Source organism: Micromonospora sp. URMC 103, from assembly GCF_051386435.1.
In the GTDB taxonomy this organism is placed as follows: domain Bacteria; phylum Actinomycetota; class Actinomycetes; order Mycobacteriales; family Micromonosporaceae; genus Micromonospora.
On sequence record NZ_JBPQTR010000004.1, the window covers coordinates 112,660 to 169,393 of the forward strand.

Consider the following 56,734-nt stretch of genomic DNA (forward strand, 5'->3'; position numbering starts at 1 on the left):
GCCATGAACTCGCTCGTGAGGATCTGCGTGACCGGGCGGGAGTCGGCGGTGAGCAGGAGCAGCAGCGGCAGTGACGCGCCGGCGTACGCGAGCACGATGGTGTTCACGGTCGACGCGATGTGCGCGCGCCCGACCCGGGTCGCGGCCCGGTACAGCTGGAGCCGGGAGAGGGTCGGGTTCGCGTGGGCCAGTTCGGTGACCGTCGCGGCCTGGGTGACCGTCACGTCGTCGAGCACGCCGAGCGAGCCGATGATGATGCCGGCCAGCAGCAGGCCGTGCAGGTCCACGTCGGACCGGAACATCGACAGCGTGGTCGCGTCCTCGCTGCCGAAGCCGGTCAGGTGGGTGGCGGCGGTGGCCACGGTGCCGAGGAGCCCGGTGAGCACCAGGCTGCCCAGGGTGCCGAGCACGGCCACCGAGGTCTGCGCGGTGACACCGTGCGTCAGATAGAGCACCACGAACATGATCAGGGCCGCGCCCACCACCGCGACGAGCAGCGGGTTGCGACCCGCGCTGATGCCGGGAAGCACGAAGACGAGCAGGATGGCGAAACTCGCGGCGAGGCCGGCGAGCGCGGCCAGCCCCCGCCACCGGCCGAACGCGACGATCGCGGCGGCGAAGACCACCGCCAGCCAGATCAGTGACGCGCCGCGCTGGTGTTCGGCGATGTTCCACAGGGCCGACGAGGGGTCGGCCGGATCGGTCAACTCCACGAGGATCACCTCGTCGCCGACCTCGACCGTCGGCGCTCCCGGCCCGGCCGGGACGGGCGTCTCGACCTGCCGGCCGGCGGCCGGGCCGCTCTCCACGCGTACGCCCACGGTGCCGCAGCGCTGCGGGCCCGTCCCGGGTGTCCCCTCCGGCTGCTCGGGCGCGGGCGGGCACGCCTCGGTCGTCACGCGGGTGACGGTGCCGTGGTGGCGCGGCGTTTCGGCCCCGCCGATCGGCTCCGGCGTGTCCCGAGGCCACAGCAGCAGGGCTGCGACCACCGTGGCCAGGACGAGGGGGACCACCGCCGCGACGAGGATCCGTCGTACCCCGGGCGGGGCGGACGGCGCGGGACGGGTGTGGTCGGCGCCCAATGCGAGTCTCCCAACGATTCCGGGGCGGGGTACGTGCCGGCGGGGCGATCGGTTTAGCCGGGTGGGGCGACCCGCACCGGAGGCGCCTCGCGCGACCCCGGGATGGCCGGCCGGCCGGGGGTCGCCGACGGGCCGGCGGGGCCACCCGGGTCGCCGCAGGCGGACACCGCGGGTGCCCGGCGGCGTGGGCGGGCCGGGCGGCGCGGGATCCGGGGAGCCATCGTGGGAATGCTAACCAGGCGCACCTCCCGTCGCAGGTCGCACGGGCAGGTGTCGCCGGCCGGGCACGTCGGGCACGTCGGTCGAGTCGGGCCACGCGCACGCCGCGGTGCCCGGGTGTCGGTGACACGCCGGTCGAGCTGTCCCGGCGTGCGGCGCCCGGGGTCAGCCGCGCTTCATGAGGCGGCCGACGGCGGCCATCATCTCGGTCGCCATCTCGTCGGCGCGGCCCTCGGCGGCCCCCTCGTGCATGCAGTGGCGGGCGTGCCCGTCGAGCAGCCCGAGCGCGACCTTGTCGAGCGCGGCCTGGATGGCGGAGATCTGCGTGAGCACGTCGATGCAGTAGCGATCCTCGTCGACCATCTTCTCGACGCCGCGCACCTGCCCCTCGACGCGCCGTAGCCGCGCGAGCAGTTGATCCTTGCTGGCGGTGTAACCGCGGATCGGAGTCGGTGTGGTCATGCCGTAAGGATAGCGTACCCCCAGGGGGTATGGTACGTTCCTCGTGGTGCCGATACCCCCACCCGGTATGGGCACCACCAACGGCAGGAGTCCGCCCTCCTATTACCCCTGGGGGGTATAGGATGGGTGGTGGAGGGAGAGATCCATGGTCACCACGACGTACCAGGTGCAGGGCATGACCTGCGGCCACTGCGTGAGCGCGGTGAGCGCCGAGGTGGGCGCCATTCCGGGCGTCGACGACGTCCAGGTCGACCTGGCCAGCGGCCGGGTCACCGTCACCAGTGACAACCCGCTGGACACCGCGTCCGTGCGCGCCGCCGTCGACGAGGCCGGCTACGACCTCGTCGAGGAGTGACCGGCGCCTGAGCCCGTGGGAGGTCCCACCATGAACACCACGATGAAGCTGAGCGCCTTCGCCCTCGGCCTCGCGGCGGTGTTCGGCGCGGCGTACGGGGTCGGCCGGGTGGCCGGCCCCGTGGCCCCCGCCGAGTCCCGCCACGACGACACCGCCGGCCCCGGCCACGGCGCCACCACCGAATCCGGCCACGGCGGCACCGAGGGTGCCGCCGGGCACCTGCCGGGCGGCCTGCTCGTCTCCGACCGCGGCTACACCCTGACGCCGGTCCGCGCCCCGGCCGGCGAGTTCGCCTTCCGGATCACCGGCCCCGACGGCACGCCGGTCACGGCGTACGACGTGGCGCACGACAGGCGCATGCACCTGATCGTGGCGCGGCGCGACCTCTCCGGCTTCCGGCACGTGCACCCCGAGCTGGGGCCGGACGGCACCTGGCGCGTGGCCTCCCCGCTCGGGGAGCCCGGCGTGTGGCGGGTGTTCGCCGACTTCACCCCCACGGGCGCCGGCCCGTTGACGCTCGGCGTCGACGTGACGGTGCCGGGGGCGTTGACCGACTGGCCACTGCCCGCGCCCGCGACCACCACGACGGTCGACGGTTACACGGTGACGCTGGCCGGCGACCCGCAGCCCGGGCGCACGGCCGAGCTGACGGTGACGGTCAGCCGCGACGGGACACCCGTCACCGACCTGGAGCCCTACCTCGGGGCGTACGGCCACCTGGTGGCGCTGCGCCAGGGCGACCTCGCGTACCTGCACGTGCACCCCGACGGCGCGCCCGGCGACGGGCGGACCCCGCCCGGCCCGGCGGTGACCTTCCTCGCCGAGGTGCCCTCGACCGGCACCTACCGGCTCTACCTGGACTTCAAGCACGGCGGCGCCGTGCACACCGCGGAGTTCACCGTCGTGGCCGGCGCCGCGGCGCCCTCCGGCCCGACGCCCGCCACCCCGAGCGCACCCGCCCCGACCGGCGACGCCGGCCACGGCACGCCCGGCCACGGGCACAACTGACGGGAGCCGTGATGACCACGACCAGCAGCACGCCGCTGCCGACGGCACCGAACCTGATCGAGCTCTCCATCGGCGGCATGACCTGCGCCTCCTGCGCGGCGCGCATCGAGAAGAAGCTGAACCGGATGGAGGGCGTGTCGGCCAGCGTCAACTACGCCACCGAGAAGGCCACCGTCCGGTACGCCGACGACGTCACCCCGGACGAGCTGATCGCCACCGTGGAGAAGACCGGCTACACGGCCGTGGTGCCGCCCCCGCCCGCGCCGGCCGGTGCGGCGGCGGCCGAGACGCCCGTCGACGAACTGCGTACGCTGCGGACCCGGCTCCGGGTCTCCGTGGCGCTCACCGTGCCGGTGATCGTGCTGGCCATGGTCCCGGCCTGGCAGTTCGACTACTGGCAGTGGCTGTCGCTGACCCTGGCCGCCCCGGTCGTGGTCTGGGGTGGCCTGCCGTTCCACCGGGCCGCGCTGGTCAACCTGCGGCACGGCGCCGCCACCATGGACACCCTCGTTTCGGTGGGCACCCTCGCGGCGTTCGGCTGGTCGCTCTGGGCGCTCTTCCTCGGTGACGCCGGGATGCCCGGCATGACCCACGCGTTCCGATTCGACATCACCCGCTCCGACGGGGCCGGGAACATCTACCTCGAGGCGGCGGCCGGGGTGACCGTGTTCATCCTCGCCGGCCGCTACTTCGAGGCCCGCTCCAAGCGGACCGCCGGCGCCGCGCTGCGTGCCCTCCTCGAACTGGGCGCGCGGGACGTCGCCGTGCTGCGCGGCGGCGTGGAGACCCGCATCCCGGTCGACCAGCTCGCCGTGGGCGACCGGTTCGTCGTACGACCCGGCGAGAAGATCGCCACCGACGGGGTGGTCGAGGAGGGCACGAGCGCGGTCGACGCCAGCATGCTGACCGGCGAGTCCGTGCCGGTCGAGGTGGCCCCGGGCGACACCGTGGTGGGCGCGACCGTGAACGCGGGTGGCCGTCTGGTGGTCACCGCGACCCGCGTGGGCGGGGACACCCAGCTCGCGCAGATGGCCCGCCTCGTCGAGCAGGCCCAGAGCGGCAAGGCGGCCGTGCAGCGGCTGGCCGACCGGATCTCCGGTGTCTTCGTACCGATCGTCATCACGCTGGCGGTGGCCACCCTCGGCTGGTGGCTCGGCACGGGAGCGGGCCCGACGGCCGCGTTCACGGCGGCGGTCGCGGTGCTGATCATCGCCTGCCCGTGCGCGCTCGGGCTGGCCACGCCGACCGCGCTGCTGGTCGGCACCGGCCGCGGCGCGCAGCTCGGCGTCCTCATCAAGGGGCCGGAGGTCCTGGAGAACACCCGGAAGGTCGACACCGTGGTGCTCGACAAGACGGGCACCGTGACCACCGGCCGGATGACCCTCGTGGACGTGCTGCCCGCCGACGGCACGGGGGCCGACGACCTGCTCCGCCTGGCCGGTGCGCTGGAGGCCGCCTCCGAGCACCCGATCGCCCGGGCGGTGGCCACCGGCGCCGCCGCCACCGGCGCACTGCCCCCGGTCTCCGACTTCGCCAACGTGGAGGGGCTCGGCGTGCGCGGCACCGTCGAGGGGCGCGCCGTACTCGTCGGCCGGCTCCGGCTGCTGCGCGATCGCGGGTACGACGTACCCCCGGAGGTCGAGCGGGCGGCGACCGGCGCGGAGGCCGCGGGTCGGACGGCCGTGCTGGCCGGCTGGGACGGGCGGGCCCGGGGCGTGCTCGCGGTCGCCGACGTGGTCAAGCCGACCAGCCGGGCCGCCGTGGCGCGGCTGCGTGACCTCGGCCTGCGCCCCGTGCTGCTCACCGGCGACAACGAGACGGTCGCCCGCGCGGTGGCCGCCGAGGTCGGCATCGACGAGGTGATCGCCGAGGTGCTGCCGGCCGACAAGGTGGACGTGGTCGCCCGCCTGCAGCGGGAGGGGCGGGTCGTGGCCATGGTCGGCGACGGCGTGAACGACGCCGCCGCGCTGGCCCGGGCCGACCTCGGCCTGGCCATGGGCACCGGGACGGACGTGGCCATCGAGGCCTCCGACCTGACCCTGGTGCGGGGCGACCTGACGGCCGCGGTGGACGCCATCCGGCTCGCCCGGCGCACGCTGAACACGATCCGGGGCAACCTGGTCTGGGCGTTCGGCTACAACGTGGCGGCGCTGCCCCTGGCCGCGGCCGGGCTGCTCAACCCGATGATCGCCGGCGCCACCATGGCGCTGTCCTCGGTCTTCGTGGTCGCCAACAGCCTCCGCCTCCGCCGCTTCCGCGCGACGGATCCGGCCTGAGACCCGGCCCCGCTTCGATGATCGTGGAGTTTGGGGCAGAACGATCTCGAGACATTCCTTCCCCGGAGGAGCCGACGCCAACCACCGGGAGCGACCGCCGTCACACGAGGAGACGACGTTTGTCGACGCCCGATTGACCGGCGCGCGGGCGGGGTATCCCTCGGGACGTAGCGGCGTTTCCAAGGAGGTTCGTCATGGGTATCGATGACAAGATCAGCAACGCTGCCGAGGACGCGGCGGGCAAGGTCAAGGAGCACACCGGCCGGGCCACCGACGACGAGCGGCTGGAGGCCGAGGGGCGCAACGACCAGGCCGCCGCGAACCTCAAGCAGGCCGGCGAGAAGGTGAAGGACGCCTTCAAGAGCTGACCGCACACCGTACGCACGCCGGGCCGGTCTCCACCGGCCCGGCGTGCTGTCGCCCGGGTCGCCGATCCGACGTGTCCCGCCCCGAAGCCGGATCGTTGGCAGGGCGAGGTACGCACGGACGGGCCGCGCGGGGGACGCCCACCACGAACGGGAGAGGACCATGCCCCAGCCCACGTCGACCGGCCGGCGCGCCGCCAGCGGCGTCCTGCTGGTGGCGCTGCTCGCCGGATGCCAGGCGTCCGGTGACGGCACGCCGACCGCCGCGGAGTCCGGGGCGCCGGCGCCCATCGGCGCGGAGTCCGGGACGCCCGCGCCCACCGGATCCGCCTCGACGGCCACGCCCACCACGAGCCCGTCCCCGGTGACGGCCGCCAACACCGTCGAGGTCTGCGAGGCCGTCGACCGGCTCCTTCTCGACGCCAGCCGGAAGATCGCCGCGGACTCGACCGCGGCCACCGAGCGGAAGCTGACCGGCGAGCAGATCACCGCCCAGCTCCGGGAGACCCTTGCCGATCTCGCCGACCAGGTGGACGCGCAGGCGCGGCGGGCGCAGGACCGCGAGATCCGGACGCTGGTCGCCGGCACGGCCGACCGGATCGACGCCGGCGCCCGGGCCGAGCGCCCCACCGCCTGGCTCGCCGAGACGTACACCGACATCCCGGCCACCCTCATGCGGGACTGCCGCCCCTGAGAGCGCGGCGCCGCCACCCCTGGGTGCCAACCCTGACCGGACCCTTGATCACGGCCGTGGCTCTGTTCACGGTGGCCGCAGACCCGCTAACTTTCGTTTGCATGTGCAAGGGCTCGTCATGAGTGATGACCCGCTGTCGGGAGACGACCTGGTCCGGGTGCTGGCCACCCTGGCCAATCCCCACCGGATGCGGGTGATCGCCGCGCTGGCCCGGGAGCGGGCGTACGTGAGCCGGCTCGCCCGGGATCTCGGGATCAGCCGTGCGCTCCTGCAGGTCCACCTGCGGAAGCTGACGGCGGCCGGCCTCGTGTCCGCCCACCTGGAGCTGTCGGAGGACGGGAAGGCAATGAAGTACTACGAGGTGGAACCGTTCGCGCTCCGGCTCACCCCGGACGCCATCGCGGACGCGGCGCGGACGCTGACCCCGCCGGACAGCGCCGACCCGCACGGAGACGAGCGGTGAGCGGCATGAGCGACCACGACTGGGCCGAGGTGGTCGGGGCGTTCGGCATCTTCGCGCTGCTCATCAGCGTGTTCACCGTGTCCGTGGTGCAGTTCGCCAAGACCCGGCGGGCCCGGTTCGCCGGAATCCGCGAGGAGGAGTACCGCCACCTCGCCGAGACAACGGTCCGGCTCCAGGAGAGCAACGAGCGCCTGCTGGCGGCCCTGGACGGCCGGCTGGGGGCGATGGAGGACCGGATGACCGCGCTGGAACGCGTCCTGCGCGACGTCGACTAGACGCCCCGGGCCGTCGAGGGGCAACTCGACGGCCCGGGTGGAAGCAGCATCACCTCGCCCACGGGCGAGTTCTTCCCGCAATGCCCCTTCGAGGAGAGGACAGCATCTCGTGCTGCTCGTACGCAAATCCGTCGGCTGGACGCTGGCGGCCGCGACGGTCGTCGCGCTGGTCGGCGCCGGTGGACCACCCGCCGCCGCGGCCCGCCCGTCGCCCGATCGGACCATCACCTGGCACCCCTGCGAACAGGACGCCACCGCGGACTGCGGGACGTTGTCCGTCCCCGTCGACTGGGACCACCCGGACGGGGAGCGGTTCGACCTGGCGCTCGCCCGACGGGCCGCCCCCGACAAGGAGGCCCGGGCCGGCTCGCTGGTGTTCGGGCCCGGCGGTCCCGGTGACAGCGGTGTGGACCGGGTGCTGACCGGCATGCAGCGGTTCGGGGAGGACCTGCCCCGCCGGTTCGACATCGTCAGTTTCGACCCGCGCGGCACCGGCCGCAGCCATCCGGTCGTGTGCGCCACGAGCCTGCTCGCCGCGCAGCCGCAGGTGATCGCCGACCAGGCGGAGTTCGCCGCCACGCTGGCCGGCAACGCGCGGCTGCGCGCCGACTGCCGGGCGCGCACCGGGCCGCTCGTCGACCACGTGGACACGGCCAGCGCGGCACGGGACCTGGACGCGATCCGCGCCGCCCTGGGCGAGCCGAAGTTGACCTTCCACGGCAGCTCGTACGGCACCCTGCTCGGCCTCCAGTACGCGGAGCTGTTCCCGCACCGCGTACGAGCCATGGTGCTGGAGAGCGTGGTCGACCACAGCCGGGAGACCCGCTCCTTCCTGGACACGCAGGCCGTGACCGCGCAGGACTCGTTCGACGAGTTCGTAACCTGGTGCGCCTCGGCGCCGCAGTGCGCCCTGCACGGGCGGGACGTGCGCGCCGCGTGGGCCGGCCTGCGGGCCCGTGCCGAACGGGGTGAGCTCCCCGACCTCGACCACCCCGGCGCGCTGCTGACGCCGTTCCTGCTCAGCCGGCTCGCGCAGCGCGCGTTCTACGAGCCGGAGTGGGCGCGGCTCGCGGAGGACATCCGGGCCATGGAGTCGGCGCGGGTGACGCCCACACGCGCCGCCGCCGCGCCCCCGGAGGCCAGCCCCTATCCCTTCGCGGTCTTCTGCCAGGACTGGTCGCTCCCGGTGCGCGACTACCGGGAGTACGCGGAGCACCTTCGCCGCATGGCGCGGCTCGCGCCCGATCTGCGGTACCCCCAGGCCGTCTTCGCGTTGTCGACCTGCCTGGGCACCCCGACGCCCGTCGCGAACCCGCAGCACCGGCTCCGGGTGCGCACCGACGTGCCGCTGCTGCTCGCCAGCACCCGGCACGACCCGGCGAGCGGCTACAACTGGGCGACCACCGTGGCCCGCCAGCTCGGCCGACACGGCGTGCTGTTGACGTACGAGGGCTGGGGGCACGGCAGCTACACGACCAGCACCTGCATGTCCCGGGCGATCGACCGGTACCTGGTCGACGCGGTGACGCCGGCCCGGGGCACGTGGTGCCCGGCGGTGGCTCCCGCCGCCTGACAGGCCCGCTGAGCGGCCCGGCCGCCGGCTCGTCCGGCGGCCGGGCGCCTCACCGCAGCACCCGGTAGGTGACGTGGGTGACGGTCGGCCCGGCGACCACCGCGGCCTGTTCGAGCCGGACGTCGCCGACGTCGTCGAGGAGACGCTCGCCGGCCCCGAGCACGATCGGGACGATGTGCAGCTGGAGGGTGTCGAGCAGACCGGCCGTCAGGTACTGCCGGACGGTGCTCGCCCCGCCGGCGATCGCGACCTTCCCGTCGCCCGCCGCCTTCCGGGCCGCGTCGAGCGCCGCGTGGACGCCGCCCGTCACGAAGTGGAACTCGGTGCCGCCGGCCATCGCCAGCGGCTCGCGCGGGTGGTGGGTGAGCACGAAGACGGGGACGTGGAAGGGTGGCTCGTCGCCCCACCAGCCGCGCCACGTCTCGTCCCACGGCCCGTCGCCGCCGCCGAACATCCGTCGCCCCATGACGTACGCGCCGACGCCCCGGGTCGCCTCCTCGACGACGTCGGCGTCCACGCCGGGCTCGCCGCCGGACAGCCCGTGCTGCGCCCGCCAGCTCTCCAGGCCGACGACCCACTCGTGCAGCTGCTCGCCGCCCCGGCCGAGCGGGTCCTGGAGGCTCTGCTCCGGCCCCGCCACGTAGCCGTCGAGCGAGATCGACAGTTGGCTTGTCACCATGCTCATGCGTCCGTCCTCATGATGAGTCGGTGGCCGCGAGCCGGGCGGCCCGCAGCTTCAGGTAGCGCTGTTCGGGGAGGCTCGTGGTGCCCCTCGCCGCGGCCAGGTAGGCCTCCCGGGCCGCCCCGATGTCGCCGGCCAGTTCGAGCAGGTGCGCGCGTACGGCGGCGAGCCGATGGTGCCCCGCCGTGCGGTCGTCCTCCGCGAGCGGCGCGAGGAGGGCGAGGCCGGCCCGCGGGCCGTCCACCATGGCCACGGCGACCGCCTGGTTCAGCGTGACCATCGGGTTCGGCGCGACCCGGGCCAGCAGCCGGTAGAGCGCGAGGATCTGCGGCCAGTCCGTCTCGGCGGCCGACGGCGCCTCGCCGTGTACGGCCGCGATCGCGGCCTGGAGCTGGTACGGGCCGGGCGCGGACCAGGTCAACGCCTCGGTGACCAGGGCGACCCCCTCCTCGATGGCCGCCCGGTCCCAGCGGGTGCGGTCCTGCTCGGCCAGCGGCACCAGCTCCCCGCCGGGGCCGAGCCGCGCCGCCCGGTGCGCGTCGGTGAGCAGCATCAGCGCGAGCAACCCGGTCACCTCGCCGTCGTGGGGGAGCAGCTCGTGCAGCATCCGGGTCAGCCGGATGGCCTCGCCGGTCAGCTCGGCCCGGTGCAGGTCGGGTCCGCTGGAGGCGGTGTACCCCTCGTTGAAGACCAGGTAGAGCACCTGGAGCACGGCGCCCAGGCGTTCGTCCCGCTCGGCTGGCGACGGCATGGTGAAACGGGCACCGGTCGCCTCGATCCGCTGCTTCGCCCGACGGATCCGCTGGCTCATCGTCGCCTCCGGCACCAGGTAGGCCCGGGCGATCTGCGCGGTGGTCAGACCGCCGACCGCCCGCAGCGTCAGCGCCACCTGCGCCGACCGGGCCAGCGCCGGGTGGCAGCAGAGAAAGAGCAGCCGCAGGGTGTCGTCGCCGGCCGGCGGCTCCGCGTCCGCCGGTGGCGCCACCAGGGCGTACGCCGGCTCCCGAACCGCCACCGCGACCTCGCGGTCCCGGCGGGCGCGCTCGCTGCGCCACTCGTCGGTGAGCCGGCGGGTGGCGACCGTGAGCAGCCAGGCGCGGGCGTTCTCCGGCACACCCTGCCCGGGCCACTGGAGGGCGGCGGCGAGCAGCGCCTCCTGGACCGCGTCCTCGCACCGGTCGAACTGGCCGTGCCGGCGGACGAGCAGGCCGAGGACCTGCGGTGCCAGGGTGCGCAGCAGCTCCTCGACCTCGCGCGCCCCGCCGGTCACATCTCCGTCCCGGCCTCGTCCATGATCGGGCGGACCTCCATGACGCCGCCGTACCGGACGTCGGGCCAACGCGCCGCGATCTCGGCCGCCCGCTCCGGGGTGTCGCAGTCGACCGCGAGGTATCCGGCGAACTGCTCCTTGCTCTCCAGGAACGGCCCGTCGACGACCTCCGGGTGCCCGCCCGCCAGCCGGACCGTACGGGTCTGGGACGGGTCGGCGAGCGCCTGCCCGCCCACCAGCTCGCCGGACTCGGACAGCTCCTTCATGATCTCGTCGACCTCGCCGAAGAGGGCCACCCGATCCTGCTCGGTCAGCTCCTCGACGAAACCGGGCCGGTTCCAGATCAACAGCATGTACTTCACGACGTGCTCCTCGCGTCCAGGTCGCGCCGGTCAGCGGCGCGGCTCACCGAGGGGTCGGAGCCGACGCCCCGCGCCCTACACCCGACCGAAGAAAAATCCCAGAAATCTTGCCGGCACGGGGCCGGCCACGCCGTGACGGTCAGCGGCGTCCGCGCCGGCCGCGGACCTCCCGACCCGGGCCGGCGCCACCCACGTCCAGCGACGCCCGGTCGGCGGCCGACGTGCCGGAGGCCCAGCCCTCCGCGTCCCGGACCGTCAGCCGCGTCCGGGTGACCCCGGGAAACAACGTCTCCATGCGTTCCCGCACGGCCTCGCCCCGCGCGGCGAGCACCGGCAGCAGACGCTCCGCGCCGGCCGCCTCCGCGGCCCGCCGGTTCGCCGTCTCGCTGACGGCGCGCAGGCGCTCCCCGATCCGCAGGGCGAACGCGTTGAGGAACGACTCGTCGTAGCCCCGGGTGCGCCGTCCACCGGCCGCCCGCCGCTCGCCCCGGCCGCGCAGCATCGCGGCCATGGCCTGCACGAGCAGGGAGGTGTAGAGCAGCTCGACGGCGGCCAGGTCGTCCGGCCAGCCCAGTACCGTGGCGAACCCGAGGTCGTCGGACCAGACCGACTCGCATCCGTTCGCCGCCGCGACCTCCTGCACGAGCAGCGCCTTGGCCCCGGCGTACGGGGCGTCGGTGTCGAGCCGCACCCCGCCGGGCCGGTCGCGCGGCTGCTCGGTGGCCGCGAGCAGCGCCTCGTCGAGGCGGTGTCGGGTGATGAGCTCCTGCGCCTTGCCGGTCAGCGCCTCGGCCTCGGCCGGGAAGGTCGTCGACTCCGCCTTGGCGAGCAGCGCCCGGACGCGGTCGAGGATCCGGGAGCCACCGCCACCGCCCGCCCGGCCGGGCAGGGTGCTCCCCGGCGATCCGGGTGGCGGCCGGAGCACGGCGATCGGCGGCAGCCCCGCCAGCAGCGCGAGCGCCTCGACGGCGTCGCGCAGCGCGGTTACCCGGTCCACCGCCTCCCGGGACGCCCACGCGGCGAGGTACCGCAGGTCGTCGTCCCACCACACGCGGGCGTCCAGGTCGCGCAGCTGGTCGTCCCACCATGCCGGGACCGGGCCCGGCAGGTCACGCCGCTGGGCGGCCACGGCGTCGCGCAGCAGCCGCGCCGGCCGGGCGCCGAGCCGGCGGTTCGCGACGCGGGCCAGGTCGGCGGGCTGCCAGCCGCGCGGCCAGAGCCGTGCCACGTCCCGGACCAGGCGCCGCAGCAGCGCCGCGTCCACGGCCGCGGCGCCGTCCGCCGCGTCCGCGCCGACCACGAGCCGGTCGAGCTGCCGCTCCGCGAGGCGTACGTCGGTGCCGCGTACCGCCGCCACCGCGTCGGCGATCAGCTCGTCGGCGTCCGGCACGGCGTCGCCCCCCTTCGCTGGCGGGCCCGGTGCCGCCACCAGGGATTCTGCCCGCCACCGATTCGCGTCCGCGCACGGGTGGAGCGGAGGGCCACGGAAGCATGGCGCGTCGGGTTCGGGGTAGTTCCGTGCCGGAGACGAGCTGGAGCGGGGTACGCGATGGACGATCGGCGGTCGACGGGCGCCGGCGCGGTGATCGGCGTCGCCGTGATGGCCGCCGTCGACGAGATCGTCTTCCACCAGCTGCTGGGGTGGCACCACTTCTACGACCGGTCCACCACCTCCGTGGCGTTGTTCTCCGACGGGCTGCTGCACGCCGCCTCGCTGCTGGCCCTCGTGGGCGGCTTCTTCTGGTACGCGGACCTGCGCCGGCGTGGCGTGCTGGCGACCCGGGCGGCGTGGGGTGGCTTCCTTCTGGGCGCCGGGGCGTTCCAGATCTTCGACGGCATCGTCGACCACAAGGTGCTGCGGCTGCACCAGATCCGCTACGGGGTGCACCTGCTGCCGTACGACGTGGTCTGGAACGTGGGCGGCGCGCTGCTGCTCGTGATCGGTGCGGTGCTCACCTGGCGGGCCTGGTCGCGGCCGGCGCGCGCCCGCGCGCGGTGACGGCGCTCGTGGGCACCGGGTCGCACACGGCGCCGCTCGTAGCGGTCGCCCTGCTCGCCGGCGGCTACCTGTTCGCGGTGACCCGCGACGGGCGGGGCTGGCGGCGCCGCCGGACGCTCGCCTGGCTGACCGGCTGCGCCCTGCTGGCGGTCGCCCTCGGCCCACCGGGCCTGCTCCCCGCCGGACCGCCCGGTCACATGGCCCAGCACCTGCTGCTCGGCATGTTCGCGCCGCTCGCGCTGGCGCTCGGTGCGCCCGTCACCCTGTTGCTGCGGGTCGCCCCGCCGGGGCTGCGCCGGGCGGTCGGGCGCGTGCTGCGTGCCCGTCCCGTGCACCTGCTGGCCCACCCGGCCACGGCGGCGCTGCTCAGCACGGGCGGGCTCTGGCTGGTGCTGCTCACGCCGCTGTACGCCGCCGCGGAGGGCAACCCGTGGCTGCACCACGGCCTGCACCTGCACTACCTGCTCGCCGGGTACCTGTTCGCGTGGTCGGTGGTCGGCCCCGACCCGGCGCCCCGCCGGCCCGGCCTGCCGGTACGCGCGGGCGCGCTGCTCGTGGCGGCGGCCGGGCACTCCGTGCTCGCCAAGTTCCTCTACGCCCACGCCGAGACGCTCCCGCCGGCGCTCGGCGAACGGGACGTCGACGCGCTGCACGCGGCCGCCCGACTCATGTACTACGGAGGCGACCTCGCCGAACTGCTGCTCGCCGTCGCGCTGTTCGCGTGGTGGTACCGCCGCGGGGCGGCGCGCGTACCGGCACCACCCGCCGGTCAGGTCGGCCGGTACTCCATTTCGGGCCGGCCGGGCGTGCCGTAGCGCGGGGTGCGGGTGACCCGGCCGGTGTCGGCCAGGTGCTCCAGGTAGCGGCGAGCGGTGACCCGCGACATGCCGGTGCGTTCGGCCACCTCGGACGCGGAGAGCCCGGGCCGGCGACGCAGCACCTCCAGCACGGTGTCGAGGGTCTGCGCGCCGAGCCCCTTGGGCAGGGTGCCCGGCGCGGTCCCGCGCAGGGTGGCGAACATGCGGTCCACCTCGTGCTGGGCGGCCACCGCCCCGCCCGCCGACGTCTGACGCCGGTACTCGGCGTACCGCTCCAGCTTGTCGCGGAAGGCCGCGAAGGTGAACGGCTTCAGCAGGTAGTGGGTCACCCCGAGCGCCACGGCGGCGCGCACCATCGCGAGGTCCCGGGCCGAGGTGACCGCGAGGACGTCGGCGTCGCTGCCGGCGGCCCGCATGGCCCGACACACCTCCAGGCCGGGCACGTCGGGCAGGTGCAGGTCGAGCAGCACCAGGTCGACCGCGTCCGCCCCGGTGCGGCGCAGCACGCGCAGCGCGTCCTGGGCGGTGTGCGCCACCCCGACCACCCGGAAGCCGGGCACGCGCTCGGTGTACGCGCGGTGCGCCTCGGCGATCAACTCCTCGTCCTCGACGACGAGCACCCGGATCTCGCTCACGACGGCTGCTCCGCGGGCACCGGCAGCCGCACCCGGAACACGGTCCCGCCGTCGGCCGCGGCGGCCACCTCGTGCCGGCCGCCGTGCCGGGCCAGCACCTGGCCGACCAGGGCGAGCCCGAGACCGCGGCCGCTCGCCTTGGTCGACCAGCCCCGGCGGAACGCGTCGGCCACCCGCTGCGGCGGCAGCCCGGCGCCGCTGTCGGTCACCTCGACGAGCACCTCGCCCGCCGTCTCGGCGACGTGGACGCGTACCCGGCGGGGCGGCTCTCCCGCGGCGACCGCCTCCAGCGCGTTGTCGACCAGGTTGCCCACCACCGTGAGCAGGTCCCCGACGGGCAGGGTGCCCACGTCGAGGTGGGAGGCCGGGTCGACGGTCAACTCGACGCCGCGCTCGGCGGCCTGGGCCGACTTGCCGAGCAGCAGGGCGGCCAGCGCCGGCTCGGTGATCGCCCCGACGACCTCGTCGGTGAGCTGCTGGGCCAGCGCCAGCTCCTCGGTGGCCAGCCGCACGGCCTCCTCGGTGCGGCCCAACTCGACCAGGGTGAGCACGGTGTGCAGGCGGTTCGCGGCCTCGTGCGCCTGCGAGCGGAGCGCCTCGGTGAGCCCCCGCACCGAGTCCAGCTCGCTGGTGAGGGCGCGCAGGTCGGTGTGGTCCCGCAGGGTCAGCACGGTGCCCATGGCCCGCCCGTCGGTGCCGGTCCGGCGGAGGTTGGCCACCAGCGCGCGGTCGGCGGTCAGGATCAGCTCGTCCCGGGCTGCCTGCTCCGTGGTGATCAGCTCGGTGAGGGCGGCGGGCAGGTCCACCTCGGCCACCGGCCGGTCGACCAGCGGTGCGTCGGCGGGCAGGCCGAGCAGACGCCGCCCCTCGTCGTTGATGAGGGCGATCCGCCGGTCCGGGCCGATCACCACGAGGCCCTCGCCCACCGAGTGCAGCACCGCGTCGTAGTACTCGTACATGCGGGTGATCTGGGCCGGGCCGAGGCCGTGGGTCTGCCGGCGCAGCCGACGGCTGAGCAGCCAGGAGCCGGCGGCGGCGAGGGCCAGCGCGGCGGCGGTGGCGAGGAGCAGGACGGGGGACTTCTCCAGCAGCTCCCGGTTGATCGCCTCGGTGGTGATGCCGACCGACACGAGTCCGACCACCGTGCCGTCGGTGTCGCGTACCGGCACCACCGACCGGACCGACTCGCCGAGGGTGCCGGTGTTGACCACGGTGATCGGCCGCCCGGCCAGCGCCGGCTCGATCTCGCCGATGAACGGCCGGCCGATCTGGGCCGGGTCCCGGTGCGAGTAGCGGGTGCGGTCGGGGGCCATCACCACCACGAAGTCGGTACGCGTCGCGCGCCGGATCGACTCGGCGTACGGCTGGAGCGTGGCGGACGGGTCGGGGGAGCGCAGCGCGGCGGCGACCGTCGGCGACCGGGCGATGGTCTCGGCGACGGCGAGCACCTCCTTGCGGGCCGCGTCGCTGGCGTCCGCCCGGGCGACCAGCGCGACGCCCGCCGTGGCCGCCGCGACCAGGAGCGTGACCACCACGACCTGGAGGGCGAACAGCTGCCCGGCGATGCTCCACTTCCGTCCGGTCATGTCTCCTCGTCGTGTGGTGGCCTCGCGGTCTCCGCTCCGTCGGCGGTCCAGGGTCGGTGAACAGAATGAACGCAAGGCTGATTCCGGCTGAGACCTGCGCCACAGTGTCTGCCATGCAGACCCCCACCACCAGCGCACCGGCTGCACGGTCCGGACGGGACCGCACCCACCTTCTCTACCTCGCGGTGATCGTCGCCGTTCTCGCGGGCATCGCCGTGGGCTTCGTGGCCCCCGACGCGGCGCAGGAACTCAAGCCACTGGGCACCGGCTTCGTCGCGCTGATCAAGATGATGATCAGCCCGGTCATCTTCTGCACCATCGTGCTCGGCGTCGGCTCCGTACGACAGGCGGCCAAGGTCGGCAAGGTCGGTGGCCTGGCGCTCGGCTACTTCCTCGTCATGTCGACCGTCGCGCTGGCCATCGGCCTGGTGGTCGGCAACATCGTGCATCCCGGGGCCGGGCTCCAGCTGAGCAACGAGCTGGCCGAGGCGGGCCAGAAGGCGGCCGGCACCGAGAGCGAGGGCACTGTCGACTTCCTGCTCGGGATCATTCCGACCTCGCTGCTCTCGGCGCTGACCGGCGGCGAGGTGCTGCAGACCCTGCTGGTCGCCCTCCTCGTCGGCTTCGGCGTGCAGAGCATGGGCCGGCGGGGCGAGCCCGTGCTGCGGGCCATCGGCACCATCCAGCGGCTCGTCTTCAAGATCCTCACCATGATCATGTGGCTGGCGCCGATCGGCGCGTTCGGAGCCATGGCCGCGGTGGTGGGCGCCACCGGCATGGACGCCCTGAAGAGCCTCGCGCAGATCATGCTCGGCTTCTACGTCACCTGCCTGATCTTCGTGCTGGTGGTGCTGGGCGCGCTGCTGTGGGCCGTGGCGCGGATCTCGATCTTCTCGCTGCTGCGGTACCTGGGCCGGGAGTTCCTGCTCATCGTCTCCACCTCGTCGTCCGAGTCGGCGCTTCCCCGGCTGATCGCGAAGATGGAGCACTTTGGTGTGAGCAAGCCGGTCGTCGGCATCACGGTCCCGACCGGGTACTCGTTCAACCTCGACGGCACGGCCATCTACCTCACGATGGCCTCGCTCTTCATCGCCTCCGCCCTGGGTGACCCGCTCTCCGTGGGCGAGCAGATCTCGCTGCTCGCCTTCATGATCATCGCGTCGAAGGGCGCCGCCGGCATCACCGGCGCGGGCCTCGCCACCCTCGCCGGCGGCCTCCAGTCCCACCGGCCGGAACTGGTGGACGGCGTCGGCCTGATCGTCGGAATCGACCGGTTCATGTCCGAGGCGCGGGCGGTCACCAACTTCGCGGGCAACGCCGTGGCCACCGTCCTCATCGGCCGCTGGACCGGTGAGTTCGACCGGGAGCAGGCCACCGCCGTGCTCTCCGGCGAGCGGCCGTTCGACGAGACCACGATGCTGGACGAGCACGACGACGACGAGCCGGCAGAGCGGCGACCCGAGGAGGCCGAGGCGCCCGCCGCGCGCTGACCCGGTCGCGCAGCAGGATCGTGGTGGGCGGTGGGCCTAGCGGGCCCGCTTCCCACCACGATCCGGTTCGCGGGGTGGCCAGGTGGCGAGGACGGCCGGCACCGGAAGGGGCTCGCCGGCCGGATCGGGCGCGGGAGCGGGAGTCCGGTCGAACCGGGGCGCCGGTGCCGGCTGGAGCGCCCCGCCGACCTCGACGAACGTGCCCCGGGCGGCGTTGTGCGGGTGCCGGTGCGCCTCGGTGGGAGCGAGCACCGGCGCCACGCAGGCGTCCAGATCGGCGAAGACGTCCGTCCACTCCTCCCGGGTCCGGCTCGCGAACCGCTCGGCGAACCGGCGGCGCAGCTCGTCCCAGCCCGCCGGGTCGTACTGGGGCGGCAGGTCCGGCTCGTCGGCCAGGCCCAGGCCGGTGAGGAGGGCCGCGTAGAACGCGGGCTCCAGCGCGCCGACCGCCATGAATTGCCCGTCAGCCGTGCGGTACCTGTCGTAGAACGGCGCCCCGCCGTCGAGCAGGTTCCGCCCGCGTGGGGCGGACCAGAGGCCCGCGCCGACCATGCCGTGCAGGAACGCGGTGAGCAGCGCCGAACCGTCCACCATGGCGGCGTCCACCACCTGCCCGAGGCCCGAGCGTTCGCGTTCGAGCAGCGCGGCGAGCACACCCACGGCGAGCAGCATCCCGCCGCCGGCGAAGTCACCGACGAGGTTCGTGGGCGCGTACGGCCGCTCACCGGCGCGACCGAGCGGCTCGAGCGCACCGGCCACCGCGATGTAGTCGATGTCGTGCCCCACCCGGGGCGCGAGCGGGCCGTCCTGCCCCCAGCCCGTCATCCGGGCGTACACCAGCCGGGGATTGCGGGCCCGGCAGACGTCCGGCCCGAAACCGAGCCGCTCGGCGACCCCCGGCCGGTACGCCTCGACCAGCACGTCCGCCCGCTCCACGAGGCGCAGCAGGTCGGTCACGCCGTCCGGTGACTTGAGGTCCAGCGCGGTGACCCGCCGGCTGCGCTGCAACGGCCCGCCCGGCGGAGCGGCGAGCCGTCCGGCGGCGGGACCGCCGGGCCGGTCGACGCGCACCACGTCGGCGCCGAGGTCGGCGAGCACCATGCAGCCGAACGGGGCGGGCGCGAGGCTCGCCAGTTCGACGACGCGCACCCCGGCGAGCGGCCCACCTCGGCCCGGCGCTCCCGGCGCCGGACCCGGCCCGCCCTCAGAGGGCACGCGCGATCAGCTCCTTCATGATCTCGTTGGTGCCGCCGTAGATCTTCTGCGCGCGGGCGTCGGCGTACATCCGGGCGATCGGGTACTCGGTCGTGTAGCCGTAGCCGCCGAACAGTTGCAGGCACCGGTCGATCACCTCGCACTGCCCCTCGGTGAGCCAGTACTTGGCCATGGCGGCGGTGGCCACGTCCAGCTCGCCGCGAGCGTGCCGGGCGATGCAGTCGTCCAGGAAGACGCGGCTGGCCCGCGTGCGGGTCGCGCACTCGGCGAGCACCATGCGGGTGTTCTGGTGCCCGAGCAGCGGCTTGCCGAACGCGGTCCGCTCCTTCGCGTACGCCACGGTCAGCTCGACGGCCCGTTCCATGGCGGCGACCGCGCCCACCGCGATCACCAGCCGTTCCTGGGGGAGCTGCTGCATGAGCTGTACGAAACCGAGCCCCTCGGCGCCACCCAGCAGGTTCGCGGCCGGCACGCGGAGCCCGTCGAAGAACAGCTCCGCCGTGTCGTTCGCGTGCAGCCCGATCTTGGACAGCAGCCGGCCACGCCGGAAGCCCTCCGGGTCGCCGCCCACCTCGCAGACGAGCAGCGAGATACCGGCGGCGCGCTGCTCCGGATCGGTCTTGGCGGCCAGGATGACCAGGTCGGCGAGCCCACCGTTGCTGATGAACGTCTTCGCCCCGGTCACCACGTAGTCGTCGCCGTCGCGCACCGCGCGGGTGCGCATCGCCTGGAGGTCCGAGCCGCCGTCCGGCTCGGTCATGGCGATGGCGCCGACCAGCTCACCGCTGCACAGGCCCGGCAGCCACCGCCGCTTCTGCTCCTCGCTGCCGTACGCCACGAGGTAGCCGGTCACGATGCCGTTGTGCACGGCGAGACCCAGGCTCGTCTCTCCGGCGTACGCCTGCTCGTGGAGCACGACGGCCTCGTGGGTGAAGTCGCCGCCCCCGCCGCCGTACTCGCCGGGGACGGAGAGACCGAGCAGACCCAGCTCGCCCGCGCGGCGGTAGTGGTCGCGGTCGGGGTGCCCCTGCGCGGACAGCCGGTCGGCGTGCGGCAGCACCTCCTTCACGAAGAAGCGGCGGGCAAGGTCGGCCAGGTCGTCGTGCTCGGGCGTGCGCCAGGGGGAGGAGTGGGGCATGGCCATCACGATCGCCTTCGCTCACCGGTGTGTCAACAAGCCCGGAACGGGGCGCCGGAGCCGTGAAACCGTGGTGAAGCCGCGTTGATCCGGCCGCCCCGCACGCTCCTTCCATGACAACCCCACGACCCCCGGCGATCGCCGCGACCGGCCTGCGCAAGTCGTACGGCGACCACGTCGTCCTCGACGGCATCGACCTGCACGTCCCCGAGGGGACCGTCTTCGCGCTGCTCGGCCCGAACGGCGCCGGCAAGACCACCACCGTCCAGATCCTGTCCACGCTGATCCGGGCCGACGGCGGCGACGTACGGGTCGTCGGCCACGACCTCGGGCGCGAGCCGGACCGGGTGCGCGCCGGCATCGGCGTGACCGGCCAGTTCTCCGCGGTGGACAACCTGCTCACCGGCGCGGAGAACCTGAGACTCATGGCGGACCTGCGTCATCTCGGGCGGGCCACGGGGCGCCGGCGGACCGCCGAGCTGCTCGAGCAGTTCGACCTGGTCGACGCGGCGGGCAAGCCCGCGGCCACCTACTCCGGGGGCATGCGGCGGCGGCTCGACCTCGCGATGACCCTGGTCGGCGACCCGCGGCTGATCTTCCTGGACGAGCCGACGGCCGGCCTCGACCCGCGCAGCCGCCGGGCCATGTGGGACATCATCCGCGAGTTGGTGGCCGGCGGGGTGACCATCTTCCTCACCACCCAGTACCTGGAGGAGGCCGACCATCTCGCCGACCGGATCGCCGTTCTCGACCGTGGCCGGCTCGTCGCCGAGGGGAGCGCCGCCGAACTGAAGCGGCTGGTTCCGGGAGGGCACCTCGAGCTGCGCTTCGCCGACGCCACGGGGCTGGCGGCGGCCGCCCGCGCCCTCGGCGAGGCACGCCGTGACGACGACGCGCTCACTCTGCGGGTGCCGAGCGACGGCGGCGTCCGGTCGCTGCGCGCCGTGCTCGACCGGCTCGACGACATCCACGTCGAGGTCGAGTCGCTGAGCGTGCACACGCCCGACCTCGACGACGTCTTCCTCACCCTGACCGGCCACGACACCGAAGAGAAGGTATTGGCATGAGCACGATGGCGCACACGCTGAGCGACTCGGTGACCATGCTGCGGCGCCAACTGCGCCACATGCAGCGCTATCCCTCCCTCACTTTCATGATCATCGCTGTCCCCGTGATCTTCCTGCTGCTCTTCGTCTACGTCTTCGGGGGCGCCCTCGGGGCGGGGCTCGGCGGACCCGCCGGGAGCCGCAGCGACTACGCCACCTACGTCACCCCGGGCATCCTGCTGATCACCGTGGCCGGGGTGGCGCAGGGAACGGCGATCTCGGTGGCCATGGACATGACCGAGGGCATCGTGGCGCGGTTCCGCACCATGTCCATCGCCCGGGTTTCCGTGCTGACCGGTCACGTCGTGGGGAGCCTCCTGCTCACCATGATCGGCCTCGCGGTGCTCACCGGCATCGCTCTGCTGGTCGGCTTCCGTCCCACCGCCGACGCGGTCGAGTGGCTGGCCGCGGCCGGGGTGCTCGCCGCGGTCACGTTCGCGATCACCTGGCTGTCGGTGGCGCTCGGCATGGTGACCAGGAGCGTCGAGACGGCGAGCAACCTGCCCATGCCGCTCATGCTGCTGCCGTTCCTGGGCAGCGGGTTCGTCCCCACCGACTCGATGCCGGCCGGGCTGCGCTGGTTCGCCGAGTACCAGCCGTTCACGCCCGTCATGGAGACCGTGCGCGGTCTGCTCGTGGGCGGGCCGATCGGTTCCAGTGCCGTGCAGGCGCTCGCCTGGTCCGCCGGGATCGCGCTGGTCGGCTACCTGTGGGCGCGCCGGCTCTACAACCGCGACCCCGTGCGGTGACCGTCCGCGCGGGCGGCCAGCGCCGACAGCGCGGTCGCCCGCAGCCCGGCCGCATCCAGGCGGGCGTACGACGACACCGCGTCGTCGTACGCCGCCCGGTCGGCCTGCTCGGCGTCCTGTCGGGCGCGGGCGGAGGACATGGTGGGTTGGAACTCGCGCAGGAAGCGGAACCGCTCCGCCAGGGCGACGAGCCGGGCGCCCGTGGCGGCGGCCCCGGGGTCGCCGGTGCGTCGGGCCCGCTCGACGTCCACCATGGCGAGCGCCAGCAGCAGCGTGCCGCAGACCGGCTGCTCCATGACGAACGCGGGCGGGTTGACGCACGGATCGGTCAGCATCCGGTGCAGGTGGTCGGTGAGTTGGCCGGGCAGCGCGGGCAGGAGATCGAGCCGGCCGCAGCGGGCGTGCGCGACGAGGGCGACGGCCTGGATCTGGAGCGCCCACGGGGTGGGGGCGGTCCCCTCGGCCTCGAACAGCGGGTCCGTCGACGCCGTGACCTGCGTGACGGCCTGCCGCCACAGCTCCAGCCCGCCGTCGACGTCCCCCCGGAAGAGGCGGACCTCGGCGCGGACGGCGGACTCGAACGACGCCAACCCGTAGGCGTCCTCGATGCCGTGCCGGGCCGCGAGGTCGAGCCAGCGCTCCGCCTCCTCGACGTCCCCGGCCCCCAGGTTGGCGAGCGCCAGCGCCCACCGGATCTGGATCACGTCCGCCCACGGCCCGGTTTCCTCCAACAGGCGCAGCGCCGCCGCGAGGTGCTGCCGCGCGACTTCCCACTCCTCCACCTGGGCGAGCAGTTCGCTGAGTCGGGAGTGGGCGAGGACCCGCAACCACGGACTGACGGTCGGCCCGAAAGTGTCGAGCATCCGTCGCGCCGCGTCGAGTGCGCCCTCCGGGTCGTCCTCCCGCTCGTGAACGTAGGTGGCGATGCAGTGGGCGAGGCCGGCCACCAGTGGCTCGGGGCGGGCCCGGAGCGCATGCAGCGCGGCGGGGTCGGCGGCGATCGGAGGAGAGGGCGTTCAGCACGATCGACAGCGCACCGGCCAGGGTTGCCGCCGACGGGGGCGGCAGGCGGCGCAGGGTGACCAGCGGGCGGGTCGGCCGAGGACCCTGGAGCATCATCGCGTTCACGGCGTTGAGGGCCGCCGCGGTCCGGGTGACCTCGACGAACGTCGGCTCGGGCCGGTAGTGCGAGAGCAGCGCCGCGGTCTCCTCGGCGAGCGGGATCGTCCGCGTGTAGGCGGCGTCCAGCGTCCAGATGCCGGCGAGCAGGGCCGTCGTGGCGGCCACGGTGGGCGCGTCGTCCCGGGCCAGCGCGATCCGGTGCGCCGCCACGATGTTGTCCTGCTCCGCGCGGATCCGCTGGGCGGCGACGAACCCGTCGGGGCCGAGCAGCGCGTCGTGGTGCGCGAGGCCGAGGTCCCGGGCCCAGGCGAGGAGATGGTCGGTCGCGGCGGCGGTCTCCCCGGCCTCGTCGCGGCGGGCGGCGCTGAACTCGCGGACCGTCTCGAGCATCCGCAGCCGTACGCCCGTCGAGGTTTCCTCGACCTTGAGCAGCGACTGGTCCACCAGGTGCTCGAGCACCGGCAACGGGTCGCCGTCGACCAGGTAGCGGGCCGCGTCGGCGGTGAACCCGCCGGGGAAGACGGACAGGGCGCGCATGGCGGCCCGGCTCTCCTCGTCGAGCAGGTTCCAGCTCCAGTCGACCACCGCGTGCAGCGTGTGGTGCCGCCGCGGCGCGTCCCGTGGCCCGCCGCGGAGCAGGGCGAACCGGTCGTCCAGCCGGCGGGCGATCTCCGTCACGGACATGGCCCGGACGCGGGCCGCCGCCAGTTCGACGGCGAGGGGCAGCCCGTCGAGGTGCCGGCAGAGTCCGGCCACCACCTCGGCGGGCAACTCGACGCCCGGGCGCGCGGCGCGGGCGCGCTGCCCGAACAGCTCCACGCTGGTGGCGAGCGTCAGCTCCGGCAGCAGGTGAACCGATTCGGAGGACAGGCCGAGCGGGGTGCGGCCGGTGGTCAGCACCCGCACGTCGCGGGTCGCCGCGACGAGCGCGCCGACCAGCTCGGCCGCGCCCCGGACCACGTGTTCGCAGTTGTCGAGCACCAGCAGCGCGGGCCCGGAACCGAGGGCGGCGGCGATGACGGCCGACGGCTCCCGTCCCGCGGCCATGGCCGCCACGGGAGCGCCGAGCGTCTCGCCGACACCGAGGGCGGTGGCCACCTCTCGGGCGACGTCGTCGTCGGTGCGTACGCCCGCGAGCGCCACGAGGTGGACGGTGCGCTGCTCGGCCTGCCGGGCGACCGCGTACGACAGCCGGGTCTTGCCCAGCCCGCCCGGTCCCACGATGGACACCACCCGCGAGGTGCGGAGCAGGGCGGTCACGGCGGCCACGTCGTCGTCGCGACCGAGCAGCGGGTTGGGCTCGTGGGGTACGCCGTGCCGCACCGCCGGCGGCTCGCCCCGCAGCAGGTCCCGCTGCACGGCCCGGAGCGCGGCGCCCGGATCCGTGCCCAGCTCGTCGCGGAGCGTCCGGCGGTACGCCTCGTACCGGCCCAGGGCCGTCGACGGGCCGGCCGTCGCGGCCTCGGCGCGCAGCAGCTCGGCCAGCAGCTCCTCGTCCCGTGGCAGGACGCCGGCCAGGTCGCCGAGCGGCCCGACGGCCTCCGCGTGCCGGCCGAGGCGGGCCAGCGCCAGCGCGCGGGCGCGCACCAGTGAGTGGTACGCCGGTGCGCGCTCGGCCCGCAGCGCGGCGAGCGGGTCGCCGCCGCCGGTCTCCTCGGGCGGCCCGGCCCAGTACGCGAGGCCGGCCTCGGCGTGGGCGAGCGCCGCCGCGTGGTCGCCGGCCCGCGCGCGCTCCGCGCTCGCGGCGGCGTGGGCCAGCACGGCCGCGGCGTCGACCTGCGCCTCGGTGAGGGTGAGCCGGTAACCGGTGGGCGTGCGCGCGATGACGTCCGCGCCGAGCTGCGCCCGGGCACGGGACATCAGGATCTGCACCGCCTTGGTGGGGTTCTCCGGCAGCTCGTCGGGCCAGAGCCCGGCGACCAGCCGGGCGGTCCCGCAGCCGGACCGTAGCTCACCGGCGAGCAGCGCGAGCAGGCCGCGCAGCCGCCGGCCGGTGATCTCCCGGCCCCGGAACGAGGCGTCCGCAAGCAGGATCAGCTCGGCGGTCACCGGACCAGGTTAGGCCCCGTCCCTCCCATCCCGTCGATCTTGCGGTTTCGGACCGCGATTCGCGGCTGGTGTCGCGGATGCCGGGCAGGAACTGCAAGATCGCGGGGCGTTGCGCGGGCGTGAAAATCTGCCCGGGCTCCGTGAGGGAGGTGTGAAAACCGTCGACCTCTCCGGGCGGCGCGGCATCAGATGGCGAGCCGGGGGCCCGATGGGCGGGCCCGCTCGTACCGGCGGAGGCAGGGCCGTGAAGGTCGATCAGGACGGGGACGGCGGGACGCGAGATGGGGGGACGCCGACCGGGATCGGGGTCGCGACAGGCGCCGTACTGGTCGTCGGCGCGACGCTGCTCGCCGCGGCGCTCTTCCCACCGGGCGACCTGCCCGCCCGAGTGACAGTCGTGGCGATCGGGGTCGGCGGGTACGCCGCCCTCGTACCGGGCCTGCGGGCGCTGGCCGGAGTGACCCTGCTGGCGGTGGGCTGCTTCGTCGGATTCCTGGTCAACCGGTTCGGCGAGCTGACCGGCGCCTCGGGCGAGGCCTGGGCGTACACCCCGGCGCTCGTGTTCGCCGGTGCCCTGGGCGCGGCCTACCGGCGCCTGCGGCTCTCGACGCGGAGGCCGGCCTGTGGCCCGGCTCACCGGTAGGAGGGCGGCCCGTGAAGAGGGCGTCAAAAAGCCGTAGGCCGCCGTCACGGTCCCGTTATAGCCCCTGTCGTGCGGGTTTTCCGGGGGCTTTGATTGCCCGGCGCGATCGGCAGTCGGTCGCGACGAACCTTATCCGTACGAGGAGTCAGCGTGTCTGACGTGGTGTTCGTGGTCCTGACGGTGGCGCTCTTCGCGGCGCTCGCCCTGGTGGTCCGGGCGGTGGAGAAGCTGTGAGCGCGGTCAACGCCGTCGGCCTGGTGCTCGCGATCGGCCTCGGGATCTTCCTGGTGGTCGCCCTGCTGTTCCCGGAGCGCTTCTGATGACCATGACAACAGCCGGCGTCATCTTCATTCTGTCGCTGGTGGTGGCGCTGGTCGCCATCTACAAGCCGTTCGGCGACTACATGTATCGGGTCGTCTCCGGCACCCGGCAGTCCCGCGTCGAGCGCGGGATCTTCCGGCTCGTCGGGGTCAACCCGGCCGCCGAGCAGAGCTGGGGCGTGTACGCGCGCAGCGTGCTGGCGTTCTCGGCCGTGTCGCTGCTGTTCCTCTACCTGCTCCAGCGTGTGCAGGACAAGCTCTGGCTGTCGCTGGGCTTCGACCCGGTGGCGCCGCACGGCGCGTGGAACACCGCCGTGTCGTTCGTGACCAACACCAACTGGCAGTCGTACTCCGGTGAGTCGACCATGGGCCACCTCGTGCAGATGGCCGGCCTCGCGGTGCAGAACTTCGTCTCCGCGGCCGTCGGCATCGCCGTCGCGATCGCCCTGGTCCGCGGCTTCGCCCGGCACCGCAGCGAACACCTGGGCAACTTCTGGGTCGACCTGACCCGGATCACCGTCCGCATCCTGCTGCCGGTCGCCGTGCTCGGCGCGTTCGCGCTGATGCTCGGTGGTGTGGTCCAGAACCTTTCGGGCGGCACGGACGTCACCACGGTGGCCGGTGCCGGCCAGACGATCACCGGCGGGCCGGTGGCCAGCCAGGAAGTGATCAAGCTGCTGGGCACCAACGGCGGTGGCTTCTACAACGCCAACAGCGCCCACCCGTTCGAGAACCCGACGTCGTGGACCAACTGGATCGAGATCTTCCTGATCCTGATGATCCCGTTCAGCCTGCCCCGGGTCTTCGGCCGGATGGTCGGCCAGAACCGCCAGGGGTACGCCATCGCGGCCGTGATGGCCATCCTCGCGCTGGCCAGCGTCACGCTGACCAACGTCTTCGAGCTGAGCGGGCACGGCACCGTGCCGCAGGCGATCGGCGCGGCGCTGGAGGGCAAGGAGGTCCGGTTCGACGTGTCGAACTCGGCCACCTTCGCCGCGGCGACCACGTTGACCTCCACGGGCGCGGTCGACTCGTTCCACGACTCGTTCACCCCGCTCGGCGGCATGGTGCCGCTGCTCAACATGATGCTCGGCGAGGTCGCGCCCGGTGGTGTGGGCTCCGGTCTCTACGGCCTGCTCATCCTCGCGGTGATCACGGTCTTCGTGGCCGGCCTCATGGTCGGTCGGACGCCGGAGTACCTCGGCAAGAAGATCGGCGCCCGGGAGATCAAGTTCGCCTCGCTGTACTTCCTCGTCATGCCGGCGCTCGTGCTCATCGGCACGGCCGCGGCGTTCGCCACCGGCAACAACGAGACGGCGCTCAACGTCGGCCCGCACGGCCTGTCGGAGGTGCTCTACGCCTTCACCTCGGCCAGCAACAACAACGGGTCCGCGTTCGCCGGCATCACCGTGAACACCACCTGGTGGGACACCGCGCTCGGGCTCTGCATGCTGCTCGGCCGGTTCCTGCCGATCATCTTCGTGCTCGCCCTGGCCGGCTCGCTGGCCCGCCAGCAGCCGACGCCCGCCTCCGAGGGCACCCTGCCCACCCACCGGCCCCTCTTCGTCGGGATGGTCACGGGCGTCACGGTGATCCTCGTCGCGCTGACCTTCCTGCCCGCCCTCGCGCTCGGCCCGCTGGCCGAAGGGCTCTGATCTCCCATGGAGAACGAGAACATGTCCGTCACGTCGGTGACATCCGGGGCCGGCGAGGAACCGACCCCCGGCACGCCCGCCACCCAGGGCAACCGGGTCGGCGGCGGCCTGCTCGACCCGAAGCAGCTGGTCCGGTCCCTGCCGGACGCGCTGCGCAAGCTCGATCCGCGCACGCTGTGGCGCACCCCGGTCATGCTGATCGTCGAGATCGGCGCCGTCTTCACCACCGTGCTGGCGATCACGGACCCGTCCGTGTTCGCCTGGGCCATCACCGTCTGGCTCTGGCTCACCGTGGTCTGCGCGAACCTCGCGGAGGCCGTGGCGGAGGGCCGGGGCAAGGCGCAGGCCGCCACCCTCCGGCAGGCCAAGCGTGACACCATCGCCACCCGCCTCATCGGGTGGCGGCCGGGTGTCTCGGCGAACGCATACCGGGACGAGGCGGTGCCCGCGCCGGAGCTGAAGCAGGGCGACATCGTCCTGGTCGAGGCGGGCGGCACGATTCCCGGCGACGGTGACGTCGTCGAAGGCATCGCGAGTGTCGACGAGTCGGCGATCACGGGCGAGTCGGCCCCCGTCATCCGGGAGTCCGGCGGCGACCGCAGCGCGGTCACCGGCGGCACCCGGGTCCTGTCCGACCGGATCGTCGTGAAGATCACCCAGAAGCCGGGCGAGAGCTTCATCGACCGGATGATCGCCCTCGTCGAGGGCGCCAACCGGCAGAAGACGCCGAACGAGATCGCGTTGAACATCCTGCTCGCCGCGCTCACGATCATCTTCCTGATGGCGGTGGTGACCCTCCAGCCGCTCGCGATCTTCTCGAAGGGCTTCCAGGCCGCCGCGACGGACACCGGCGCGATCACCGACAGCGGCGTCACCGGCGTAGTGCTCGTCTCGCTGCTCGTCTGCCTGATCCCCACCACCATCGGCGCGCTGCTCTCGGCCATCGGCATCGCCGGCATGGACCGCCTCGTGCAGCGCAACGTGCTCGCGGTGAGCGGACGCGCGGTCGAGGCGGCGGGCGACGTGAACACCCTGCTGCTCGACAAGACCGGCACGATCACCCTCGGCAACCGGCAGGCGTCCGAGTTCCTGCCCGTCGAGGGGGTCGCCGCCGCGGACGTCGCCGACGCGGCGCAGCTCTCCAGCCTTGCCGACGAGACCCCGGAGGGGCGTTCGGTGGTGGTGCTCGCGAAGAACGAGTACGGGCTGCGCGAGCGCGAGCCCGGTGTCATGCCGCACGCCACGTTCGTGCCGTTCAGCGCGCAGACCCGGATGAGCGGCGTCGACCTCGGCGCGGAGAGCGTCGACGGTGGCGTGCGCCGCATCCGCAAGGGCGCCGCCTCCGCGGTCATGAAGTGGGTACGCGACAACGGCGGCCACCCGACCGGCCAGGTCGGCGAGCTGGTCGACGCGATCAGCGGCACCGGCGGCACACCGCTGGTGGTCGCCGAGCACCTCGACGGCCAGCCGGCCCGCGCGCTCGGTGTCATCCACCTGAAGGACGTGGTCAAGTCCGGGATGCGCGAGCGGTTCGACGAGATGCGCCGGATGGGCATCCGGACCGTCATGATCACCGGCGACAACCCGCGTACCGCGAAGGCGATCGCGGACGAGGCCGGGGTGGACGACTTCCTGGCCGAGGCCACGCCCGAGGACAAGCTCGCCCTCATCCGGAAGGAGCAGGAGGGCGGCCGGCTGGTCGCCATGACCGGCGACGGCACCAACGACGCGCCCGCGCTCGCCCAGGCGGACGTCGGCGTGGCCATGAACACCGGCACGTCGGCCGCCAAGGAGGCCGGCAACATGGTGGACCTCGACTCGGACCCGACGAAGCTCATCGAGATCGTCGAGATCGGCAAGCAGTTGCTGATCACCCGGGGCGCGCTGACCACGTTCTCCATCGCCAACGACGTGGCGAAGTACTTCGCGATCATCCCGGCCATGTTCGCCGGCCTCTACCCGAGCCTGGACGCGCTCAACATCATGCGGCTGGCCAGCCCGGAGTCGGCGATCCTCGCCGCGGTGATCTTCAACGCGATCATCATCGTCGTGCTGATCCCACTCGCCCTGCGCGGCGTGCGGTACCGGCCGGCCAGCGCGTCGAAGCTGCTCAGCCGGAACCTTTGGCTCTACGGCCTGGGCGGCCTCGTCGTGCCGTTCCTCGGCATCAAGCTCATCGACCTGCTCATCCAGTTCATCCCAGGGATCTCGTGATGCGCCTACCAAGCTGGATCGCCCAGCACCTCGCCGCCCTGCGGGCCGTGCTCGTCTTCACGGTGCTGCTCGGCCTGGCCTACCCACTCGCGATGGTCGCCGTGGGCCGGATTCCCGGCCTCGACGGCAAGGCCGCCGGCTCCCTCGTCAGCGTCGAGGGACGCACCGTGGGCAGCAGCCTCATCGGGCAGTCGTTCACCGACGCGGACGGGAACCCGATCGCCCGCTACTTCCAGAGCCGCCCGTCGGCCGCCGGCGACGGCTACGACCCGACCGCCACCTCGGCCAGCAACCTCGGCCCGGAGAGCGTGGTGGACACCATCGCCACCGACCCGGAGGAGTCCTCGCAGAGCCTGCTCACCCAGGTCTGCGAGCGCAGCAAGGCCGTCGGTGACCTCGACGGCGTGGACGGCAGCCGGCCGTTCTGCACCCCGGACGGGGTCGGCGCGGTGCTCGCCGTGTTCCGCGCCGGCGGGCTGACCGGCCCCGTCACCCGGGTGGTCAGCGTGAACCAGGTCGCCCCGGCCACCCCGTTCCTCGGCAGCTACCAGGGGGTGCCGGTGGAGCTGGCCCAGGCCGGCCACGACTACGTGGCCGAGGGCGGGATCGTCACTCCGATCCGCGGCGACGCGCCCGCCTCCCCGGCGGTGCCCGCCGACGCCGTGACGGCGAGCGGCAGCGGCCTCGACCCGCACATCAGCCCGGCGTACGCCGCACTCCAGGTGAACCGGGTCGCGCGCGAGCGCGGCGTGGACCCGGCTGCGGTCCGGCGCATGGTCGAGGAGCACACCACCGGCCGGGCGCTCGGCTTCCTGGGCGAGCCCGGCGTCAACGTGCTGGAACTCAACCTGGCGCTGGACCGGGAGTTCCCGGCCCGCTGAGTCCTCCGAACAGGCGGGGCGGGGCCACCTCGGTGGCCTCGCCCCGTACCGTCACAGCAGGGAAAGGATGGGTCCGTGCCACGAGGAGAGCTGCGCATCTACCTGGGCGCCGCCCCGGGCGTCGGCAAGACGTACGCCATGCTGGAGGAGGCGCACCGGCGGGCCGAGCGGGGCACCGACGTGGTGATCGGGCTGGTCGAGACCCACGGCCGCAAGCACACGGCGGCCATGATCGGCGACCTGGAGCAGGTGCCCCGCCGCACCATCGAATACCGCGGCACCGAGTTCGGCGAGATGGACGTCGACGCGGTGCTCGCCCGCCGGCCCCAGGTGGCCGTGGTGGACGAGCTGGCGCACACGAACGTGCCCGGCTCGCGCAACGGCAAGCGCTGGCAGGACGTTCAGGAGCTGCTCGACGCCGGCATCGACGTGCTCTCCACGGTCAACATCCAGCACCTCGAGTCGGTCAACGACGTGGTCGCGCAGATCACCGGGACCGTCCAGCGGGAGACCGTGCCCGACGAGATCGTGCGCGCTGCCGAGCAGGTCGAGCTGGTCGACATGACGCCGGAGGCGCTGCGCCGGCGGATGGCGCACGGCAACATCTACCGGCCCGACAAGATTGACGCGGCGCTGGGCAACTACTTCCGGGTCGGCAACCTCACGGCCCTGCGCGAACTCGCGCTGCTCTGGCTGGCCGACAAGGTCGACGAGCAGCTCGGCCGCTACCGGGACCAGCAGGGCATCGCCGAGACCTGGGAGGCCCGGGAGCGGGTGGTCGTGGCGCTCACCGGCGGGCCCGAGGGGGAGACGTTGGTCCGCCGGGCGGCGCGGATCGCGGCCCGCAGCAAGGGCGCCGACCTGCTCGCCGTGCACGTGGCCCGCAGCGACGGGCTGGTCGGGGCCGACCCGGCGCAGCTCGCCCGGCAGCGGGTGCTCGTGGAGAGTCTCGGCGGCACCTACCACCAGGTGCTCGGCGCCGACGTGCCGGCCGCCCTGCTCGACTTCGCCCGGGGCGTCAACGCCACCCAGCTCGTGCTCGGCGCCAGCCGCCGCGGTCGGTTCGCCCAACTGTTCTCCCGCGGCGTCGGCGTGACCACCATCGCGCACTCCGGCGCCATCGACGTGCACCTCGTCACGCACACCGAGGCCGGCCGCGGGCGCCGGGCCGCCGGGGTGCCGGCGGCGCTCTCCCGGCCCCGGCGCCTGCTCGGCTTCGCCCTCGCGGCGCTCGGCGTGCCGCTGCTCACGCTGCTGCTGAAGGTCATGCCCGACCTCACGCTCGCCAGCGACATCCTGCTCTTCCTCGCCGGGGTCGTGGCCGTGGCGCTGGTCGGCGGGCTCTGGCCCGCGCTGGTCGCCGCGCTCGGCGGGTCGCTGATCCTCAACTGGTTCTTCACCCCGCCCTTCTACACGCTGACCATCGCCGAGCCGGACAATCTGCTCGCCCTGGCCGTCTTCGTGGGGGTCGCGGTCTCGGTCAGCTGGATCGTGGACGTCGCGGCCCGGCGTACCCGGGAGGCCGCGCGCGCCGCCGCCGACGCGCAGACCCTCGCCGCGGTGGCCGGGGGCGTCCTGCGCGGCGGGCGGCCGCTGATCGCGCTGCTCGACCAGCTCCGGGAGACGTTCGGGCTGCGGGCCGTGAGCGTGCTGGAACTCGCCGAGGAGGCCACCGGCCGGCCGGCCCGGGCCCGGGAGGAGCGGGCGTGGTGCGTCGTGGCGAGCGTCGGCGACCAGCCGGCCACCACGCCGGACGTCGGCGAGACGACCGTGCCGGTCGACGAGCGGATCACCGTCGTGCTCTGCGGCCGGCGGCTCGAGGCCGCCGACCGCCGGCTGGTCGAGGCGTTCGCCGCGCAGGCCGCGGTGGCGCTGCGGCAGGAGCGGCTGGCCGAGGAGGCGGCCACCGCCCGCCCGCTGGCCGAGGCCGACCGGATGCGGACCGCGCTGCTCGCCGCGGTGAGCCACGACCTGCGTACGCCGCTCGCCTCGGCGAAGGCCGCGGTGACCAGCCTGCGCAGCCCCGACGTCGAGTTCGACGAGGAGGACCGGGCCGAGCTGCTGGCCACCGCCGAGGAGTCGCTGGACCGGCTGGCCCGGCTCGTGGCCAACCTGCTGGACATGAGCCGGCTCCAGGCGGGCGTGCTCGGCCTCATCCCGGCCGTCATCGGCCTCGAGGACGCGGTGCCCCGCGCCCTCGACGAGCTGGGGCCGCCGGCCGCGGGCGTCACCACCGACATCCCCGCCGACCTGCCGGCCGTCACGGCCGACCCGGGCCTGCTGGAACGGGTGCTCGTCAACATCGTCGCGAACGCCCTCCGGTACAGCCCGCCCGACCAGCCGCCCACGGTCACCGCGAGCGCCCACGCCGGTCAGGTCGAGCTGCGGGTCATCGACACCGGCCCGGGCATTCCGGAGGACCAGTGGGAGCACGTGTTCCTGCCCTTCCAGCGCCTCGGCGACCGGGACAACCAGACCGGGGTGGGGCTCGGGCTGGCGCTCTCCCGGGGGCTCGCCGAGGCGATGGGGGGCAGTCTCACCCCGGAGACCACGCCGGGTGGTGGACTGACGATGGTGCTGCGGCTGCCGGCCGCCACCGCGGGCATGGTGGAGGGACCACAGGAATGACACGCGTCCTGGTCGTCGACGACGAGCCGCAGATCCTGCGGGCGCTGCGGATCAACCTGCGCGCCCGCCGGTACGACGTCGACGTCGCCGACAGCGGCGCCGGCGCGCTCAAGGCCGCCGCCGGCCACCCACCCGATCTCGTCGTCCTCGACCTCGGCCTGCCCGACATGGACGGGGTCGAGGTCATCCGTGGCCTGCGCGGGTGGACCAGCGTGCCGATCATCGTGCTCTCCGGGCGGGCCGGCAGCGAGGACAAGGTGGAGGCGCTGGACGCGGGCGCCGACGACTACGTGACGAAGCCCTTCGGCGTCGAGGAGTTGCTCGCCCGCATCCGGGCGGTCACCCGGCGGCTCAGCCCCGCCAGCGAGACGGGCGCCACCCTGCGCGTGGGACGCCACGCCGTCGACCTCGCCGACCGTACGGTCACCCGGGACGACGGCACCGAGGTCAAGTTGACGCCCATCCAGTGGGCCGTGCTCGAGAAGCTGCTGCGCCACCCCGGCAAGCTGGTGAGCCAGCGGCAGCTCCTGCACGAGGTGTGGGGGCCGGAGTACGAGAACGAGAGCAACTACCTGCGGCAGTACCTGGCCCAGCTGCGCCGCAAGCTGGAGGACGACCCGGCGCGCCCCCGGCACCTCATCACCGAGCCCGGGATGGGCTACCGCTACCGCCCCTGACGGTCGCTGCTAGACCTCCGGGATGCCGGCGAGCGCGGTGACGGGCTGCCGGGGGACCGGCGCCTGCCGCGGCTCGGGCCGCACGGGCGGCGCCACGAGCAGCGGGTCCACCTGGATCCGCTCGATGCCCAGCGGGCGCAGCATGCTCCGCAGCGCCGACTCGCAGAGCCGGATCCACGGCTGGTCGTCGCCCATCGCGGCGGCGAGCCGTTCCGGTGCCGTGAAGGCGAGACCGACCCGCTCCCCCTGCGGGAGCCGGCCGGTCCGTACGGTCAGGGAGTCTCGCCCCGGCGCGGTGCGTACCGGGACGAGGTAGGTATCCGGGACGTCGTCGTCCATCGTGGTGCCTTCCAGGAGAGGTGGTGGGCCGGCCGGCGGCCGGTCACGGGGTGAAACGCTCGAGGTCGCGGCCGAAGCGGCGGATCGCGTCGGCGCGCGCCCAGGCCGGGGCGGGCACCGCCACCACGGGCACGACCGCCCGGGTCACGCAGTACCGGGTGACGTGCCCGCCGCCGCCGAACCGGCCGCGGCGCGGGCTGCCCACCACGAGGAGGTCGTTGGCGCGGCACGCGTGGTCGACGAGCACCTGACCGGCGTAGCCCTGCTCCGCGACGAGCCGCACGGGCACGTCGTGGGGCACGCCGCCCAGCGCCGCGTCGAAGGCCTCCCGCACGTACGCGCGGGCTGCCCGGGCCAGGTCCTCCTGCCAGAGCCACGGCATGGTGCCGGGCCGCCAGACCGGTACGAACGTCCACGCCCGTACGGCGTGGAGGTAGGCGCCGTCGCGGCGAGCGAGTCGGACGGCGGTGCGCAGCGCCGCCAGCCCGGCGAAGGACCGGTCGACGCCCACGATGACCCGGGGGGCGGGCGAGAGGCGGTTCATGCCGGGAACGGCAGGCATGCCGGTGCGGTGCGGGTCGCCGGTCCGGCGACGGCGGCGGCCGTGACGGCCGCCGGTCCGGCCGGGTCGGCCACGGTGACGGCCGCCGGTCCGGTGACGTCGGCCGCCGGTCCGGCGACGGAGAGGTCCAGGGCACGCAGGATCGTGTGCGTCACGACCACCTCGGCGCCGGCGCGGCGGCGCAGGTCGGCGATGGCGCGGTGCAGCGTGGTGAGGCTCGCGGCGGACAGCCGGACCACCGCGTCGACGTCCGCCGCGATCCACCAGGCGGCGACCGCGCACGGTTCGCCGCGCAGGTGTTCCAGCAGGCGGCTGCCGGGTGTGGCCGTGGTCAGCCGGACCGCGACGAGCACCTCGTGCCGCCGTTCCGGCTCCTTCGTCGTGGGACGGCCGGCCCCGCTCGACGTCCGCCGGGACTGCCGCCCGACGTCCGCCGGCCCGGGGTCGCACCGACCCGACCATCTCGCCGTCATGTCGCCATCGTGGCGCGGTCGCGGACCGCGGCGCCGGTGCCGATACGGGGATTTGACGGCGCCCGCCGGATTCTTGACGCCCTGTTGACGAGCGTTCCGACAGCGGGAGGGTCAGCCGCCGCGGGCATGGATCGGCGCCTGCCGGGTACGGCGGCTCCGGAGCGTAGCCGTCGACGATCGGAGGCAGTCACCCATGGCCAGCGTCACCAAGTCGATGCTCGACGCGTACCCGAAGTCGATCAACCTGGACCGGGCGAAGCTCGCCACGGTGATCGACACGCTCAACGCCTGCGCCCAGGCCTGCACCGCCTGCGCGGACGCCTGCCTCAGCGAGGACGACATCGCGGAGCTGGCCAAGTGCATCCGGACGGACCTGGACTGCGCGGACGTCTGCACGACGACCGCGCGGGTCCTGTCCCGGCACACCGGCTACGACGCCAACGTCACCCGCAGCCTCCTGGAGGCGTGTGCCACCACCTGCCGGGCCTGCGGCGACGAGTGCGCCCGGCACGCCGAGCGGCACGAGCATTGCCGGATCTGCGCCGAGGCCTGCCGCGACTGCGAGCGGGCCTGCCGGGACCTGCTGGCCACCATCAGTTGACGAAACGCCGCCGACCGCCCGGGGACGAGCCCGGGGCGGTCGGCGGGACGCGCGGTGTCAGCGCTTGGCCTGCTGCTTCGCGGCCTGCGGGCTCATGCCCTTCTCCGCCCTCTTCAGGGCGTCCTTCAGCTGGCTCTCCGTCATCTTGGAGTTGCCCTCGATGCCCGCGTTGTGGGCGCGCTGACGCAGATCGTGCAGTTGCTCCCGGCCGGTCATCTCAGCCTCCATCCGTGGAACGGGCGCGAGGCACGGCCTCGCGCCGGGCAACCGCACGCTTTCCCGCCGCCCCCGAGGGCAAACCGGCGCCGCGGTCAGTGCACGCCCCGCCGCCGGCCCTGTTGCCGGGGTTCATCAGTGGTACGGGTGGTGACGCTGAGCTGCCCGTCGGATTCCATGCGGGCCTCGCGTACCTTCCCGATGTCGTCGATGCCCTGCTCCCGCAGCTGCTGGCGCAGCTCCTCGTCCGTGATGAGTTCGCGGCGCATGTTGCGGTGCAGCATCCGCCCGTCCCGGACCAGGACCAGCGAGCCGGGTCGGATGAGACGGGCCGCGGCCGGCCACCGGTACGCGACGGCGTCCAGCAGGTACGACCAGCCGATGATCACCGACACGAGCAGCACCCCGTCGGTGATGGACGTGTAGTTGCCCGACATGCCGTTCTGGGCGGCGTCGGCGAGCAGCACGATGACCAGCAGGTCCGTGACACCCGTGGTGCCGCTCTCACGCTTGAGGATGACCCGGAGCAACCCGAACAGCGTCAGGTACATGACGCTGCCCCGAACGATGGTTTCCAGCAGCGGCGTGCTCGGTACGAAGAGCTGCCCCCAGTCGGCCACGGCAGCGGCTACCCGGGCCCCGCGCCGCCATTCCTCACCCGGTGGGCCGCCGGTCGCCGATGCGGTCCGTTTCCGCTGCGCCGAGCGGCCCAGGTGTGAGGATCGGTGGCGTGGAGACAAGTAGGGGCGGGGAGGAAGGCGTCGCGAGGGCCGGAGCGCCGGAGCGGGCGTACAACAGGGCGACGGGCCGGGTCGTGCCGGTCCCGGCGGCCTGACGACGAAGGGAGTGGATCATGGTTGACCGGATCGCCGACCCCTGGGGTCCCCGCACCCCGTACGGGCCCGGGCAGGAGTGGCCGGTGCGGGTGGACACCTTCCTCGACCGCGACCTGCGTGAGTCGGATGTGGACTCCTGGGTGCAGTCGGCGTCCGTGCTGCACTCCAACGGCGACGCGCTCGACATCGCGGTGCGCGACGGCCGGATCGTGGGCGTGCGGGGCCGTGCCGTCGACCGGGTCAACCGGGGCCGCGTCGACCCGAAGGACCTGTACGGCTGGCAGGCCAACCACAGCCCGGACCGGCTGACCCGCCCGCTCGTGCGCGAGGGCGGCCGGCTCGTCGAGACCGACTGGGACACCGCCATGGGGCGGATCGTGGCCCGGTCGAACGAGCTCCTCGGCGGGCCGGGTGGCTGGGGCCACTTCGGCTTCTACACCACCGGCCAGCTCTTCCTCGAGGAGTACTACACGCTCGGCGTGATCGGCAAGGCCGGCATCGGCACCCCGCACATGGACGGCAACACCCGGCTCTGCACGGCGACCGCCGCCGCGGCGCTCAAGGCGACGTTCGGCGCGGACGGCCAGCCCGGGTCGTACACCGACATCGACCACTGTGACGCCATCGCGCTGTGGGGGCACAACGTCGCGGAGACGCAGACCGTGCTGTGGATGCGGATGCTGGACCGCCGGCGCGGGCCCAACCCGCCCGCGATGCTGGCCGTCGACCCGCGGTCCACGGCGGTGACCCGCGAGGCCGACCTGCACCTCGCGGTCCGCAACGGCACGAACATGGCACTCATGAACGGCCTGTTGCGGGAGATCATCCGCAACGGCTGGTACGACGAGGATTACGTGGCCGCGCACACCCTCGGCTTCGACGAGCTGGCCCGTACGGTCGACGGCTACCCGCCGGAGCGGGTGGCGGACATCTGCGACGTCCCCGCCGCCGACGTGCGGCGCGCCGCGGAGCTGCTCGGCACCTCCCGGCGGCTGCTCTCCACCGTGCTCCAGGGCTTCTACCAGTCCAACCAGGCCACGGCGGCGTCCTGCCAGGTCAACAACCTGCACCTGCTGCGGGGGATGATCGGCCGCCCGGGCGCGGGGATCTACCAGATGAACGGCCAGCCGACCGCCCAGAACACCCGGGAGACCGGCGCGGACGGGGACCTGGCCGGGCTGCGGAACTGGGACAACCCCGAGCACATCGCCGAGCTGGCTCGGTTGTGGAACGTCGAACCCGAGGTGATCCCGCACTGGTCGCCGCCGACGCACGCCATGCAGATCTTCCGGTACGCCGAGCAGGGCTCGATCAAGCTGCTCTGGATCAGCGCCACCAACCCGGCGGTCTCCCTGCCCGACCTGTCCCGCATCCGGAACATCCTGCGCAAGCCCGAGCTGTTCGTGGTGGTGCAGGACCTCTTCCTGACCGAGACGGCCGCGCTCGCCGACGTGGTGCTGCCGGGCGCGACCTGGGGCGAGAAGACCGGCACGTTCACCAACGTGGACCGGACGGTGCACCTCAGCGAGAAGGCCGTCGACCCGCCCGGTGAGGCCCGCGCCGACCTGGACATCTTCCTCGACTACGCCCGGCGGATGGACTTCCGCGACCGGGACGGCCGACCGCTCATCCGGTGGACGACGCCGGAGGAGGCGTTCGAGGCGTGGAAGGAGTGCTCCCGGGGGCGGCCCTGCGACTACACCGGCCTCACCTACGACAAGCTCCGCGGCGGCAGCGGCGTCCAGTGGCCGTGCACCGACGCCGCGCCCGACGGCACCGAACGCCTCTACACCGACGGGGTCTTCCCGACGGACCCGGAGGTGTGCGAGACCTACGGCCAGGACCTGGCCACCGGCGCCGAGTTCACGGCCGAGGAGTACAAGGCGAAGCAGCCGGGCGGACGCGCGTTCCTGCACGCCGTCGAATACCGGCCCTCGCCCGAGGTGCCCGACGACGAGCACCCGCTGCTCCTCACCACCGGCCGCACCGTCTACCAGTTCCACACCCGTACGAAGACCGGCCGCGCGCCGCAGCTCAACGACGCCGCGCCGGACGTCTGGGTGGAACTCAACCCGACCGACGCCGAGCGCCTCGGCATAGCCGAGGGCGACCTCGTGGGGATCGCCTCGACGCGCGGCGCCGTGCAGGCCCGCGCCCGAATCAGCGGCATCCGGCCCGGGGTGGTCTTCCTGCCCTTCCACTACGGCTGGTTCGACCAGGAGCCGGCCGAGCGTACGCCCCGAGCCGCCAACGAACTCACCATCACCGCCTGGGACCCGGTGTCGAAGCAGCCGCTCTTCAAGGTCGCCGCGGTGGCCGTGGCCCGGCTCGGCGACGGTGGCGGCGTACCCGCACCGGCACCGACCGTCGGCGGCAGCGCGCCCATGGTGGCGATCGTCCCGGCCACGGTCGGCGGCCCGGCCGCCGAGGCGACCTCCGTCGAAGGGAAGTGACGATGCATCTCGCGCACTATCTCGGCCTGCTGCACCGGGCCCAGGTCAACCTCGCCGACGCGTTCCGGGAGGTCGGCGCCGCGCACCGGGACGAGGCCGACGTCTACCACCTCTGCGACCAGCAGGCGCAGCGCTGCGACGAGCACGCCGAACAGCTGCGCCCGTTCGCCGCCCGGTACGCCGAGGAGGCGCCCGCCGAGCCGGACCGGCTGCACTCGCAGCTGTTCACGGGCACCCGCACCGGCGGCATCGGGCTCCTGCGGGACCTCCAGGACCTCTACCTGATGGCCGCCGAGTGCGACATCGCCTGGACGGTCGTCGGGCAGGCCGCGTACGGCGCCCGGGACCGGGAGCTGCTGGCGGTCGTGAAGCGCTGCGAGGGGGAGACCTCGATGCAGCTCAAGTGGCTGCGTACGCGAATGAAGCAGGCCGCCCCGCAGGCGCTCGTGGTGGCCGAGTGAGCGGCGGCTTCACCCCGGCAGGCGCCCGGGCCGGTCGGGTCAGTGCGGGTTGCCGGCCGTGAGCCGTAGCGTGAAGCCGGCGGCGCCCCGACGCAGGCTCACGTGGTTGCACGACTGGTAGGTGATCCACAGGCCGAGGCCGCCGGTCGCGCCGGTGCCGGCCGGCAGCAGCCCCGCGAACGGGTCCTTCGGGCCGTCCCCCTCGTCGGTGACGGTCGCCACGATCCGGTCGGCGCCGGCCCAGAGCCGCAGCCGGACCGGCGGACGCCCGTGCCGGAGGGCGTTGGTGACGGTCTCGCTGATCGCCACCACGAAGTCGTCGACGTCGTCCGGCGACAGCGCGCCGTGGTCGATCGCGTACACGGCCGCGCGGGCCTGCGCGGCCGTCGGATCGGTCAGCTCGACGAGTGGCGGCGCGGCCTGCAACGGGTCCGGTGGCGCGACCCGGTCCTCACACAGGTAGACGGTCGGCTCGGTGTACGTGGGGCTGGGCACGTGCCGCCCGTCGGGGGTGGCGAACCGGGGGTGGGTGCGGGCCACCTCGTCGAGCACGTGCGGGGGCGTGATCCGGGTGTCGTACGCGCACATGCTCCACAGCGGGAAGTCGTCGTACGCGTGGTTGATGGCCGACTCGTAGCGGGCCCACCAGTCCCACGTCGCGCCGAACGCGACCGGGGGCAGCTCGCCGACGATCCGGATCTGGCCGGCGCCCGCGGTGACCCGCGCCTTCAGCAGCTCGCGGTACGAGCGGATCGCCGCCGTGGGCCGGGCGTAGACGCTGCCGCCGGCAAGGAACTCGACGCCGCTGTCGGCGGGCAGGGCGGACCGCACGAGACCGCCGGTGCGCTCGCCGAGGGCCACGAACGTCGGCTCGCCCGCCTCGACGCCGCCGAGCAGGAACGGCACCACGACGGCGAGCAGGTCCTCGTCGCGGCCGTAGCGGATCGCCTCGTGGTAGTAGCCGTGGTGTCCGGCGGCGGCGCCCGTCCTCACCCGGTCACCTCGACGGTCAGCCCGGGCACGTCGAGCAGCCCCACGAGACGGGACACGGCGGCGTGCGGCGAGCGCACCACCACGGCGGCGCCCCGGCGGCGGCCGTACTCACGCAGGCGCAGCAGCGCCCGATGGTCGACGAAGCGCAGCCGGGAGGCGTCCACCACGAGCCGCCCGTCGGCCGGCCGCAGGTCGACCCGCTCCAGCGTGATGGCGAACAGTTCGTCGCCGGCCAGGTCCAGTTCGCCGGCCAGCCCGAAGCGGTCGTCGGCCGGGCCGCAGGCGTAGAGCTGGAAGGGGGTCTCGGTGGCGTTGGTCTCCGGGTGCAGGCAGGCCAGCTCGGCGGTTGCCCGGCCACCCAGCTCCCGCCGGTCGTACGCGCACATGGCCGTGAAGGGCCGCGCGCGCATGTACCGGTCCACGAGGTGCTCGTAGCGGGTGAACGCGTCGAGCTGGGCCGGGGTGCGGACCAGCGGGGTCGCCTCGGCGACGACCCGCAGGCCGTGGAAGCCGGCGGCGAGGGCGGCCTCGGTGGCCCCCGCGTACGCCCGCACCTGCGCCGGGCCGTCCACCACGGCGCCCGTCCGATAGGTGTCGCTCAACGACACCACGCCGAGGACCCCGCGGGTCAGCGCGTCGCGCAGCGCCGGGGTGTCGGAGAGCCTCGCGACGACCGGCTCGGCAGGCCCGGCGGCCACGTACCAGAGCCGCTCCCCGGCCGTGAGCCCCGCGATGAGGAAGGCACGCGCCTGTCGCTCGAACGCCGTCGGGTCGTCGTAGACCCAGCAGACGTGGTTCGAGGGGGCCGGAGATTCCGCTCCGCTGGTCACGCCGGTCGCCCCATGCCGGGAGTCTAGGCTCCGCCGGTCGGTCACGGCATCTCCACGGGGCAGCGTCGGCGCAGCCGCTCGAGCACCGCCGTGCTGGCCTGCTCGAGAGCGTCGAGCTGGGCCGGGGTGAGCACGTCGGAGAAGAGGTCGCGCACCTGGGCCGCGTGCGCCTGGGCGGCGCGGCGGACGCCGGCCAGGCCGGCGTCGGTGAGCCGGACGATGGCCGAGCGGCCGTCCTCCGGGCACTCGTCCCGGACGACCAGCCCGCGCTGCTCCATCCGGCGGATCTGGTGGGCGAGCCGGCTCTTCTCCCACTGGAGTTCGTCGCGCAGGTCCCGGGAGCGCAGGGCGTGCCGGTCGGCCTCGGCGAGCGCGGCGAGGACCTGGAAGTCGGGTTCGGAGATGCCCGCGTCCTGCTGGAGGTGCTGGTTCAGCGCGAGGGCCAGCAGGTCGTGCATCCGGTGGAAGGCGCGCCAGACCTGGTACTCGCGCTGCTCGAGCCGGTTGCCGGGATCGCCCATCCGACCAGCGTAATTCGGGCTGCGGCAGGTGGCCCGGCCGCGCGATTCCGGGCCCGTCGGGGATGACCGGGATCACACGCGTGTCGACGTCGTGCGTCGTACCCTGGTTGACGCATCAACCTTCGGGAGACAGTCGTGTCAGGTAACTACGGCCACCGTCGCGGGGCCGGCATCGCGTACGACGAGGTGCCCGCCTCGCTGGCCGACACCGCCGTGGAGCCCGGCGACGTCGACTACACCCGGGTGCGGTCGACCTACCTGCGTGGGGGCGCCCCCGGACTCGTCCTCCGACCGGGCACCCCGGCCGAGGTGGCCGACGCGCTCGCCTTCGCCCGCGCGCACCGGCACCTGCCGCTCGGCATCCGCAGCGGCGGGCACGGCATCAGCGGCCGGTCGACCAACGATGGTGGCATCGTGATCGACGTCGGCCGGCTGGACGGCATCGAGGTGCTCGACGAGGCGGCCCGACTCGTCCGGATCGGCCCGGGCGCCCGCTGGATGGACGTCGCCGCGGCGCTGGCACCGTACGGCTGGGCCCTCACGTCCGGCGACTACGGCGGGGTCGGCGTCGGCGGGCTGGCCACCGCCGGCGGTGTCGGTTGGATGGCACGCAAGCACGGGCTCACCATCGACCACCTGCGCGCCGTCGAGATGGTCCTCGCCGACGGCAGCCACGTGCGGGCCAGCGACACCGAGAACCCGGACCTCTTCTGGGCCGTACGCGGCGCCGGCGCCAACTTCGGGGTGGTCACCGCGTTCGAGTTCGAGGTGGACGAGGTCGGCCCGGTCGGCTGGGCCCAGTTCGTCCTGGACGGGAGCGACCCGGCCGGCCTGCTCACCCGCTGGGGCGCCGCCGTCGAGGCCGCGCCACGCGATCTGACCAGCGCCATCATCATGGGTCCGCCCCGGCTGGGCCAACCGGCCGTGGCGCAGGTGATGGCGCTCGTCGACTCCGGCGACCCGGCCACGATCGTCGCGCAGCTCCAGCCGGTCGCCGACGTCGCGCCCGGCTACGACCAGCAGGTGGTCGTCACCTCGTACGCCTCCGTGATGGCCAACGCCGGCCGTGGTGACCACCACGGCCAGGGCGAGCCGATCGCCCGCACCGGTCTCGTCGCGCACCTCACGCCCGCCTTCACGGAGGCCGTGGCCCGCCTGCTGCGCAGCGGCGTCGTTTACTTCTTCCACGTGCGCTCGATCGGCGGCGCGGTCACCGACGTCGACCCGGACGCGATGGCGTGGAGCCACCGCGGGGTGAACTTCCACGTGACCGCGTTCGGGCGGCACCGCACCCGCCTGGACGCGCTCTGGGACGAGCTGTTGTCCGAGCACCTGCGCGGCACCTACCTCAGCTTCGAGACCGATTCGCGGCCGGAGCGCCTCGCCGAGGCGTTCCCGCCCCGCACCCTGGCCCGGTTGCGCACGCTGAAGAAGCGCTACGACCCGGACTGCCTGTTCCGCGACAACTTCCCCATCGCACCCGACACCGCTTCGAGGAAGACACCATGACCGACTACGGGCACGACCTGCTGTTCGGCACCTTCACCACGCCCACCGCGCAACCGGCGCGGCACGCCGTCGACCTGGCCGTGGTGGCCGACCGCGCCGGGCTGGACCTCGTCACCTTCCAGGACCACCCGTACCAGCCCCGGTTCCACGACACCTGGACGCTGCTGAGCTACGTGGCAGCGCGCACCGAGCGGGTCCACCTGAGCGCCAACGTGCTCAACCTGCCGCTGCGGCAGCCGGCGGTGACCGCCCGCAGCGCGGCGAGCCTCGACCTGCTCAGCGGCGGCCGGTTCGAGCTGGGCATCGGCGCGGGCGCGTTCTGGGACGCCATCGAGGCGATGGGCGGGCGCCGGCTGAGCCCGGGCCAGGCGATCACCGCGCTCGACGAGGCGGTCCGGATCATCCGCGAGGTCTGGGCGACCGACAGGCCCGGCGGCGTACGCGTGGACGGGGAGTACTACCGGGTCAACGGCGCGAAGCGGGGGCCCGCCCCGGCCCACGACGTGAACGTGTGGATCGGCGCGTACAAGCCGCGCATGCTGCGCCTGACCGGGCGGGTGGGCGACGGCTGGCTGCCCACGCTCCAGTACCTGCCCGGCGGGCCGGCCGACCTGGTCGCCATGAACGAGCAGATCGACGAGGCCGCCGTGGCGGCGGGTCGGGAGCCGGCGCGGGTCCGGCGGTTGCTCAACATCTCCGGCCGGTTCGCGTCCACCGGCCGGTCGCTGCTCGACGGCCCGCCCGACCAGTGGGCGGAGGACCTCGCCGGCCTGACTCTGGAGCACGGGGTGAGCGCGTTCATCCTGGCCACCGACGATCAAGCCATGATCGAACTCTTCGCCGCCGAGGTCGCCCCGGCCACCCGAGAGCTGGTCGCCGAGGAGCGCGCCCGCACGGCGCGCCTAGCAGGCCGCCCGCGCGGATGCCGGGGCGGATCGGCATGCCCGGGATGGCGGTCGCGATCGACATGCCCTTGGGGGAGAGGCGCGGTCGCGATCGACATGCCCTGGGGGAGAGGCGCGTCGCCATCGACATGCCCTTGGGGGAGGGGCGCGGTCGCCATCGACCTGTCACGCCGCGTGATGTGACCGGAGCGTCACCATCCGCCGGGCGAGGCCCACACCCCTCTCGACGCTTTGCTCTGCACCCACGGATGCACCACCGCGATGAGCTGCCAAAACGGCGGAGGGGCCGGAGGCCGGCGCCGCGGGAACGGTGACGCACCGTGCTTGGTGCACATAGGGGTGCAGAGCAAAGGAGTCGAAGAGGCTGGTGGCCGGGCCGGGTCGTGGTGACGTCGGGTGACGACCGGTTGCCGAGGCGGGCAGCCACGACGTGACCCCGGCGGGGCCTACCGGGCCAGCAGCCCGCGCAGCGCCTCGACGACCTCGGCCGGAGCCTCCTCCGCCATGAAGTGGCCGCACGAGACGGTGCGGTGCACCAGGTCCGGCGCCCACGCCCGCCACAGCGCGACCGCGTCGTAGCCGAGCGCGGCACCCCAGTCCTGCTGGAGGACGGTCACCGGCATCCGCAGGCGGTTCCCGGCGGCCCGGTCCGCCCGGTCGTGCGCGACGTCGATCCCGGCCGAGGCCCGGTAGTCGGCCACGATCGAGGTGACCGCGGCCCGGGACGCCGCCAGGTAGGCGGCCCGCACGTCGGCCGGGATCGCCTCCGGATCCCGGGTCCAGACGTCCAGGAAGTGCCCGAAGAACGCGTCTGGGCTCCCGGTGATCAGCTCTTCGGGCAGGCCGGGCGGCTGTGCCATGAGGTAGAGGTGGAAGCCGACCGCGGCCGTGGCGCCGTGCAGGACGTCCCACATGTCGAGGGTGGGCAGCACGTCGAGCGCCGCGAGGTGGGTGACCGTGTCCGGATGGTCGAGACCGGCACGGAGGGCGACCAGCGCGCCCCGATCGTGGCCGGCCAGGGCGAACCGCTCGTGCCCCAGCGCCCGGGCGAGGGCCACGATGTCCGCGGCCATGGTCCGCTTGGCGTACCGCTCACCGTCGGTGTCGGCCGGCTTGTCGCTGGCCCCGTAGCCGCGCAGGTCGGGGCAGATCACCGTGTGGTCCGCCGCGAGGTCCGCGGCGACGTGCCGCCACATGAGGTGGGTCTGCGGAAAGCCGTGCAACAGGACGACGGGGCTGCCGGAGCCGCCCACGGCCGCCTGGAGCGCCACGCCGTCGGCGACCGTGACGCGCTGGTAGTCGAAGCCCTTGATTCTCACAGGAAATCCTCCGCTGTCGGCACCCGGCCGGGCGCTGATTCGCCCCGCCAGGCGGTACGCGTCGAGCCTGCGCCCCGCCGATCAGCACCCGATCAGCGTCGGATGAGTGGCGCACGTGTTGGGTGACGCCTCGGCGACACGACACGCCGTCCGACGACTCGCTCAGCCGTCACCGATCGGCCCCGCCCGGCCGGCCGTGCCTAGATTGGGGCCATGACCAGGCAGCCGGCGGCACCCGCGGTGACGTTCGGCGTGCTCGGGGAGGTACGGGCCGACGACGCCCGCGGCCGCCTCGCGCTTCGTGGCGCCCGCCAGCGGGCCGTACTGGCCCGGCTCCTGGTCGCCCGAGGCCGGGTGGTGCCGGTGGACCGGCTGGTCGACGCCCTGTGGGACGAGCCGCCGGAGGGGGCGGTGGCCGCGCTGCGGACTTTCGTCGCGGACCTGCGGCGGGCCCTGGAACCCGATCGCCCGCCCCGCCAGCCGGCCCGCCTGCTGGTCACCACTCCGCCCGGGTACGCGCTGCACCCCGCGCCCGACGCGGTCGACGCCTGGCGGTTCGAGACCGCGGTGAGCGAGTCGGCGGAGCTGCTCACGGCCGGGGCGCCCGGCGCGGCGCTGGCCCGCCTCGACGACGCGCTCGCCCTGTGGCGGGGCCCCGCCTACGCCGAGTACGCCGGCCGGAGCTGGGCCCGCGCGGAGATCGACCGGCTGGACGAACTGCGGATGCTGGCCGTCGAGCGGCGCGCCGAGGCGCTCCTGGCCCTGGGCCGGCCCGGTGAGGCGGCGTCCGACCTGCGCGCGCACGTCGCCGACCACCCGCTGCGCGAGGAGGCCTGGCGCCTGCTGGCCCTGGCCCGGTACCGCGCCGACCGGCAGGGCGACGCGCTGGCGGCGCTGCGCCGGGCACGGGAGACGCTGGTGACGGAACTCGGCGTCGACCCCGGGCCCCGGTTGCGGCAGCTGGAGGCGGACATCCTCGCCCAGGCTCCGCATTTGGCGGGCCCGCCCAGCCCGACGCTCCCAGCCGGGCCGTCGAAAGCGGAAGGTCAGGCTGCGGCGGCCGGACCCACGCACGCGGAAGGCCAAGCTGTCGCGGCCGGACCGACGAAAGCGGAAGGCCAAGCTGTCGCGGCCGGGCTGACGACGGCGGGAGGTGGCGTCGCGCGTCGGCCGTTCGTCGGCCGACACGACGATCTGGCCCGTCTCCGACAGGCCGCCGAGCAGGTGACCCGCCGGGGCGCCCCGGCCCTGGCGCTGCTCTCCGGTGAGGCGGGCGCCGGCAAGTCCGCGCTCGCGGAGGCGCTGACCGGCGAGCTCGCGGCGGCCGGCTGGATCACGGCGTGGGGCCGCAGCCCCGAGTACGACGGCGCCCCCGTGGCCTGGCCGTGGCGACAGGTCGCCGACGAGCTGGCCGTGAAGACCGGTTCCGGACCACCCGAGGCGGAGTCGCCGGAGGCGGACCCCGCCGTGGCCCGCTTCCGCCTGCACCGCGCCGCCGCGGCGCAGCTCACGGCGGCGGCCACCCGCGCGCCCGTGCTGCTGGTCCTCGACGACCTGCACCGTGCCGACGAGGGCACGCTGGACCTGCTCACCGCGCTGCTCACCGAGCCGGAACCGGTGACCGGCCCGGTGCTGGTGGCCGGGGCGTACCGGGCCACCGAGATCACCCCGGAGCTGACCGCGGCGCTGGCCCGGCTCGCGCGGCTCGAACCGCTGCGCGTGTACCTGGGCGGGCTCGACGAACACGCGACCGGCCAGCTCGCGCGCGCGGTCGCCGGCCGGGACCTGCCCGAGCCCGCCGTGCGGTCGATCCACCGGCGCAGCGGTGGCAACCCGTTCTTCGTACGGGAGCTGGCCCGCCTCCTCGCGGCGGAGGGCCTGGCGGCGCTGGACCGGGTGCCGGCCGGCGTGCGGGACGTCATCCGTCACCGGCTCGCCCGGCTTCCCGTGCGGGCGCAGGAGGTGCTCCGGCAGGCCACCGTCCTCGGCCGGGACGTCGACCCGGACGTGCTGGCCGCGCTCCGGGCCGGCACCGCGGCGACGCCCGACGGCGGCAGGGCGACCACGCCCGACGGCGGCAGCGCGGCGATGCCCGACGGCGGCAGCGCGGCGACGGCCGACGGTGGCGACGAGGCCCTGCTCGACGCCCTCGACGACGCCCTGGCCTCCGGGTTCCTCACCGAGCAGGACGGCGGGCTGCGGTTCACCCACATCCTGGTGCGCGACACGCTCTACGGCGACCTCTCGGCGCCGCGCCGGGCCCGCTGGCACGCCGCCGCGGGCGAGGCCGTCGAGCGGTTGCACCCCGACGACGTGGTCACCCTCGCCCACCATTTCGCCCTGGCCGGGACCCCGGCCACGGCCGTACGGGCGGCCCGCTACGCCCGGGCCGCCGCCGAGCAGGCCGAACGCCGCGCCCACCCGCACCAGGCGGCCCGACTGTGGCAGCAGGCCGTGGAGGCCCACGAACGGGCCGGCGACGGTGACGTACGCGGTCGGCTGGCGGCCGTCATGGGTCTCGGCCGCGCGCTCGCCGTGACCGGGCACCTGGATCGCACCCGTCGCTACCGGGCCGAGGCCATCGGCACGGCGGAGACGGTCGACGATCCGGCGCTCGTCGCGGCCGTGCTCACGGCCTTCGACGTGCCCGCGATCTGGACCCGCAACGACGACGAGGCGCTCTCCCGCCGCATCGTGGCGGCCGTCGACCGTACGCTGGCCGCGGTCGGCGCCGACGATCCCGAGCTGCGCAGCCGCCTGCTCAGCACGCTCGCCCTGGAGCTGCGCGGCACCACGGGCGACCGGGGGCGCCGGGCGGCCGTCGAGGCGGAGACGATCGCGCGAGGCCAGCGGAATCCCGCGCTGCTGGCGTTCGCGCTCAACGCCCGCTTCATGCACACCTTCGAGCGGACCGGCCTCGCCGCCGACCGCGCGCGCCTCGGCGCGGAGCTGGTCGACCTGGCGGCCCGGCACGACCTCGTGACCTTCGAGGTGCTCGGTCACCTCGTCCTGGTGCAGGCGAACTCCGCGTTGGCCGACCTTCCCGCCGCCGACGCGGCCGCGGCCGCCGCCGACCGGCTCGCCGCCCGGCACGACCTGCCGCTCGTGGGCGTGTTCACGCAGTGGTACGCCGCGCTGCGCCTGGCCCTCCTCGGGCGCTCCGCCGAGGCGGAGGTGGCCTATCGGCGGGCGGCGGCCCGGACACCTGCCGCCGGCATGCCCGGCATGGCGGACGGCCTCCTGCCGCTCGCGCTGCTGTCGCTGCGGCTGGCCGACGCGCCCCCGGGCGCTCCGGTGGCCGTGCCGGAGGGTGCGCTGGGTCCGTACGAGCCGTGGGTGCGGGCGCTCACGCTGGCCGCCGTTGGCCGGGACGAGGCGGTCGCCGCCCTGCGCGCCCTGCCCGAGTCGCCGCACGACCTGCTCCGGGAGGCCCGCCTCGGTCTGACGGCCCGGGCCGCGCTCGCCGCGCGCGACGAGCCGACGATGCGGTACGTGTACGCCGAGCTGCTGCCCGCCGCCTCCGAGCTGGCGGGGGCCGGCAGCGGCGTGCTCAGCCTCGGTCCGGTGGCCCGGCACCTGGCCGACCTGGCCGCGGCGCTTGGCCGGGACGACGAGGCGACTGTCCACGACCGGACGGCGCGGGCGCTCGCGGCACGCCTGCGATCCGGGGCGTGAAACGTGGGTGCCCCGGGCCGTGAAACGGCCCGGGGCACCCCGGTCGGTTCGGATTTCCGGCGCCCGGTCAGGACTTCCGGAGCCAGAAGGTCAGGCCCAGGGACTCCTCGGTGAACGGCTCCGCGCCGCTCCACGACGGCTCGCCCTCGGCGCAGTCGGTGGCGAGCACCTCCTCGGCGACCAGGTCACGGTGCTCGCGCAGCGCCAGCGCGGTCTCCTCGCGGTCGGTGCGGTAGCGCAGCTCGATCCGGTCGGTCACCTCGAGGCCGCTGGCCTTGCGCGCCTCCTGGATCTGCCGGATCGCGTCCCGGGCCGCGCCGGCACGCCGCAGCTCGGGGGTGAGGTGCAGGTCCAGCGCCACGGTCGCGCCGGCGTCGCTGGCCACGGCCCAGCCCTCACGCGGGGTCTCCGTGACGACCACCTCGTCCGGGCCGAGGGTCACCGACTCGTCGCCCACCTGGACGGTCGCCGAGCCGGTGTCGCGCAGCGAGTCCCGCAGGGTCGCGGCGTCGGCCGCCGCGATCGCCTTCGCGACCTGCTGCACGGTCTTGCCGAACCGCTTGCCGAGCGCGCGGAAGTTGGCCTTCGCCGTGGTGTCCACGAGCGAGCGGCCGGCTCCGCCCATCGGGTCGACCGATCCGACGTTCAGCTCGGCGGCGATCTCCGCGAGCAGCTCGGGGGACAGCTCCTCGAAGCCGTTGGCCGAGGCCAGCGCCCGCGACAGCGGCTGGCGTACCTTCATCCCGGAGTCGGCCCGGGCGGCGCGGCCCAGCTCGACGAGCCGGCGCGCGAGCGCCATCTGCCGGGACAGGCCCGGGTCGATGAGGGACTCGTCGGCGACCGGGTACGGCGCGAGGTGCACCGACTGCGGCGCCTCCGGGTCGACCGGTACGACCAGGTCCTGCCAGACCCGCTCGGTGATGAACGGCGTGAGCGGCGCGAGCAGCAGCGTCACGGTGGTGAGCGCCTCGTGCAGGGTGGCCAGGGCCGCCCGGTCGCCCCGCCAGAAGCGCCGCCGACTGCGCCGGACGTACCAGTTGGACAGGTCGTCGACGAACGTGGCGAGGAGCCGACCCGTCTGGTGCGTGTCGAAGTCCGCCATCGCGGCGTCGACCTGCTGGACCAGCGTGTTCAGCTCGGAGAGCACCCACCGGTCCAGCACCGGCCGGTCGGCCGGCGCCGGGTCGTCGGCCGACGGGGTCCAGCCGGCGGTACGGCCGTACAGGGACTGGAAGGCGACCGTGTTCCAGTACGTCAGCAGGATCTTGCGGACCACCTCCTGGAGCGCCGTGTGCCCGACCCGGCGGGCCGACCAGGGCGACCCGACGGCGGCCATGAACCAGCGCACGGCGTCGGCGCCGTGCTGGTCCATGAGCGGGATCGGCTCCAGGATGTTGCCGAGGTGCTTCGACATCTTCCGGCCGTCCTCGGCGAGGATGTGGCCGAGGCAGACCACGTTCTCGTACGACGACCGGTCGAAGACCAGCGTGCCGATGGCCATGAGCGTGTAGAACCAGCCGCGCGTCTGGTCGATGGCCTCGGAGATGAACTGCGCCGGGTAGCTCTTCTCGAACAGCTCGGCGTTGCGGTACGGGTAGCCGAACTGGGCGAACGGCATGGAGCCGGAGTCGTACCAGGCGTCGATGACCTCGGGAACCCGCCGGGCGGTCTCGCCGCAGTGGCAGGCGAAGGTGACCTCGTCGATGAACGGCCGGTGCGGGTCGAGGCCGGTCACGTCCGACCCGGTCAGCTCGCTCAGCTCGGCGAGGGAGCCGACGCAGGTCAGGTGGTCGTTCGGGCACCGCCAGATGGGCAGCGGGGTGCCCCAGTAGCGCCGCCGGGACAGCGCCCAGTCGACGTTGTTGTTGAGCCAGTCGCCGTAGCGGCCGTACTTCACGGTGGCGGGGTGCCAGGTGGTGCGCTCGTTCTCGCGCAGCAGCGCGTCCCGGACGGCCGTGGTGCGGACGTACCAGGACGGCTGGGCGTAGTAGATGAGCGCGGTGTGGCACCGCCAGCAGTGCGGGTAGGTGTGCTCGTACGGGACGTTCTTGAACAGCAGCCCGCGCAGCTGGAGGTCCTCGATGAGGGGCCGGTCGGCCTCCTTGAAGAACCTCCCGCCGACCAGCGGGATCTCCGGCGAGAACCGCCCGTTGGACTGCACGGGGTTCACCATGGGCAGCCCGTACGCCCGGGCCGTGGCCAGGTCGTCCGCGCCGAACGCCGGCGCCTGGTGGACGAGGCCGGTGCCGCTGTCGGTGGTGACGTACGACGCGAGGACCACGAAGTGCGCGTCGGGCACCTCGACGAGGTCGAACGGCGGCCGGTAGGTCCACCGTTCCAGCTCCTTGCCCTTGAACGACTCGCCGGTCAGCTCCCAGCCGTCACCCAGCGCGTACGCGAGCAGCGGCTCGGCCACGACGAGCTGCTCGTTGCCGTCGCTGGCCACCACGTACCGCACGTCGGGGTGGACGGCCACGGCGACGTTCGACGGCAGCGTCCACGGGGTGGTGGTCCAGACCAGCAGGGCGGCCCGGTCGGCCAGCGGACCCGAGGTGAGCGGGAACCGCACGAACACCGACGGGTCGACGACCGTCTCGTATCCCTGGGCGAGCTCGTGGTCGGACAGGCCGGTCTCGTCCCGCGGGCACCACGGCGCGACCCGGAAGTCCTCGACCAGCAGGCCCTTGTCGAAGATCTGCTTCAACGACCACCAGACGGACTCGATGTACTCCGGGTCCATGGTCCGGTAGGCGTCGTCCAGGTCGACCCAGTAGCCCATGCGCTCGGTGAGCTCGGCGAACGCGTCGGTGTGCCGGGTCACCGACTCGCGGCAGCGCGCGTTGAACTCGGCGATGCCGTACTTCTCGATGTCCTGCTTGCCGGAGAAGCCGAGTTCCCGTTCGACGGCCAGCTCGACGGGCAGGCCGTGGCAGTCCCAGCCGGCCTTGCGGGCGACGTGGAACCCCTTCATGGTCTTGTAGCGGGGGAAGACGTCCTTGAAGACCCGCGCCTCGATGTGGTGCGCGCCGGGCATGCCGTTGGCGGTCGGCGGGCCCTCGTAGAAGACCCACTCGGGCCGGCCCTCGGACTGCTCCAGGCTGCGCCTGAAGACGCTGTTCGCGTGCCAGAAGTGCAGGACCTGGCGGTCGAGATCGGGCAGGTCGACCTGGGTCGGGACGCTGCGGTACATCGCTCCTCCGTCGGCGCGTCGTGCTGAGGCTCCGCCGGAGGGACGAGGCCGTGCGGCCCCGCGGTACCACCCTCCTTGACCGTTTCCGGCCCTCTCGTTTCGGGTGTGGTCGGGTCTACTCGGCCTCGCGGCCTTTCTTCCGACAGCTCCGGGGTGATCTTCCCGCCGCGCACACCTCCGGGCTTCCACCATCCCCGGATCGCTCGTGGCTGCGTGCGACGGTACTCGTCCCCATCTGCGCCTTCCGCGCCCATCCTATCCCAGCCGGGGGCCGGACCACGACGTCGATACGGGGCCGGTCACCGGTCGGTTCCGGCGCCGGCCGCCGGCCAGGTGCGGAGGTACGTGAGGACGGCCAGGACCCGGCGGTTGCTGTCGTCGCTGGGGTGCAGCCCGAGCTTCAGGAGGATGTTGCCCACGTGCTTGCCGATCGCCGCCTCGGTGACGTGCAGCGCCGCGGCGATCGACGCGTTGGACCGCCCCTCGGCGATCAGCGCCAGCACCTCCCGTTCGCGACCGGACAGCGCGGCGAGGGGGTCGCGGGGGCGGTGCAGCAGCCGGCGTACGACCTCGGGGTCGACGACGGTGCCGCCGCCGGCGACCGCGCGCAGGTGCGCCACGAACTCGGTCACGTCGGCGACCCGGTCCTTGAGCAGGTAGCCGACCCGCCGGCCGTCCCCGCTGTCGAGCAGCGCCGCCGCGTACTCGGCCTGCACGTGCTGGCTGAGCACCACGACGGCGAGGTCGGGCCGCTCGGCGCGCAACGTGACGGCCGCGCGTAGCCCGTCGTCGCGCCGCTGCGGCGGCATCCGGATGTCCGTCACCACGAGGTCCGGCCGGTGCGTGCGGACGGCGTCGAGCAGTTCCGGCGCGGAGCCGACCGCCGCGAGCACCGGGAAGCCGAACCGCTCCAGCAGGGCGACGAGGCCCTCGCGCAGGAGCGCCTCGTCCTCGGCGAGCACGACCCGGGTCACCGGCGGCACGGCAGCTCCACCCGGACCAGGGTAGGGCCCCCGGCCGGGCTGGCCAGCAGCAGCCGCCCGCCGGCCGCCGCCACCCGGTCGGCGAGCCCCGTGAGGCCGCTGCCCCGCGCCGGGTCGGCGCCGCCCCGGCCGTCGTCGGACACCTCGACGACGAGCCGGTCGCCGGTCCGCCCGAGCCGCACCTGCGCGCGGCTCGCCCCGGCGTGCCGCGCCACGTTCGTGAGGGACTCGGCGACCACGTAGTAGGCGGTGTCCTCGACGACCTCCGGCAGCGGCCCGTCGAGGTCGGCGCTCACGGTGACCGGGACCACGGCCTCGTGGGCCAGTTCCCGGACGGCGCCCGCGAGCCCGAGGTCGGTGAGGCTCTGCGGACGGATGCCGTGCACGATCCGACGGAGCATGACCATGAGGTTCTTGGCCTGGTCGTGTGCCACGGCGAGCGGCCGGGCGGCGGGGGAGTCGGCGGGCACGTCCAGCCGGGCCATGCCCAGGTGCAGGGTGAGGCTGGTCAGCCGGGGCTGGGCGCCGTCGTGCAGGTCCCGTTCGATACGGCGGCGCTCGGCCTCGTACGCGCCGACGAGGCGGGCGCGTGACCGGGTGACCTCCCGCAGCGCGGTGGCCTCGGCCGGCGAGCCGAGCAGCCAGCGCGCCACGGCGGCCTGCGCCGCGGCGAGCGCGCCGAGGCCGTACCAGAGCACCGGCAGCAGCAGGGCGCCCGCGATCGCGTACGGCACGGCCTCGCCCGGGGTGTCCGCCGTGGACCAGATCAGAACGAACCGGTCGCCGTTCCCGACCAGCCAGGGGCTGGCGATCATCACGAGATCGATGAGAAGGAACAGCGTGGAGAACCAGTAGACGAGCGGCACGACACTGCCCAGCAACGCCGTGTACGCGACCTCCCGCCAGGCGCCGGCCGTGGTGTAGCGGGCCGCGAGCCCGGTCCAGGGGCGGGCGGGCAGCGGTCGCGGGTCCACGACGCCGAGCCGCCAGCGCTCGACGGTCGCCACCGCGATGCTCACGATCGGTCCCAGCGCCACCGCGGTGAGCGCGCCCACCGCCAGGAACAGGGCGAGGGGGAGGGAGATGGGGCGGTCGTGCTGGCGTACCGCGTTGACGGCCGCGATCAGGGGCGCGCCGACCGGCAGCATCCCGAGTGAGAGCACGCCCGCGATCGGTGCGGTGGTCACCAGGTACGCCAGTGCGCGCCAGGGCCACCAGGAGATCAGGTAACCGCGGCGGCGCAGCGCGCCGGCCAGGTGCGGAGGCGGGGGCGATGTCATGCGGCCGACGCTAATCGGGAAGCCGGCGGCGACCCAGCCGGCTGGATGCACTCCGCAGGTAGGTCCAGCCCTACCCCCGGGCGCCGGAGGGTGCATGCGGGCTCGCCGCGTACGGAAGGGACGTTCCACCTGCTCTTGACAGTCCACACCACCGGGAGGAGCATCCTCCGACGTCCCCATGACAACGTTGTCAGGACGACGCGAGGCACCGTCCCCACCGGACGCCCCCACGTGTCTCCCGTCGTGCCGCAGCGTTCCTGAACCGTCCAACGTGAAGGGCAAGTGTGTGTCGGACCATCTGACGCGCCCGGGGCGCGCCTCACGACGCCGAACTCTCGCCGGCATCGCGGCGGCGGCCGCAGCCGTTCTGGCCGCGACCGCCGCGGGCACCCCCGCCTCGGCCGCGCCCGGCTCCACCGAAGTCACCGATCCCGTCCCCTACGTCAACCCGCTGATCGGCTCCGCCAACCTCGGCAACACCTACCCGGGAGCGGTGCGACCCTTCGGCATGCTGGCCTGGAGCCCGCAGAACTCGCGGGGCCAGCAGACCTCGACGCCCGCGCCGGGCGGCTACGAGTACGGCGCCACGAAGATCCGGGGCTTCAGCCTCACCCACCTCAACGGCGTCGGCTGCAACGGCGCCAACGGTGACATCCCGATCATGCCGTACGCGGGTGCCGTCGACTCCTCGCCGACGGCCGACGTCTCCGACGCCCGCTACGCGAGCACCTTCTCCCACGCCAACGAGACCGCGCGTGCCGGGTACTACCAGGTGGCGCTGGACAGCGGGGCCTCGGCGGAACTCACCACCACCGCCCGTACCGGGTCCGGCCGGTTCGGGTTCCCCGCCGACAAGCCCGCCAGCATGCTGTTCCGCACCTCGAACTCGGAGACCGGCAGCACCGCCGCCACCGTCCGGGTGGACGAGAAGGCGAGGACCGTCACCGGCTCGGTGAGCGCGGGCAACTTCTGCGGTCCGCAGAGCGCGAACAACCGCCACGACCTCTACACGCTGTACTTCACGGCGCACTTCGACCAGCCGTTCGCCGAGATCGGCACCTGGCAGGACGGCACCCTGAACCGCGGCGTCTCCTCCGCCTCCGGCGGCACCGGCATCGACGGCCGGGGCTTCCCGAACGCGGGCAAGGGCTCCGGCGCGTACGTCACCTTTCCGCAGGGCACGACGCGGGTCGGGGTCAAGGTGGCCATCTCGTACGTCAGCCCGGACAACGCCGAGGCCAACCTGCGCGCGGAGAACCCGCCGAAGAAGACCTTCGAGGACGTCCGGTCCGAGGCCGCGGCCGCGTGGCGGCGCGAGCTCAGCAAGATCAAGATCGGCGGCGGTACGAGCGACCAGCGCACCACGTTCTACACGGCGCTGTACCACTCGATGCTCGAACCCACGCTGACCAGCGACGTGGACGGCCGCTACCTCGGTGGCGACCGGCAGCCGCACCGGATCGCGAAGGGCCAGGAGGCCCAGTACGGCACCTTCTCCGGCTGGGACCAGTACCGGGCACAGGTCCAGCTCGTCACCCTGCTGAACCCGAAGGTCGGCAGCGACTACGCGCAGTCCC

At 74.1% G+C, this 56,734-nt stretch carries 50 protein-coding genes and 1 pseudogene (2 of these 51 running past the window's edge); 27 read left to right on the forward strand and 24 right to left on the reverse strand.

Going from position 1 to position 56,734, the window contains the following annotated elements; all coding sequences use genetic code 11:
- On the reverse strand, nt 1-1,082 hold the 5' portion of the coding sequence (locus ACSNOA_RS04100) for a YibE/F family protein (protein WP_436656418.1). It extends 283 nt beyond the left edge of the window; the window shows 1,082 of its 1,365 coding nt (coding positions 1-1,082); its start codon is at nt 1,080-1,082; the stop codon falls past the left edge of the window.
- 384 nt (nt 1,083-1,466) lie between these two features.
- Nucleotides 1,467-1,763 (reverse strand): metal-sensitive transcriptional regulator, encoded by a 297-nt coding sequence (locus tag ACSNOA_RS04105; RefSeq protein ID WP_043719477.1) that lies wholly within the window; start codon nt 1,761-1,763, stop codon nt 1,467-1,469.
- Between the two features lie 145 nt (nt 1,764-1,908).
- Here ACSNOA_RS04105 and ACSNOA_RS04110 point away from each other — a divergent pair, with 145 nt between their 5' ends.
- From ACSNOA_RS04110 to ACSNOA_RS04145, 8 genes are all read left to right on the forward strand, one after another.
- Nucleotides 1,909-2,118 carry a heavy-metal-associated domain-containing protein gene (locus ACSNOA_RS04110; protein ID WP_436656420.1) on the forward strand — a complete coding sequence of 70 codons (210 nt, stop codon included), beginning with the start codon at nt 1,909-1,911 and terminating at the stop codon, nt 2,116-2,118.
- 30 nt (nt 2,119-2,148) lie between these two features.
- Nucleotides 2,149-3,126, forward strand: coding sequence for a hypothetical protein (locus tag ACSNOA_RS04115; protein WP_436656422.1), 978 nt, complete (start codon nt 2,149-2,151; stop codon nt 3,124-3,126).
- A gap of 11 nt (nt 3,127-3,137) precedes the next feature.
- On the forward strand, nt 3,138-5,402 hold the full coding sequence (locus tag ACSNOA_RS04120) for a heavy metal translocating P-type ATPase (RefSeq protein WP_436656424.1): 2,265 nt from the start codon (nt 3,138-3,140) through the stop codon (nt 5,400-5,402).
- 194 nt (nt 5,403-5,596) lie between these two features.
- Nucleotides 5,597-5,770 carry a CsbD family protein gene (locus tag ACSNOA_RS04125; protein ID WP_436656426.1) on the forward strand — a complete coding sequence of 58 codons (174 nt, stop codon included), beginning with the start codon at nt 5,597-5,599 and terminating at the stop codon, nt 5,768-5,770.
- Nucleotides 5,771-5,930: 160 nt separating this feature from the next.
- Nucleotides 5,931-6,461, forward strand: coding sequence for a hypothetical protein (locus tag ACSNOA_RS04130; RefSeq protein ID WP_436656428.1), 531 nt, complete (start codon nt 5,931-5,933; stop codon nt 6,459-6,461).
- Nucleotides 6,462-6,579: 118 nt separating this feature from the next.
- Nucleotides 6,580-6,924, forward strand: a complete 345-nt coding sequence (locus ACSNOA_RS04135) for an ArsR/SmtB family transcription factor (protein WP_436656430.1) — start codon at nt 6,580-6,582, stop codon at nt 6,922-6,924.
- 5 nt (nt 6,925-6,929) lie between these two features.
- Nucleotides 6,930-7,199, forward strand: a complete 270-nt coding sequence (locus tag ACSNOA_RS04140; protein ID WP_436656432.1) for a hypothetical protein — start codon at nt 6,930-6,932, stop codon at nt 7,197-7,199.
- Nucleotides 7,200-7,308: 109 nt separating this feature from the next.
- On the forward strand, nt 7,309-8,772 hold the full coding sequence (locus ACSNOA_RS04145; protein ID WP_436656434.1) for an alpha/beta hydrolase: 1,464 nt from the start codon (nt 7,309-7,311) through the stop codon (nt 8,770-8,772).
- A 49-nt stretch (nt 8,773-8,821) separates the two neighbouring features.
- Here the strand turns inward: ACSNOA_RS04145 and ACSNOA_RS04150 are convergent, their stop codons facing one another.
- From ACSNOA_RS04150 to ACSNOA_RS04165, 4 genes are all read right to left on the reverse strand, one after another.
- A complete protein-coding gene (locus tag ACSNOA_RS04150; protein WP_436656436.1) occupies nt 8,822-9,457 on the reverse strand; it encodes a dihydrofolate reductase family protein in 636 nt (211 codons plus the stop codon).
- Nucleotides 9,458-9,467: 10 nt separating this feature from the next.
- Nucleotides 9,468-10,724: an RNA polymerase sigma factor gene (locus ACSNOA_RS04155; protein WP_436656438.1), complete on the reverse strand. Its 1,257-nt coding sequence runs from the start codon at nt 10,722-10,724 to the stop codon at nt 9,468-9,470.
- Nucleotides 10,721-11,077, reverse strand: coding sequence for a YciI family protein (locus tag ACSNOA_RS04160; protein WP_436658308.1), 357 nt, complete (start codon nt 11,075-11,077; stop codon nt 10,721-10,723). Before ACSNOA_RS04160 ends, ACSNOA_RS04155 begins: the two co-directional genes overlap by 4 nt.
- Nucleotides 11,078-11,225: 148 nt before the next feature.
- Nucleotides 11,226-12,476 (reverse strand): DUF2786 domain-containing protein, encoded by a 1,251-nt coding sequence (locus ACSNOA_RS04165; protein WP_436656440.1) that lies wholly within the window; start codon nt 12,474-12,476, stop codon nt 11,226-11,228.
- 159 nt (nt 12,477-12,635) lie between these two features.
- Between ACSNOA_RS04165 and ACSNOA_RS04170 the strand changes: the two genes are divergently transcribed.
- Nucleotides 12,636-13,085: a DUF2243 domain-containing protein gene (locus tag ACSNOA_RS04170; protein WP_436656442.1), complete on the forward strand. Its 450-nt coding sequence runs from the start codon at nt 12,636-12,638 to the stop codon at nt 13,083-13,085.
- Complete coding sequence (locus tag ACSNOA_RS04175) at nt 13,082-13,900, forward strand: cytochrome c oxidase assembly protein (RefSeq protein ID WP_436656444.1); 819 nt, start codon at nt 13,082-13,084, stop codon at nt 13,898-13,900. Before ACSNOA_RS04170 ends, ACSNOA_RS04175 begins: the two co-directional genes overlap by 4 nt.
- On the opposite strand, the gene ACSNOA_RS04180 is transcribed toward ACSNOA_RS04175, so the two are convergent.
- The gene (locus ACSNOA_RS04180; RefSeq protein ID WP_436656446.1) at nt 13,855-14,538 is read right to left on the reverse strand and encodes a response regulator; all 684 of its coding nucleotides are present in this window, start codon (nt 14,536-14,538) and stop codon (nt 13,855-13,857) included. The genes ACSNOA_RS04175 and ACSNOA_RS04180 overlap by 46 nt on opposite strands.
- Nucleotides 14,535-16,124 carry a sensor histidine kinase gene (locus tag ACSNOA_RS04185; RefSeq protein WP_436656448.1) on the reverse strand — a complete coding sequence of 530 codons (1,590 nt, stop codon included), beginning with the start codon at nt 16,122-16,124 and terminating at the stop codon, nt 14,535-14,537. The genes ACSNOA_RS04180 and ACSNOA_RS04185 overlap by 4 nt, the downstream gene beginning before the upstream one ends.
- Before the next feature lie 113 nt (nt 16,125-16,237).
- On the opposite strand from ACSNOA_RS04185, the gene ACSNOA_RS04190 reads away from it, so the two are divergent.
- On the forward strand, nt 16,238-17,614 hold the full coding sequence (locus tag ACSNOA_RS04190; protein ID WP_436656450.1) for a cation:dicarboxylate symporter family transporter: 1,377 nt from the start codon (nt 16,238-16,240) through the stop codon (nt 17,612-17,614).
- 36 nt (nt 17,615-17,650) lie between these two features.
- On the opposite strand, the gene ACSNOA_RS04195 is transcribed toward ACSNOA_RS04190, so the two are convergent.
- Both ACSNOA_RS04195 and ACSNOA_RS04200 read right to left on the reverse strand, forming a co-directional pair.
- Entirely contained in the window at nt 17,651-18,829 is a 1,179-nt protein-coding gene (locus ACSNOA_RS04195; protein ID WP_436656452.1) for a CaiB/BaiF CoA transferase family protein, read from the reverse strand.
- Nucleotides 18,819-19,967, reverse strand: coding sequence for an acyl-CoA dehydrogenase family protein (locus ACSNOA_RS04200; RefSeq protein ID WP_436656454.1), 1,149 nt, complete (start codon nt 19,965-19,967; stop codon nt 18,819-18,821). Before ACSNOA_RS04200 ends, ACSNOA_RS04195 begins: the two co-directional genes overlap by 11 nt.
- Nucleotides 19,968-20,080: 113 nt before the next feature.
- Here ACSNOA_RS04200 and ACSNOA_RS04205 point away from each other — a divergent pair, with 113 nt between their 5' ends.
- Both ACSNOA_RS04205 and ACSNOA_RS04210 read left to right on the forward strand, forming a co-directional pair.
- On the forward strand, nt 20,081-21,034 hold the full coding sequence (locus ACSNOA_RS04205) for an ATP-binding cassette domain-containing protein (RefSeq protein ID WP_436656456.1): 954 nt from the start codon (nt 20,081-20,083) through the stop codon (nt 21,032-21,034).
- Nucleotides 21,031-21,822: an ABC transporter permease gene (locus tag ACSNOA_RS04210; protein ID WP_436656458.1), complete on the forward strand. Its 792-nt coding sequence runs from the start codon at nt 21,031-21,033 to the stop codon at nt 21,820-21,822. Before ACSNOA_RS04205 ends, ACSNOA_RS04210 begins: the two co-directional genes overlap by 4 nt.
- Here ACSNOA_RS04210 and ACSNOA_RS04215 read toward each other — a convergent pair.
- Nucleotides 21,798-22,769, reverse strand: a complete 972-nt coding sequence (locus ACSNOA_RS04215) for a hypothetical protein (RefSeq protein ID WP_436656460.1) — start codon at nt 22,767-22,769, stop codon at nt 21,798-21,800. The two genes, ACSNOA_RS04210 and ACSNOA_RS04215, sit on opposite strands and share 25 nt — an antisense overlap.
- Nucleotides 22,770-24,345: 1,576 nt before the next feature.
- Nucleotides 24,346-24,804: pseudogene (locus tag ACSNOA_RS04220) on the reverse strand (BTAD domain-containing putative transcriptional regulator); the annotation flags it as partial.
- A 433-nt stretch (nt 24,805-25,237) separates the two neighbouring features.
- Between ACSNOA_RS04220 and ACSNOA_RS04225 the strand changes: the two are divergent.
- The 7 genes from ACSNOA_RS04225 (at nt 25,238) to ACSNOA_RS04255 (ending at nt 34,011) form a co-directional block, all read left to right on the forward strand.
- Nucleotides 25,238-25,636, forward strand: coding sequence for a hypothetical protein (locus ACSNOA_RS04225; RefSeq protein ID WP_436656462.1), 399 nt, complete (start codon nt 25,238-25,240; stop codon nt 25,634-25,636).
- Nucleotides 25,637-25,866: 230 nt separating this feature from the next.
- Nucleotides 25,867-25,956: a K(+)-transporting ATPase subunit F gene (gene kdpF / locus ACSNOA_RS04230; protein ID WP_091592907.1), complete on the forward strand. Its 90-nt coding sequence runs from the start codon at nt 25,867-25,869 to the stop codon at nt 25,954-25,956.
- The gene (kdpA, locus tag ACSNOA_RS04235) at nt 25,956-27,611 is read left to right on the forward strand and encodes a potassium-transporting ATPase subunit KdpA (protein ID WP_436656464.1); all 1,656 of its coding nucleotides are present in this window, start codon (nt 25,956-25,958) and stop codon (nt 27,609-27,611) included. The genes kdpF and kdpA overlap by 1 nt, the downstream gene beginning before the upstream one ends.
- A gap of 6 nt (nt 27,612-27,617) precedes the next feature.
- The gene (kdpB, locus tag ACSNOA_RS04240; RefSeq protein ID WP_436656466.1) at nt 27,618-29,825 is read left to right on the forward strand and encodes a potassium-transporting ATPase subunit KdpB; all 2,208 of its coding nucleotides are present in this window, start codon (nt 27,618-27,620) and stop codon (nt 29,823-29,825) included.
- On the forward strand, nt 29,825-30,706 hold the full coding sequence (locus tag ACSNOA_RS04245) for a potassium-transporting ATPase subunit C (protein ID WP_436656468.1): 882 nt from the start codon (nt 29,825-29,827) through the stop codon (nt 30,704-30,706). The genes kdpB and ACSNOA_RS04245 overlap by 1 nt, the downstream gene beginning before the upstream one ends.
- Before the next feature lie 75 nt (nt 30,707-30,781).
- The gene (locus tag ACSNOA_RS04250) at nt 30,782-33,334 is read left to right on the forward strand and encodes a DUF4118 domain-containing protein (protein WP_436656470.1); all 2,553 of its coding nucleotides are present in this window, start codon (nt 30,782-30,784) and stop codon (nt 33,332-33,334) included.
- A complete protein-coding gene (locus ACSNOA_RS04255; protein WP_436656472.1) occupies nt 33,331-34,011 on the forward strand; it encodes a response regulator in 681 nt (226 codons plus the stop codon). The genes ACSNOA_RS04250 and ACSNOA_RS04255 overlap by 4 nt, the downstream gene beginning before the upstream one ends.
- A 9-nt stretch (nt 34,012-34,020) precedes the next feature.
- Here ACSNOA_RS04255 and ACSNOA_RS04260 read toward each other — a convergent pair whose 3' ends face one another.
- Genes ACSNOA_RS04260 through ACSNOA_RS04270 form a run of 3 tightly spaced genes read right to left on the reverse strand, consistent with a single transcriptional unit; the run spans nt 34,021 to nt 35,385 of the window.
- The gene (locus ACSNOA_RS04260; RefSeq protein ID WP_436656474.1) at nt 34,021-34,350 is read right to left on the reverse strand and encodes an SAV_915 family protein; all 330 of its coding nucleotides are present in this window, start codon (nt 34,348-34,350) and stop codon (nt 34,021-34,023) included.
- Between the two features lie 43 nt (nt 34,351-34,393).
- The gene (locus ACSNOA_RS04265) at nt 34,394-34,894 is read right to left on the reverse strand and encodes a universal stress protein (protein ID WP_436656476.1); all 501 of its coding nucleotides are present in this window, start codon (nt 34,892-34,894) and stop codon (nt 34,394-34,396) included.
- Nucleotides 34,891-35,385, reverse strand: coding sequence for a hypothetical protein (locus ACSNOA_RS04270; protein ID WP_436656478.1), 495 nt, complete (start codon nt 35,383-35,385; stop codon nt 34,891-34,893). Before ACSNOA_RS04270 ends, ACSNOA_RS04265 begins: the two co-directional genes overlap by 4 nt.
- Before the next feature lie 193 nt (nt 35,386-35,578).
- Between ACSNOA_RS04270 and ACSNOA_RS04275 the strand changes: the two genes are divergently transcribed.
- The gene (locus ACSNOA_RS04275; protein WP_436656480.1) at nt 35,579-35,986 is read left to right on the forward strand and encodes a four-helix bundle copper-binding protein; all 408 of its coding nucleotides are present in this window, start codon (nt 35,579-35,581) and stop codon (nt 35,984-35,986) included.
- Between the two features lie 57 nt (nt 35,987-36,043).
- On the opposite strand, the gene ACSNOA_RS04280 is transcribed toward ACSNOA_RS04275, so the two are convergent.
- Both ACSNOA_RS04280 and ACSNOA_RS04285 read right to left on the reverse strand, forming a co-directional pair.
- Nucleotides 36,044-36,214, reverse strand: a complete 171-nt coding sequence (locus ACSNOA_RS04280) for a hypothetical protein (RefSeq protein WP_436656482.1) — start codon at nt 36,212-36,214, stop codon at nt 36,044-36,046.
- An 83-nt stretch (nt 36,215-36,297) separates the two neighbouring features.
- A complete protein-coding gene (locus ACSNOA_RS04285) occupies nt 36,298-36,822 on the reverse strand; it encodes a DUF421 domain-containing protein (protein ID WP_436656484.1) in 525 nt (174 codons plus the stop codon).
- Between the two features lie 233 nt (nt 36,823-37,055).
- On the opposite strand from ACSNOA_RS04285, the gene ACSNOA_RS04290 reads away from it, so the two are divergent.
- Nucleotides 37,056-39,491 carry a molybdopterin oxidoreductase family protein gene (locus ACSNOA_RS04290; protein WP_436656486.1) on the forward strand — a complete coding sequence of 812 codons (2,436 nt, stop codon included), beginning with the start codon at nt 37,056-37,058 and terminating at the stop codon, nt 39,489-39,491.
- A gap of 2 nt (nt 39,492-39,493) precedes the next feature.
- Nucleotides 39,494-39,952 (forward strand): hypothetical protein, encoded by a 459-nt coding sequence (locus tag ACSNOA_RS04295; RefSeq protein ID WP_436656488.1) that lies wholly within the window; start codon nt 39,494-39,496, stop codon nt 39,950-39,952.
- 39 nt (nt 39,953-39,991) lie between these two features.
- Here ACSNOA_RS04295 and ACSNOA_RS04300 read toward each other — a convergent pair whose 3' ends face one another.
- From ACSNOA_RS04300 to ACSNOA_RS04310, 3 genes are read right to left on the reverse strand one after another with little or no spacing between them, the layout of a single operon-like run.
- Entirely contained in the window at nt 39,992-40,945 is a 954-nt protein-coding gene (locus ACSNOA_RS04300) for an anti-sigma factor RsbA family regulatory protein (RefSeq protein ID WP_436656490.1), read from the reverse strand.
- Nucleotides 40,942-41,775, reverse strand: coding sequence for an MEDS domain-containing protein (locus ACSNOA_RS04305; RefSeq protein ID WP_436656492.1), 834 nt, complete (start codon nt 41,773-41,775; stop codon nt 40,942-40,944). The genes ACSNOA_RS04300 and ACSNOA_RS04305 overlap by 4 nt, the downstream gene beginning before the upstream one ends.
- Nucleotides 41,776-41,816: 41 nt before the next feature.
- The gene (locus tag ACSNOA_RS04310) at nt 41,817-42,296 is read right to left on the reverse strand and encodes a MarR family winged helix-turn-helix transcriptional regulator (protein ID WP_436656494.1); all 480 of its coding nucleotides are present in this window, start codon (nt 42,294-42,296) and stop codon (nt 41,817-41,819) included.
- 135 nt (nt 42,297-42,431) lie between these two features.
- Between ACSNOA_RS04310 and ACSNOA_RS04315 the strand changes: the two genes are divergently transcribed.
- Together ACSNOA_RS04315 and ACSNOA_RS04320 are read left to right on the forward strand one after the other, a co-directional pair.
- Entirely contained in the window at nt 42,432-43,805 is a 1,374-nt protein-coding gene (locus ACSNOA_RS04315; RefSeq protein WP_436656496.1) for an FAD-binding oxidoreductase, read from the forward strand.
- The gene (locus tag ACSNOA_RS04320; protein ID WP_436656498.1) at nt 43,802-44,893 is read left to right on the forward strand and encodes an LLM class flavin-dependent oxidoreductase; all 1,092 of its coding nucleotides are present in this window, start codon (nt 43,802-43,804) and stop codon (nt 44,891-44,893) included. Before ACSNOA_RS04315 ends, ACSNOA_RS04320 begins: the two co-directional genes overlap by 4 nt.
- 263 nt (nt 44,894-45,156) lie before the next feature.
- Here the strand turns inward: ACSNOA_RS04320 and ACSNOA_RS04325 are convergent, their stop codons facing one another.
- Nucleotides 45,157-46,029 (reverse strand): alpha/beta hydrolase, encoded by an 873-nt coding sequence (locus tag ACSNOA_RS04325; RefSeq protein ID WP_436656500.1) that lies wholly within the window; start codon nt 46,027-46,029, stop codon nt 45,157-45,159.
- Between the two features lie 213 nt (nt 46,030-46,242).
- Between ACSNOA_RS04325 and ACSNOA_RS04330 the strand changes: the two genes are divergently transcribed.
- On the forward strand, nt 46,243-49,704 hold the full coding sequence (locus ACSNOA_RS04330) for a BTAD domain-containing putative transcriptional regulator (protein WP_436656502.1): 3,462 nt from the start codon (nt 46,243-46,245) through the stop codon (nt 49,702-49,704).
- A 67-nt stretch (nt 49,705-49,771) separates the two neighbouring features.
- Here the strand turns inward: ACSNOA_RS04330 and ileS are convergent, their stop codons facing one another.
- The 3 genes from ileS to ACSNOA_RS04345 form a co-directional block, all read right to left on the reverse strand.
- Nucleotides 49,772-52,894, reverse strand: a complete 3,123-nt coding sequence (ileS, locus tag ACSNOA_RS04335) for an isoleucine--tRNA ligase (protein WP_436656504.1) — start codon at nt 52,892-52,894, stop codon at nt 49,772-49,774.
- A 299-nt stretch (nt 52,895-53,193) separates the two neighbouring features.
- The gene (locus ACSNOA_RS04340) at nt 53,194-53,877 is read right to left on the reverse strand and encodes a response regulator transcription factor (RefSeq protein WP_436656506.1); all 684 of its coding nucleotides are present in this window, start codon (nt 53,875-53,877) and stop codon (nt 53,194-53,196) included.
- Complete coding sequence (locus ACSNOA_RS04345) at nt 53,865-55,157, reverse strand: histidine kinase (protein ID WP_436656508.1); 1,293 nt, start codon at nt 55,155-55,157, stop codon at nt 53,865-53,867. Before ACSNOA_RS04345 ends, ACSNOA_RS04340 begins: the two co-directional genes overlap by 13 nt.
- A gap of 286 nt (nt 55,158-55,443) precedes the next feature.
- Here ACSNOA_RS04345 and ACSNOA_RS04350 point away from each other — a divergent pair, with 286 nt between their 5' ends.
- On the forward strand, nt 55,444-56,734 hold the 5' portion of the coding sequence (locus tag ACSNOA_RS04350; protein ID WP_436656510.1) for a GH92 family glycosyl hydrolase. The gene runs 2,060 nt beyond the window's last position; the window shows 1,291 of its 3,351 coding nt (coding positions 1-1,291); the start codon lies at nt 55,444-55,446; its stop codon lies off the right edge, out of view.

Coding starts and splice junctions, on each gene's coding strand:
- ACSNOA_RS04330 (WP_436656502.1), top strand. CDS start 46,243: ATGACCAGGCAGCCGGCGGCACCCGCGGTGACGTTCGGCGTGCTCGGG.
- ACSNOA_RS04185 (WP_436656448.1), bottom strand. CDS start 16,124: ATGACCGGACGGAAGTGGAGCATCGCCGGGCAGCTGTTCGCCCTCCAG.
- kdpB (WP_436656466.1), top strand. CDS start 27,618: ATGGAGAACGAGAACATGTCCGTCACGTCGGTGACATCCGGGGCCGGC.
- ACSNOA_RS04310 (WP_436656494.1), bottom strand. CDS start 42,296: ATGGGCGATCCCGGCAACCGGCTCGAGCAGCGCGAGTACCAGGTCTGG.
- kdpA (WP_436656464.1), top strand. CDS start 25,956: ATGACCATGACAACAGCCGGCGTCATCTTCATTCTGTCGCTGGTGGTG.
- ACSNOA_RS04110 (WP_436656420.1), top strand. CDS start 1,909: ATGGTCACCACGACGTACCAGGTGCAGGGCATGACCTGCGGCCACTGC.
- ACSNOA_RS04290 (WP_436656486.1), top strand. CDS start 37,056: ATGGTTGACCGGATCGCCGACCCCTGGGGTCCCCGCACCCCGTACGGG.
- ACSNOA_RS04200 (WP_436656454.1), bottom strand. CDS start 19,967: ATGCCCCACTCCTCCCCCTGGCGCACGCCCGAGCACGACGACCTGGCC.
- ACSNOA_RS04260 (WP_436656474.1), bottom strand. CDS start 34,350: ATGGACGACGACGTCCCGGATACCTACCTCGTCCCGGTACGCACCGCG.
- ACSNOA_RS04170 (WP_436656442.1), top strand. CDS start 12,636: ATGGACGATCGGCGGTCGACGGGCGCCGGCGCGGTGATCGGCGTCGCC.
- ACSNOA_RS04115 (WP_436656422.1), top strand. CDS start 2,149: ATGAACACCACGATGAAGCTGAGCGCCTTCGCCCTCGGCCTCGCGGCG.
- ACSNOA_RS04265 (WP_436656476.1), bottom strand. CDS start 34,894: ATGAACCGCCTCTCGCCCGCCCCCCGGGTCATCGTGGGCGTCGACCGG.
- ACSNOA_RS04120 (WP_436656424.1), top strand. CDS start 3,138: ATGACCACGACCAGCAGCACGCCGCTGCCGACGGCACCGAACCTGATC.
- ACSNOA_RS04140 (WP_436656432.1), top strand. CDS start 6,930: ATGAGCGACCACGACTGGGCCGAGGTGGTCGGGGCGTTCGGCATCTTC.
- ACSNOA_RS04275 (WP_436656480.1), top strand. CDS start 35,579: ATGGCCAGCGTCACCAAGTCGATGCTCGACGCGTACCCGAAGTCGATC.
- ACSNOA_RS04280 (WP_436656482.1), bottom strand. CDS start 36,214: ATGGAGGCTGAGATGACCGGCCGGGAGCAACTGCACGATCTGCGTCAG.
- ACSNOA_RS04295 (WP_436656488.1), top strand. CDS start 39,494: ATGCATCTCGCGCACTATCTCGGCCTGCTGCACCGGGCCCAGGTCAAC.
- ACSNOA_RS04190 (WP_436656450.1), top strand. CDS start 16,238: ATGCAGACCCCCACCACCAGCGCACCGGCTGCACGGTCCGGACGGGAC.
- ACSNOA_RS04150 (WP_436656436.1), bottom strand. CDS start 9,457: ATGAGCATGGTGACAAGCCAACTGTCGATCTCGCTCGACGGCTACGTG.
- ACSNOA_RS04125 (WP_436656426.1), top strand. CDS start 5,597: ATGGGTATCGATGACAAGATCAGCAACGCTGCCGAGGACGCGGCGGGC.
- ACSNOA_RS04210 (WP_436656458.1), top strand. CDS start 21,031: ATGAGCACGATGGCGCACACGCTGAGCGACTCGGTGACCATGCTGCGG.
- ACSNOA_RS04135 (WP_436656430.1), top strand. CDS start 6,580: ATGAGTGATGACCCGCTGTCGGGAGACGACCTGGTCCGGGTGCTGGCC.
- ACSNOA_RS04345 (WP_436656508.1), bottom strand. CDS start 55,157: ATGACATCGCCCCCGCCTCCGCACCTGGCCGGCGCGCTGCGCCGCCGC.
- ACSNOA_RS04205 (WP_436656456.1), top strand. CDS start 20,081: ATGACAACCCCACGACCCCCGGCGATCGCCGCGACCGGCCTGCGCAAG.
- ACSNOA_RS04105 (WP_043719477.1), bottom strand. CDS start 1,763: ATGACCACACCGACTCCGATCCGCGGTTACACCGCCAGCAAGGATCAA.
- ACSNOA_RS04160 (WP_436658308.1), bottom strand. CDS start 11,077: ATGCTGTTGATCTGGAACCGGCCCGGTTTCGTCGAGGAGCTGACCGAG.
- ACSNOA_RS04255 (WP_436656472.1), top strand. CDS start 33,331: ATGACACGCGTCCTGGTCGTCGACGACGAGCCGCAGATCCTGCGGGCG.
- ACSNOA_RS04245 (WP_436656468.1), top strand. CDS start 29,825: ATGCGCCTACCAAGCTGGATCGCCCAGCACCTCGCCGCCCTGCGGGCC.
- ACSNOA_RS04130 (WP_436656428.1), top strand. CDS start 5,931: ATGCCCCAGCCCACGTCGACCGGCCGGCGCGCCGCCAGCGGCGTCCTG.
- ileS (WP_436656504.1), bottom strand. CDS start 52,894: ATGTACCGCAGCGTCCCGACCCAGGTCGACCTGCCCGATCTCGACCGC.
- ACSNOA_RS04320 (WP_436656498.1), top strand. CDS start 43,802: ATGACCGACTACGGGCACGACCTGCTGTTCGGCACCTTCACCACGCCC.
- ACSNOA_RS04270 (WP_436656478.1), bottom strand. CDS start 35,385: ATGACGGCGAGATGGTCGGGTCGGTGCGACCCCGGGCCGGCGGACGTC.